46 protein-coding genes and 1 tRNA gene (1 of these 47 running past the window's edge) are annotated in these 57671 nt (G+C 41.8%); 21 read left to right on the top strand and 26 right to left on the bottom strand.

The window, feature by feature from the left end:
• Both H2245_RS02715 and H2245_RS02710 read left to right on the top strand, forming a co-directional pair.
• A protein-coding gene (locus tag H2245_RS02715) for a metallophosphoesterase (protein ID WP_259365056.1) crosses the window boundary here: on the top strand, window positions 1–324 show its 3' portion. Its footprint begins 750 nt before the window's first position; the window shows 324 of its 1074 coding nt (coding positions 751–1074); the start codon falls outside the window, past its left edge; the stop codon is at window positions 322–324.
• Between the two features lie 116 nt (window positions 325–440).
• The gene (locus tag H2245_RS02710) at window positions 441–1580 is read left to right on the top strand and encodes a metallophosphoesterase (protein ID WP_182405726.1); all 1140 of its coding nucleotides are present in this window, start codon (window positions 441–443) and stop codon (window positions 1578–1580) included.
• A gap of 95 nt (window positions 1581–1675) precedes the next feature.
• Here H2245_RS02710 and H2245_RS02705 read toward each other — a convergent pair whose 3' ends face one another.
• Entirely contained in the window at window positions 1676–3064 is a 1389-nt protein-coding gene (locus tag H2245_RS02705; protein WP_182405725.1) for an alpha/beta hydrolase, read from the bottom strand.
• A 183-nt stretch (window positions 3065–3247) separates the two neighbouring features.
• Complete coding sequence (locus tag H2245_RS02700) at window positions 3248–4705, bottom strand: alpha/beta hydrolase (RefSeq protein ID WP_182405724.1); 1458 nt, start codon at window positions 4703–4705, stop codon at window positions 3248–3250.
• A 407-nt stretch (window positions 4706–5112) separates the two neighbouring features.
• On the opposite strand from H2245_RS02700, the gene grpE reads away from it, so the two are divergent.
• Together grpE and dnaK are read left to right on the top strand one after the other, a co-directional pair.
• Complete coding sequence (grpE, locus tag H2245_RS02695; protein ID WP_182405723.1) at window positions 5113–5718, top strand: nucleotide exchange factor GrpE; 606 nt, start codon at window positions 5113–5115, stop codon at window positions 5716–5718.
• 246 nt (window positions 5719–5964) lie between these two features.
• Complete coding sequence (gene dnaK, locus H2245_RS02690) at window positions 5965–7911, top strand: molecular chaperone DnaK (protein ID WP_182405722.1); 1947 nt, start codon at window positions 5965–5967, stop codon at window positions 7909–7911.
• A 165-nt stretch (window positions 7912–8076) separates the two neighbouring features.
• Here the strand turns inward: dnaK and H2245_RS02685 are convergent, their stop codons facing one another.
• Together H2245_RS02685 and H2245_RS02680 are read right to left on the bottom strand one after the other, a co-directional pair.
• Window positions 8077–8883, bottom strand: coding sequence for a methyltransferase domain-containing protein (locus H2245_RS02685; protein WP_182405721.1), 807 nt, complete (start codon window positions 8881–8883; stop codon window positions 8077–8079).
• The gene (locus H2245_RS02680; RefSeq protein WP_182405720.1) at window positions 8880–10127 is read right to left on the bottom strand and encodes an 8-amino-7-oxononanoate synthase; all 1248 of its coding nucleotides are present in this window, start codon (window positions 10125–10127) and stop codon (window positions 8880–8882) included. Before H2245_RS02680 ends, H2245_RS02685 begins: the two co-directional genes overlap by 4 nt.
• A 302-nt stretch (window positions 10128–10429) precedes the next feature.
• Between H2245_RS02680 and H2245_RS02675 the strand changes: the two genes are divergently transcribed.
• The 5 genes from H2245_RS02675 (at window position 10430) to H2245_RS02655 (ending at window position 16046) form a co-directional block, all read left to right on the top strand.
• Window positions 10430–10990, top strand: coding sequence for a porin family protein (locus H2245_RS02675; RefSeq protein WP_182405719.1), 561 nt, complete (start codon window positions 10430–10432; stop codon window positions 10988–10990).
• A gap of 273 nt (window positions 10991–11263) precedes the next feature.
• Complete coding sequence (locus H2245_RS02670) at window positions 11264–11755, top strand: NfeD family protein (protein ID WP_182405718.1); 492 nt, start codon at window positions 11264–11266, stop codon at window positions 11753–11755.
• A 116-nt stretch (window positions 11756–11871) separates the two neighbouring features.
• Entirely contained in the window at window positions 11872–12753 is an 882-nt protein-coding gene (locus H2245_RS02665) for an SPFH domain-containing protein (RefSeq protein ID WP_182405717.1), read from the top strand.
• A 218-nt stretch (window positions 12754–12971) separates the two neighbouring features.
• Window positions 12972–14375 carry an esterase-like activity of phytase family protein gene (locus H2245_RS02660; RefSeq protein WP_182405716.1) on the top strand — a complete coding sequence of 468 codons (1404 nt, stop codon included), beginning with the start codon at window positions 12972–12974 and terminating at the stop codon, window positions 14373–14375.
• 180 nt (window positions 14376–14555) lie between these two features.
• Window positions 14556–16046, top strand: coding sequence for an esterase-like activity of phytase family protein (locus tag H2245_RS02655; protein ID WP_182405715.1), 1491 nt, complete (start codon window positions 14556–14558; stop codon window positions 16044–16046).
• A gap of 117 nt (window positions 16047–16163) precedes the next feature.
• Here H2245_RS02655 and hemN read toward each other — a convergent pair whose 3' ends face one another.
• Window positions 16164–17708: an oxygen-independent coproporphyrinogen III oxidase gene (gene hemN / locus H2245_RS02650; RefSeq protein WP_182405714.1), complete on the bottom strand. Its 1545-nt coding sequence runs from the start codon at window positions 17706–17708 to the stop codon at window positions 16164–16166.
• 241 nt (window positions 17709–17949) lie between these two features.
• On the opposite strand from hemN, the gene H2245_RS02645 reads away from it, so the two are divergent.
• The gene (locus tag H2245_RS02645; RefSeq protein WP_182405713.1) at window positions 17950–19491 is read left to right on the top strand and encodes a YifB family Mg chelatase-like AAA ATPase; all 1542 of its coding nucleotides are present in this window, start codon (window positions 17950–17952) and stop codon (window positions 19489–19491) included.
• A 21-nt stretch (window positions 19492–19512) separates the two neighbouring features.
• On the opposite strand, the gene H2245_RS02640 is transcribed toward H2245_RS02645, so the two are convergent.
• The 4 genes from H2245_RS02640 to H2245_RS02625 all read right to left on the bottom strand — a co-directional run bounded on the left by H2245_RS02640 (window position 19513) and on the right by H2245_RS02625 (window position 21657).
• On the bottom strand, window positions 19513–20220 hold the full coding sequence (locus H2245_RS02640) for a phosphoglycolate phosphatase (RefSeq protein ID WP_220464365.1): 708 nt from the start codon (window positions 20218–20220) through the stop codon (window positions 19513–19515).
• Between the two features lie 85 nt (window positions 20221–20305).
• Window positions 20306–20803, bottom strand: a complete 498-nt coding sequence (locus tag H2245_RS02635; protein WP_182406217.1) for a DUF4385 domain-containing protein — start codon at window positions 20801–20803, stop codon at window positions 20306–20308.
• Window positions 20804–21017: 214 nt separating this feature from the next.
• Window positions 21018–21093: transfer RNA gene (locus H2245_RS02630), tRNA-Phe, on the bottom strand.
• 141 nt (window positions 21094–21234) lie between these two features.
• The gene (locus tag H2245_RS02625; protein WP_182405712.1) at window positions 21235–21657 is read right to left on the bottom strand and encodes an acetyl-CoA sensor PanZ family protein; all 423 of its coding nucleotides are present in this window, start codon (window positions 21655–21657) and stop codon (window positions 21235–21237) included.
• 383 nt (window positions 21658–22040) lie between these two features.
• Between H2245_RS02625 and hisB the strand changes: the two genes are divergently transcribed.
• From hisB to H2245_RS02610, 3 genes are all read left to right on the top strand, one after another.
• Window positions 22041–22718 (top strand): imidazoleglycerol-phosphate dehydratase HisB, encoded by a 678-nt coding sequence (hisB, locus tag H2245_RS02620; RefSeq protein ID WP_259365055.1) that lies wholly within the window; start codon window positions 22041–22043, stop codon window positions 22716–22718.
• Window positions 22719–23363 carry an imidazole glycerol phosphate synthase subunit HisH gene (gene hisH / locus H2245_RS02615; protein WP_182405711.1) on the top strand — a complete coding sequence of 215 codons (645 nt, stop codon included), beginning with the start codon at window positions 22719–22721 and terminating at the stop codon, window positions 23361–23363. It begins immediately after the preceding gene.
• A gap of 141 nt (window positions 23364–23504) precedes the next feature.
• Window positions 23505–23873: a hypothetical protein gene (locus H2245_RS02610; RefSeq protein ID WP_182405710.1), complete on the top strand. Its 369-nt coding sequence runs from the start codon at window positions 23505–23507 to the stop codon at window positions 23871–23873.
• Window positions 23874–23942: 69 nt separating this feature from the next.
• On the opposite strand, the gene H2245_RS02605 is transcribed toward H2245_RS02610, so the two are convergent.
• Entirely contained in the window at window positions 23943–25277 is a 1335-nt protein-coding gene (locus H2245_RS02605; RefSeq protein ID WP_182405709.1) for a valine--pyruvate transaminase, read from the bottom strand.
• Between the two features lie 363 nt (window positions 25278–25640).
• On the opposite strand from H2245_RS02605, the gene H2245_RS02600 reads away from it, so the two are divergent.
• Entirely contained in the window at window positions 25641–26072 is a 432-nt protein-coding gene (locus H2245_RS02600) for a hypothetical protein (protein ID WP_182405708.1), read from the top strand.
• A gap of 68 nt (window positions 26073–26140) precedes the next feature.
• A complete protein-coding gene (locus H2245_RS02595; protein ID WP_259365077.1) occupies window positions 26141–28141 on the top strand; it encodes a tetratricopeptide repeat protein in 2001 nt (666 codons plus the stop codon).
• A 314-nt stretch (window positions 28142–28455) separates the two neighbouring features.
• Here H2245_RS02595 and H2245_RS02590 read toward each other — a convergent pair whose 3' ends face one another.
• The 12 genes from H2245_RS02590 to H2245_RS02535 form a co-directional block, all read right to left on the bottom strand.
• Window positions 28456–31104, bottom strand: coding sequence for an ABC transporter permease (locus H2245_RS02590; protein WP_259365054.1), 2649 nt, complete (start codon window positions 31102–31104; stop codon window positions 28456–28458).
• Complete coding sequence (locus tag H2245_RS02585) at window positions 31101–31805, bottom strand: ABC transporter ATP-binding protein (protein ID WP_182405706.1); 705 nt, start codon at window positions 31803–31805, stop codon at window positions 31101–31103. The genes H2245_RS02590 and H2245_RS02585 overlap by 4 nt, the downstream gene beginning before the upstream one ends.
• Complete coding sequence (locus tag H2245_RS02580) at window positions 31802–32650, bottom strand: arylesterase (protein WP_182405705.1); 849 nt, start codon at window positions 32648–32650, stop codon at window positions 31802–31804. The genes H2245_RS02585 and H2245_RS02580 overlap by 4 nt, the downstream gene beginning before the upstream one ends.
• Before the next feature lie 159 nt (window positions 32651–32809).
• Entirely contained in the window at window positions 32810–34102 is a 1293-nt protein-coding gene (locus tag H2245_RS02575) for an MFS transporter (protein WP_182405704.1), read from the bottom strand.
• Window positions 34103–34498: 396 nt separating this feature from the next.
• Window positions 34499–34747: a (Na+)-NQR maturation NqrM gene (gene nqrM, locus H2245_RS02570; protein ID WP_182405703.1), complete on the bottom strand. Its 249-nt coding sequence runs from the start codon at window positions 34745–34747 to the stop codon at window positions 34499–34501.
• Window positions 34748–34939: 192 nt separating this feature from the next.
• Window positions 34940–36121 (bottom strand): FAD:protein FMN transferase, encoded by a 1182-nt coding sequence (locus tag H2245_RS02565; protein ID WP_182405702.1) that lies wholly within the window; start codon window positions 36119–36121, stop codon window positions 34940–34942.
• Between the two features lie 105 nt (window positions 36122–36226).
• Window positions 36227–37462 carry an NADH:ubiquinone reductase (Na(+)-transporting) subunit F gene (gene nqrF, locus H2245_RS02560; RefSeq protein WP_182405701.1) on the bottom strand — a complete coding sequence of 412 codons (1236 nt, stop codon included), beginning with the start codon at window positions 37460–37462 and terminating at the stop codon, window positions 36227–36229.
• A gap of 130 nt (window positions 37463–37592) precedes the next feature.
• A complete protein-coding gene (gene nqrE / locus H2245_RS02555) occupies window positions 37593–38201 on the bottom strand; it encodes an NADH:ubiquinone reductase (Na(+)-transporting) subunit E (protein WP_182405700.1) in 609 nt (202 codons plus the stop codon).
• Window positions 38201–38872: an NADH:ubiquinone reductase (Na(+)-transporting) subunit D gene (locus H2245_RS02550; RefSeq protein WP_182405699.1), complete on the bottom strand. Its 672-nt coding sequence runs from the start codon at window positions 38870–38872 to the stop codon at window positions 38201–38203. The genes nqrE and H2245_RS02550 overlap by 1 nt, the downstream gene beginning before the upstream one ends.
• A 1-nt stretch (window position 38873) precedes the next feature.
• Window positions 38874–39746 (bottom strand): Na(+)-translocating NADH-quinone reductase subunit C, encoded by an 873-nt coding sequence (locus tag H2245_RS02545; protein WP_182405698.1) that lies wholly within the window; start codon window positions 39744–39746, stop codon window positions 38874–38876.
• Window positions 39727–40962 carry an NADH:ubiquinone reductase (Na(+)-transporting) subunit B gene (locus H2245_RS02540; protein WP_182405697.1) on the bottom strand — a complete coding sequence of 412 codons (1236 nt, stop codon included), beginning with the start codon at window positions 40960–40962 and terminating at the stop codon, window positions 39727–39729. Before H2245_RS02540 ends, H2245_RS02545 begins: the two co-directional genes overlap by 20 nt.
• Before the next feature lie 5 nt (window positions 40963–40967).
• The gene (locus H2245_RS02535; RefSeq protein WP_182405696.1) at window positions 40968–42320 is read right to left on the bottom strand and encodes a Na(+)-translocating NADH-quinone reductase subunit A; all 1353 of its coding nucleotides are present in this window, start codon (window positions 42318–42320) and stop codon (window positions 40968–40970) included.
• A gap of 921 nt (window positions 42321–43241) precedes the next feature.
• Between H2245_RS02535 and hisA the strand changes: the two genes are divergently transcribed.
• The 3 genes from hisA (at window position 43242) to H2245_RS02520 (ending at window position 46039) form a co-directional block, all read left to right on the top strand.
• Window positions 43242–43982, top strand: coding sequence for a 1-(5-phosphoribosyl)-5-[(5-phosphoribosylamino)methylideneamino]imidazole-4-carboxamide isomerase (hisA, locus tag H2245_RS02530; protein WP_182405695.1), 741 nt, complete (start codon window positions 43242–43244; stop codon window positions 43980–43982).
• Window positions 43983–44012: 30 nt separating this feature from the next.
• Window positions 44013–45638, top strand: coding sequence for a mechanosensitive ion channel domain-containing protein (locus H2245_RS02525; protein WP_182405694.1), 1626 nt, complete (start codon window positions 44013–44015; stop codon window positions 45636–45638).
• A 230-nt stretch (window positions 45639–45868) separates the two neighbouring features.
• Window positions 45869–46039, top strand: coding sequence for a hypothetical protein (locus tag H2245_RS02520; RefSeq protein ID WP_182405693.1), 171 nt, complete (start codon window positions 45869–45871; stop codon window positions 46037–46039).
• A gap of 132 nt (window positions 46040–46171) precedes the next feature.
• Here H2245_RS02520 and rnr read toward each other — a convergent pair whose 3' ends face one another.
• The 4 genes from rnr to thrS all read right to left on the bottom strand — a co-directional run bounded on the left by rnr (window position 46172) and on the right by thrS (window position 52692).
• Window positions 46172–48442 carry a ribonuclease R gene (gene rnr / locus H2245_RS02515; protein WP_182405692.1) on the bottom strand — a complete coding sequence of 757 codons (2271 nt, stop codon included), beginning with the start codon at window positions 48440–48442 and terminating at the stop codon, window positions 46172–46174.
• A gap of 124 nt (window positions 48443–48566) precedes the next feature.
• A complete protein-coding gene (locus tag H2245_RS02510; RefSeq protein WP_182405691.1) occupies window positions 48567–49811 on the bottom strand; it encodes a toxic anion resistance protein in 1245 nt (414 codons plus the stop codon).
• A gap of 419 nt (window positions 49812–50230) precedes the next feature.
• Entirely contained in the window at window positions 50231–50734 is a 504-nt protein-coding gene (gene infC / locus H2245_RS02505) for a translation initiation factor IF-3 (protein ID WP_182405690.1), read from the bottom strand.
• Between the two features lie 23 nt (window positions 50735–50757).
• On the bottom strand, window positions 50758–52692 hold the full coding sequence (thrS, locus tag H2245_RS02500) for a threonine--tRNA ligase (protein ID WP_182405689.1): 1935 nt from the start codon (window positions 52690–52692) through the stop codon (window positions 50758–50760).
• A gap of 434 nt (window positions 52693–53126) precedes the next feature.
• On the opposite strand from thrS, the gene H2245_RS02495 reads away from it, so the two are divergent.
• The 3 genes from H2245_RS02495 to H2245_RS02485 all read left to right on the top strand — a co-directional run bounded on the left by H2245_RS02495 (window position 53127) and on the right by H2245_RS02485 (window position 57553).
• The gene (locus H2245_RS02495) at window positions 53127–53828 is read left to right on the top strand and encodes a hypothetical protein (RefSeq protein ID WP_182405688.1); all 702 of its coding nucleotides are present in this window, start codon (window positions 53127–53129) and stop codon (window positions 53826–53828) included.
• A gap of 297 nt (window positions 53829–54125) precedes the next feature.
• Window positions 54126–54605 carry a hypothetical protein gene (locus tag H2245_RS02490; protein ID WP_182405687.1) on the top strand — a complete coding sequence of 160 codons (480 nt, stop codon included), beginning with the start codon at window positions 54126–54128 and terminating at the stop codon, window positions 54603–54605.
• 179 nt (window positions 54606–54784) lie between these two features.
• Complete coding sequence (locus tag H2245_RS02485; RefSeq protein ID WP_259365052.1) at window positions 54785–57553, top strand: YjbH domain-containing protein; 2769 nt, start codon at window positions 54785–54787, stop codon at window positions 57551–57553.
• Window positions 57554–57671 lie beyond the last annotated feature (118 nt).

Genomic DNA, 57671 nt, shown 5'->3' with positions numbered 1-57671 from the left:
CGCCCGTTGGCAGAAGAGCTATTGCCACCTATTGATACTAATAAGCCAGTGGTAATGTTAGAGCACAGTCCTTCAGAAATTAGGCTCATCAGTCATCTACCCGTAGATTTACATTTGACCGGACATACGCATGGTGGTCAGATATTTCCATTAACCATGTTGATGAAGTATTCACGACCCTTATTATATGGCGCTAAAAAAATAAAGGATACACAATTTTTGGTGACATCAGGTTATGGTTTCGGTGCTGTACCGTTTAGACTCGGAACGCGCTCTGAAATTTGGGTTATCACACTAGAATCCACAAAAAAATCAGCAGATTGATAATTTACTAGGTTGATAATATCGAATTACGTTAACGACTAGGTCACTTTTAAAGCTATGTTATTTCTAAAGCTTTAACTTGCATTGGGGTCTATAACGTAACCTTAGGATAAAGTATGCGCTATGCGTTTTTTCTCATCATTATTGTGTTGCTAGAGCTGTTTAGTTTAGGCGCAGTATTGAGCTTGCAATGGTGGCTACAGCCCTTGATGGCTTCAACACCGATGCTCAAAATAGTGATATTTGGCATAATATTTATCATTAGTAATGGCTTATTAGTACTCAGTGTGAGCAAGGTATTTGCTAATGGCTATCGCTGGGTAAGTGGCTGGATGCTGGTCATGCATTTCATTATGCTCACCGGCTTGCTAACCAGTGTATTGTACGGTGGTTATTTATTTATCAGTATATTTCTTGATATCAATATAAATAACGTTGAAATGAATGTGCTGGGATTACGAGCGATTGCTTTATTCATCTTTATAGCAATGTTTATTTGCGCCTTATATAGCGCTTATATACCCGTAGTGCGAAAGCTGGCTATTAATATTGATAAGCCTATGCAAGGACAGCTACGTATCGCGTTAGCGAGTGATATGCATTTCGGACGGTTATTTGGTAGCGGTGCTATAGATAGGCTATGTCGTCTAGTGGTTCAAGCCCAAGCGGACATATTGTTAATGCCTGGTGACATTATGGATGACAATACCAAAGCATTTACCACTTATAATATGAGAAAAAATTTAACTGAACTATGCTGTAGCTTGCCTTATGGGGTCTATGCCACGCTAGGTAATCACGATTTATATGGGCATGAAAAATCGATTAGTAACGCTTTACGTAGCGCTGGCGTGCGGTTATTAAACGATGAGGTATTTCGTTTAGAACATAACGGTCAACCAATATGGTTGGTAGGACGCTTTGATAATCATAAACCCCAGCGCGTCGCGACGACCGAATTACTAGCGCAAGTGAATACGGATGAGCCAGTTGTATTATTAGATCATCGACCTAGTGATATTGTTAACCATAGTCAACTGCCCATCGATTTACAAGTCTCAGGTCATACCCATAACGGACAGATATTTCCCGCTAATTTCATTGTTAAGGTTATCAACCGTTTGGGCTATGGTTATGAAGCCATCGGGATGGGACATTTTGTGGTATCGTCTGGTTACGGCTTTTGGGGTATACCGTTTCGCTTGGGGTCACGCTCTGAGATTTGGCTTATTACCTTAACGGGTAAGTCACCTTGAAAGGTAACTCGGCTACGTTATCCCGAGCGAGTAAAGTAAAACAAAAACGTCACCTAAATCTTTTCAATCATTTCTTCAATACTTCCTTTGAATTTTTATTTAAACGTCATTGTATTCATCTCTGTGCCAATTATCTGCCGTGTAAAAATAGCAAACCTATCAATAATATCATCCATCTCGCGCCCAAGACCTTGATGCACGCTCATCAAATGAGTAAAACCATGTGGTGCGCCAAGGACGGTATGCGTCTGCACGTTGATACCATAACCTTGTAGCTGCTTGGCATAAACCAGCGCTTCATCACGTAAGATGTCCAATTCAGCAGCGACGATATAGCTTGGACACATATGTGTATTATCACCACACATGGGTGAGATAAGCGCGTGCGGTTGTGTTAAAGAGCAATGCTGTAGATAAGCGGCATGAAACACTTCAATATCGTTATAATTTAGTATTAAGCCTTGACCATATAACTTCCAGCTTGGATAGTCCGTTCCGATATCGGTGATCGGATATAATAATAGTTGTGCCAGCGGATGCGGTAAATTTTGCAGATTTTGGAAAATATCAACTGTAAAGTCATCAAGCGTATCAATATACTCCTGTTTATCAGAGGACTGATTAACAGTGGCGTTGCTCACCTGTTGTGCTACCAATGCCGCAAGGCAACCGCCCGAGCTATCGCCTGTTAAAACGATACGCGATGATGATGCATCAAGAGTATGGGCATGTTTAACCAACCAAGTATAAGCCTCAAGACAATCTCTAATAGCAGTAGGAGCAGGGTGTTCTGGTGCTAGACGGTAGTCAACACTGACAACCGCCCAACCAGTTTGCGCACAAACGGCGTGACAAAATTCATGATCTGTATTGACATCACCAAAACAGAATCCGCCCCCATGAAAAAATAACATCACCACACTATCAGCGTTCTGCGTATCACGACTCGGCTTATCACCACTATGTTCATAACTATTTTCTGATTGATAACAGCGAATGGTCATATCACCGCCGTCAGCATTAGCGATAATCTTATCTTGCCATAGCACTGTATTACCGTTTTCTTTATGGTTAATATCATTAATGTTTTCATTTTTGCTAATTTTATTTTTACAATTTTTTCTATTAAGAGTATCTTCAGTATTTGTTTGTTGCCATACACTTGGAGATTGAAGCGCGACCATCTCGGTTGCAAATTTTTGCCGTAACTGTATCAACTGGGTGATTTGTATGGGGGGCTTGAGCTTATCGTTTAATCCAATAATCAGTCTCATATGCGCATCAGCGTGAGGATACTGCTCAGCCGTAGGCGCCTTTAAATATTGATTAAGTTGCTCAAGAACTGACGTGGGTAGATCACCTAACCCCTTTAAAACATAATGCAATACATGACGCTGATTGCTACGTTCTACCGCAGTAGTTTCTATTGCTTTTATTACTTTTGTGAACATTGGATTTAGCGATGATATCGGCAAAATTTGCATAAACTCCCTCATATAATCAAAATGAGCATCGGTTGGTATTCTTCAGTATCACTATATAAAAGCTACTGCAGATAACGTATTTTATAGACCACTTTACCTTATTTATAATTCCAGCTTCTATTGACTATAGTACGGCTAGCGCTATAAGAACTTAAGCGTGTCTTGGTAACAAATTTATCGCTTTTAAGCCGCTAATTTTGACTCTATGTTAAGCACCTCACTGACAAACTGAGCAAAACTCCTGATAATATAATGCGTTTCTTGTTCCAGTCCCTGATGAACGCTCATAAAATGAATAAATCCGTGCGGAGCTCCCAGTACCAAATGAGTAGAAACATCGATACCGTAGCGCTGTAATTGCTCAGCATAAGCAAATGATTCATCACGTAATATATCCAATTCGGCAGCAACGATATAGGTGGGGCATACCTCACTATTGTCACCAAGCATTGGTGAGATGAGTACATGCTGCCGTGACAGTCTGCTATGCTGAACGTAAGCTGCATCAAACACTACAATATCATCATGATCTAATAGCAAGCCTTTACCGTAAAGCGTCCAGCTGGCGTATTCAATTTCGATATCAGTCACGGGATATAATGGCATTTGTGCCAGCGGGCGTGGTAGGTTCTGTAGCTGGTCAAAGGTTTCTTGTCCCTCTATACCAATATCTAACCACGACGTTTTTGTAGGTGTCGCTACCTGTTGAGCCACCAGTGTTGCCAGACAACCACCGGCACTATCACCGGCTAAGACAATACGCATGGGGTCTGCTCCAAGTGTATGACAATGCTTAGCTAACCAAGCATAGGCTGCAATACAATCTCGCAGTGCTATGGGTGCAGGATGTTCAGGTGCTAAACGATAGTCTACACTGACTAACGCCCAGCCAGTTTGGGCGCAGACTGCATGACAAAACTCATGATGCGTATTGACATCGCCAATACAAAACCCGCCGCCATGAAAAAATAACATGACGGTTTTATCCGGGTTTTGTTGATGGTTCTGATGGTCTGTTGTGGCTTGATAACACCGAATTCTCATAGCACCGCCATCAGCATTGCCTATGATTTTATCGTCCCAGCAAACCGTCGGCGTGTCATTCCTTAGGTTTATTTTTGCCACTATTTTATTAACTATCTCAATGTCTACTTTAGAACTTAGATTAGGCGGAAGTTTATGAATACTGGACTCATTAAGAATGGCTTGTTGCCATACTTTTGGTGATTGCATGGCGACCGCATCAACAGCAAAACGTTGTCGCAATTTGACTAACATCTCAAGCTGCAATGGGCGTTTTAACTTACTATTTACAGCGATAATTAAGCGTAAATGAGCATTTGCATGTTCATATTGTTTGGTTGTTGGCCCGTCTAAATAATCGACTAGATACTCTAGAAGCGAGTCAGGTAAGTAACCCAAAGTTTTTAACGCATAATGTAGCTTATGTTGCTGGTAAGCCGCCACGTGCTGACAACGTGATATATTCTTGGACTTAAAAAATCCTATATTTGGTGCTTGCACATAAGGTTTAGGCAGATAAGCTTGCTGATTAATTGGCTGACCAAAAGCGGAGGGGCTAATACGCCTTAGCATTCTATTTAAAAAAGTGCGTAGCGCTGGTGTGGGTAAAATAGGCATGCAGGTCCTTACTCATTCAAACTAATATTAATTTTCAGAAAAATTTTAAATAGTACAGATAATAGTCGGTAGTAATAACACAGAGTATTTATTCAGTTTCTAAAAAGGTTTGTGGTCCTTTAAAGTAATAAATATAAAAAAGGCAGCACATAGGCTTGAAATTTAGCCTCATTACCTTTATCAAGCAACTATTGACTATGATTTATCAATAACAAGACATACTATAAAAATGGGGTTTAAAAATCGATACGTAAGAACCCAATTTTAAGTAAGCAAGCTTAAAAAACCATTCAAGCGAGTAAACGGCAAGACACTTATTTAGATGACTAAAACACAGCAGTCTCTCGGCAACTGCCGATTTTATTATAAATGTAAGTTCCATTATTAGAAAATCAAAAGGAGTTATTATGAGCGAACAAGCCCCAAATCACGAGTTTGACACCCAAGATCCGAAAGCGACACAAAGCAATATCGACCGTGACAGCAGCGTATTAGCAGAAACGCTGGATGAATTTAATCCAGAAGTTAATTCAGGTAATGAGGAAACCATCGATAGCGAAATCGATATTCGCGCCTTTGAAACTCGCATCGCTGAATTAGAAAGCGAAGTAAAGCAGGCAAAAGAACATACCGCGCGCGCCAATGCTGAAACCTATAATGCACAAAAACGTATCGAACATGAAGCGGATAAAAGCAAAAAATTCGCCTTGCAGAAATTCGCCAAAGAGCTGTTAGAAGTCGTCGATAATTTAGAGCGTGCGATTGAAAATGCTGATGTCAATGACCCCGTTGCTGAAGGCGTGCAATTGACCCATAAAGCACTGCTTGCAGCCTTGAATAAAAATGGCGTACAAGTGGTTGACCCAGAAGGCGAAGTGTTTGATGCCGACTTCCATGAAGCGGTTGGTATTGACCCAGAAGCTGACGCCAATACCGTGGGAACGGTACTGCAAAAAGGCTATAGCTTAAACGGTCGTTTATTGCGCCCGGCTATGGTGCGAGTTGGCCAGTAATTGTTGTTCAGTAATTACTGGTCATTAATCCTTATATTAAATAGGGATATTCACAAAAAGTCACACAAAACGAAATATTTACCTTAAGTCTGACTTGAAAAAATTGTGATGTAGTCCGATATAAAGCTACAACTGACCAGCAATGGTCTGCTATTCCAAGCTTGAGTAGTTTTGTAGAATGAAATAATTTAACGAATCTGAACTTAGGCAATATAAACCACTTAAAATAAATTTGGAGAATAAATTATGGGTAAAGTCATTGGTATCGATTTAGGTACAACCAACTCATGTGTCGCAGTAATGGAAGGCGACAAAGTTAAAATTATTGAAAATGCTGAAGGTACGCGTACCACGCCATCGATTGTTGCATATAAAGATGATGAAGTATTGGTAGGTCAATCTGCCAAACGCCAAGCGGTCACCAACCCAAACAACACCTTATTTGCTATCAAGCGTCTTATCGGTCGTCGTTTTGATGACAAAGTCGTGCAAAAAGATATTGGTATGGTGCCGTACAAAATCGCTAAAGCTGACAATGGCGATGCATGGGTAGAAATCAACGGTAAAAAATTAGCGCCACCACAGGTTTCTGCTGAAATCTTGAAGAAAATGAAAAAAACGGCTGAAGATTATCTTGGTGAAGCGGTTACTGAAGCGGTAGTTACTGTACCTGCTTACTTCAACGACTCACAGCGTCAAGCCACTAAAGATGCGGGTAAAATTGCTGGTCTAGATGTAAAGCGTATCATCAACGAACCTACTGCAGCGGCACTTGCTTACGGCATGGACAAAAAGCAAGGCGATAGCGTTGTTGCGGTTTATGACTTGGGCGGTGGTACATTTGACGTATCAATCATTGAGATTGCTGACGTTGATGGCGAGCAACAGTTTGAAGTGTTGGCGACCAACGGTGATACATTCCTTGGCGGCGAAGACTTTGACTCAGCATTGATTGACTTCTTGGTGACTGAATTCAAAAAAGACCAAGACGTTAACCTTAAAGGTGACTCTCTAGCAATGCAGCGTCTAAAAGAAGCGGCAGAAAAAGCGAAAATTGAGTTATCAAGTGCCCAAAGCACAGAAGTGAACTTGCCATACATTACTGCTGATAGCAGTGGTCCTAAGCATTTAGTCGTTACCATCAGTCGCTCAAAACTAGAGAGCCTCACTGAAGAGTTGGTTCAACGCACTATGGGCCCTTGTAAGATTGCCCTTGAAGATGCTGGTCTAAAAGCAAGTGACATCAATGATGTTATCTTGGTTGGTGGTCAGACACGTATGCCACTAGTACAGCAAAAAGTACAAGAATTTTTCGGTCAAGAGCCACGTAAAGACGTGAACCCTGACGAAGCAGTCGCAGCGGGTGCAGCGATTCAAGGTGCGGTATTGTCTGGTGAGAAAACTGACGTGTTGCTACTTGACGTGACACCATTGACGCTTGGTATCGAAACCATGGGCGGCATCTTGACGCCAATCATTGAAAAAAATACCATGATTCCAACTAAGAAATCACAGGTATTTTCAACAGCTGAAGACAACCAGCCAGCCGTTAGTATTCAGGTGTATCAAGGCGAGCGTAAAATTGCGAACCAAAACAAACAGCTTGGTCGTTTTGACTTAACGGACATTCCACCAGCACCACGTGGTCTACCACAAATCGAAGTGAGCTTCGATATCAACGCTGACGGCATCATGAATATCTCAGCGACTGATAAAGGTACTGGTAAAGCGCAAAGTATCCAAATTAAAGCGGATTCTGGCTTGTCGGACGAAGAAGTTGAACAAATGATTCGTGATGCTGAAGCTAATGCTGCTGAAGACGAGAAATTCGCTAATCTAGCGCAAGTGCGTAACGAAGCAGATGGTCGTATCCATGCAGTACAAAAAGCGTTAAAAGATGCAGCTGATAAAGTATCTGACGATGAGAAATCATCAGTAGAAACTGCTATCTCTGAGCTTGAAGCCGCTGCTAAAGAAGACGATCATGATGAAATTAAAGCCAAGCTTGAAGCGTTAGACAATGCCTTCTTGCCAGTTAGCCAAAAAATCTACGCTGATGGTCCTGGTCCAGATAGCATGGATCCAAGCCAGTTCCAAGACGCGGCAAATGCTGCAGGTGCAAATCAGAGCAATGCCGCTGATGATGACGTGGTTGATGCTGAGTTTACTGAAGTTGATGAAGACAAGAAATAGTATTTATTTAAAAGCAGTTAGTCTTAAACGCTAATATTTTTTAAAAAAGCTAGCTTAAAATAAAAAACGCACCTTTCGAGGTGCGTTTTTTTATGTCTTTGATTATGAGAAATAGTATTTATGTGCGCTAGTACCTATGAGTACTAATAACTATGAATCACAGGTTTATGGCTTAAAAGCATTGATCATCAGCACTTCGTAGGTCAAATTAACACAGAGATTACCATTGTCATCTCGCGCTGAAAACTGCTGCCAATAGTCAGTCCCAAATTGTTGCAAACGACTTTTTGTCCACATGAACGGGCTGTCATTTAATAACGTTGCAGTTTGATTGGTTGAGACACCGGTTAACTTCATATGTTTAAGGACATCATGAGGATTAGAAAACGTTAAATCGAAACGATGGGTTGAAAGCCCAATCTGTTCAAATCCTGATGTGGTCAACGCTAGTCGCCAATCCTCTAAAGTTGGATAATGTAAGCCTTGTCCGGTTAATGATTTAATTTGCGAGAAATTATTTGGCGTAAAAGTGTTAAATAATAGCTGTCCATTAGACTTTAAACGCTGATAGGATTGGTCGATAAACCGTAATGGATTATCAAACCATTGCACCGCATTGGCACTAATAACCAAGCTATAATTATTACCTAAATTTATTGTTTCCGCATCGCCAATCACTATTTTAGCGGACGGTGATATTGACTGCAAAATTGGCAACTGCTTGCCTGCTAATTCATTAATAATCCACTGCTGGCTGTCAATATTTTCGGCTAATAACCGTGTCATCTGACCCGTTCCCGCACCAATTTCTAACACACTGTCATGATGAGAATACGCAATTTTTGCCAGTAACAAATTACAGACTAGCTGTTGGATATTGGCATGGTGGTCATATCGGGTTGCTTGTGCAAAGTGTTGGGCAATACGTTGCTTTCTACTACTTAAATCAGAAGGATATTCCATGTTTTTCATAAATGGGTCATTAATCGTTGGCAATCGTCATATGTTAGCGCGGCATTCATGACCAATCGGATACGCGCTGTATTAACAGGTACGGTAGGCGGTCTAATGGGTAGCGCGTAAAATCCAGCCTCTTGTAGCTGCAAGGCTTTGGCAACCGCGAGCCGATTATCCCCTAAAATGTATGGGATAATCGGGGATTGATAGTGCTCAGGCTGGATATTCTCTGAGGGGCTATGTGGTGGCTGAAGTGTTTTGCTGACAAATTTATTAAGCTGCAGGGATAACGTTGCTAAATGTTGGCGTTTATCATTAAGATACGGCATTTTTGCTAAAACAAAGCGTGTCCATGCATGATTCATCGGCGGTAATGCGGTACTAAAAATAAGTGGGCGCATCTGATTAATCAGCCATTGCCTAACCGATTCATCACAGAGAATATAAGCCCCGACCGAAGCAAATGCCTTGCCAAATGTACCAACCAGATAATCAATATCTACTAACGTTTGTGTCTCTTCCGCCAATCCCAAGCCTTGGTTGCCAAGAATACCCACTGCGTGCGCTTCATCGACATATAGCTCAATGCGACTGTCCTGAGCTTTAAGTTGCACCAATTGCAATAAATCAGCGCGGTCGCCATCCATACTAAAAATACTTTCGGTGACGATAATAATACGCTCTGTTTCTGCTGACGCTTGCTCAATCATTTGGGCTAACTGCTGATAATCATTGTGTCGATAGCGGCGATAGGTACATAGCTTCGTTTGGCTCAGCCGTATACCATCGATGATACTGGCATGAACCAGCTTATCCGCAAGAATAAGGGTTTTGACAGGCAATGCGGTTAGCGCAGGTAATATACCAATATTGGCATGATAACCACTATTCATTACCAAAGCAGACTTTAGTGCATTGTCACATGTCACTGTTGCAGCGGCGGATTGATACCAATCTTGCAACTCATTTTCTAGAGCTTGCAGATGCTCATCATTACCGGTTAATAAGCGTGAAGAAGTAGCGCTCATTTTGGGAAGTTGTGTAATCGGTAATTGTTGTAATTGCTCTAAGAACTTAGCTTGTAGCTCGTTGTCGCAACCCAAACCTAGGTAGTCGTTACTGGCAATATTAAGTAAGGTGTTGCCTTGATAAAGAACATGACGCTCTTGGTGAGTGAGGGTTGGCAAATCACGATATTGTTGTCGCTCTTTAAGTGATTGCAAAGACCTCTCTAGACGCTCAGTGATGGAGTTTGCCATTTAAAGCTTCCTTATTGGCACTTATTAATGTAGTTTTTCATAAATTAAGTATGGATTATTGCATAAATCTTGTTTTTGTAACAAATAATTTCATTACCTAGTCTTTGTATCTTGATGACTGATAAATACTTGCAAAACTTAACTAAGCTACTATTAAACACTGACAGTGTGAATGAAATACTTTGTTACTATGTACTCATCGTTAGCAAACAAGGCGATATGACTGTAAAAATGTCTATGATATATAACATCAAACACAATTAAATAACTTGTTTGTCACAATTAATTTTAAGGAGAGAGACATGAAAACATTACAAAAAACTCTACTTGCTCTAGTAGCTGGTTCTTTGTTGAGCGTGGGTGCACAAGCCGCTATGTCTTACGGCAACGGTTACACAGGACAACCATATGCTGGTGTAAAAGTTGGTAAATTTGACTTAGATACTGATGGTGCTAGTGATCCGACTGCTTATGGTGTATATGGTGGCTATAACTTCGATCCTAACTTTGGCGTCGAAGCTGAATATGTAGGTTCAGATAGTGCTGACTATAGAGGCGGTGAAATCGATGCCAAAACTTATGGCGTATATGGTACTTATCGTCACTTTGTTCCAAATACCGCACTTTATGGTAAAGCTAAGCTAGGTGTAGCGCGTACTGAACTAGATGGTAATTACAGAGCGGGTAATGGTACTGTTGGTAATCCGTTCCGTAACGCTTCTTACTCAGATAAAGATACTAGTCTTGCAGGTGGTGTAGGTGTTGGTTACGCAGTGAACTCAGACTTTGGTATCGAAGCTGAATATGACATTGTTGGCAGTGATGCTAATCTGATGACAATTGGTGCCCAACTTAAATTCTAAACACCACTCAGATAATTTAATCATAAATTGAGTCATTAAAAAGCATAGCAGTTTATGACAATAAAAAACGATCACCTCAGGTGGTCGTTTTTTTGTTGGGATTTCTATGTGTTTGATAGTTTTAGTATTTATTAACTCTTCAATGGGAGCTAGACAGCTTCTAATTAACCTATAAAAATCACTTAACCTTTGCAAACCGATTGTTTTTTATACAGATAATGCTGCTAGAAGTATGCTACATTAAATGATAAACGACCAGTGGAGAATATGACAATGGTTGAGACCCTCTATATGATTGAGCCTTGGCATTGGTTGGTGTTGGGCCTTTTATTGATACTTGTTGAGATGTTTATTCCAACTTTTGCTAGCCTTTGGTTTGGCTCAGCTGCTGTTATTATTGCTGCGGTGTCATGGCTGCTACCCATTTCATTGTTATGGCAAGTTCTGCTTTGGTTGACGCTATCTGTTATTTTTATGTTTGCTTGGGTCAAGTATATCAAACCGCTATCGGTAGATCGCACCAAAGCAGGTCTTGGTGGTTCGGTGATTATAGGAGAGACCGGGATGATTGTCGTGAAACCACAAGCGAATATATTAGGGGTTGTTCGTTTTAGTGTACCTATTGTTGGTGCTGATGAATGGTTTTGTCGTAGCTATGATGAAGGGATTGAGATTGGCGACCGGGTGGTGGTGACTGATATCATTGGTAATGAGTTGGTCGTTGAGCGTCCTAGACGGATGGTAGATTCAGGTATCAATCGTTAGTTATTCAGGTTCCCTATGAGAAATAACTTATTCAATATTAATTATTAAAAATAATATGTTAAAAAGCAGTAGCCCTCGTTTAATATGATTTATCGTAGGGACTCAAGGAGAGTCGCATGAATAGCATTATTAATAGCCTAGATAGCTTTAGCATCGTTATGGTTGTACTGGTCGCTTTGATTGCCTTTACGGTTTTTAAAGGGGTACGCATTGTACCGCAAGGCTACAAATGGATTGTGCAGCGTTTGGGTAAATACAGTCAAACCTTAGAGCCAGGTTTAAACTTAATTATTCCGTTTATCGATAAAGTGGCTTATAAGGTCACTACCAAAGATATCGTATTGGATATTCCTTCTCAAGAAGTCATCACTCGTGACAACGTGGTTATCGTTGCCAATGCCGTTGCTTACATCAATATTGTGCGCCCTGATAAAGCGGTCTATGGTATCGAGGATTATGCCTATGGTATTCGTAATTTAGTACAGACTTCTTTACGTTCAATCATTGGTGAGATGGATTTAGACAGTGCTTTGTCGAGTCGTGATGAAATTAAAGCTAAGCTTAAGCAGGCGATATCAGAGGACATCTCTGATTGGGGTATCACCCTAAAAACGGTGGAAATTCAAGATATTAATCCGTCGCAAACGATGCAAGCGTCAATGGAAGAGCAAGCAGCGGCAGAGCGTCTGCGCCGTGCTACAGTGACACGTGCTGATGGTCAAAAGCAAGCGGCTATCCTACAAGCTGATGGTCGTCTAGAAGCTTCACGCCGTGATGCCGAAGCACAGGTCGTACTGGCCAAAGGGTCGGAAGAGTCTATTCGACTGATTACCGCCGCAATGGGTGATGAGGAAATGCCGATAGTCTATTTACTTGGTGAGCAGTATATTAAGGCGATTCGTCAGCTAGCCGAATCTAATAATGCAAAAATGGTGGTATTACCAGCTGATATTTTAAGTACGATTAAAGGTATGGTGGGCGATAAGCTCAAGGTTTAGTAACTGATTTCCGTACACTAATAATAATTTAGTCTTATCTTAGAGTCACCAGTTTCTAAAATAGTCAGTGAGCACTTTATGCACTGACTATTTTTTTGGCTAAATTTTGGCTATAAATTAACAACAAATCGCTTCTGACTTAGTTTTTTATTAAGGTATGGTTTTTATAGTTATTATCATCCAAAACACTAGCAAATTTTCATTCAGGAAATTAAAAAATGTCAAAAATAACTAAAATAGAAGAAATTATCAGTATTAATAACTTCATCCAAGGCAGCCCATTACCATTTAGTATCTTGGATAATCAGTATGTCAATGCAGCATACCCTGATAGACAACTAGAAATTAGAAATGGCGGTTTTGGTTCAGACGCTGCTGCCCATCCGACCAACCCCAAGCAGTTTTATGTGCTGACCGACCGTGGACCTAATGCTGATTTTGTCGGTAGTGCGGGAGCGGGAAAGCGCTTTCTATTACCTGAATATACGCCGCGTATTGGGCTGTTTGAGCTGCAAGATAATGGACAAATTACCAAGATTAAGGAAATTTTACTTAAAGATGCAAACGGTAGGCCTATATCTGGGCTGCCCAATCCAAAAGCATTTGGCGGTACTCATGAAGTCCCTTATGATGCTCAAGGTAATGTAATGACTGTGAATCCTAACCTACCGTTTGATGAAATAACTAATCCGATTAAAAATGATATTAATGGCTTAGATCCTGAAGGTTTAGCGTCGTTAAACGACGGTAGCTTTTGGGTGAGCGATGAGTATGGTCCGCACCTTGTGCATTATGATGCTGATGGGGTGGAGATTGAACGCGTTAATCCCTTTACAAATGATGCGCGTAACAATGTCATGAATAATGGCAAACTGATATTACTACCGACAGAATTTATAAATCGCCGCGCCAATCGCGGTATGGAAAGTTTGACCATCACCCCTGACCAAAGCACGTTGGTTGGCGTAATGGAGTCGTCGATGGATAATCCGGATAAGTCAGGACGCGGCTCAAGCTTAACCCGTATTATTGCGATAAATTTACTCACAGGGCAGATTGCGCAATATCTATATCGACTTAATAGCGCGCAGCATGTTGTATCTGGTATCACAGCTATTAATGGTCATGAGTTTTATGTGATTGAACATGACCGTAAATTTCCCATGCAAGATAAATCAGCGCAAAAACATATTTATCAAATAGACATGAGTGCTGCTACTGACATTATTGCTACTCGTAAGATCAGCCAAAATAACCATCAATTAGAACAAGATGCGACGGTCGGCTTGACCGTCAATAGCGAGACTTTAGAGCAGTTTATTGGCAAAAGTGACGATCATTGGCAGCTACTGGCAACTATGAATATTAACCCTGTACACAAAACCTTGGTGGTTGATGTCATCGCTGAATTGGACTACTCACATGATAAGCTAGAAGGTTTGTGGCTCAGACAAGATGGCTCGCTGGGCTTATTAAATGATGATGATTTTGGCATAACTGATGTCACCATGGCGGATGGAAGTAATGCTCTTGAGCAAAAATATTTGGATAGTGCAAAAACTATAGAAGATGCCAATCGACTGTATATTGTTACGCCTGAAACAGTGAAGCCTATAAAGTAGGATTCAATCTCAGCATTTTTTATAGCTGTCTTATCTTTTTCTTATTACTGTCATAAACCTTCGCTACACTACCCAAACCGTCCGTACTATTGTGCAGGATTGGGTAGTGTGTTGATTGCGATATAGCATCGCAGTACCAGTGCTTTTTTTGAGCCGTTTGGTTCATGATTGAGGGTAATAATGACCATAATAAGACCAAAAATACAAACTTATAAGCAATTTACGTACGCATCATTAGCGTTTTTTATCTGTGGTTTGGCAAGCAGCCAAAGCTTACAAGCTAAAAATAATGAGTCAGTGCAGCCGCTAAACTTTATCCAAGGTATCGCGCTGCCCTATAGCATTTTGGACGCTCGTTTACCGCTTGCTGCTAATAATGAAAAAATCAGTATTCATAATGGTGGTTTTGGCTCAGATGCTGCGGCTCATCCTATTCATGCTAACCAATTCTATGCGCTGACTGATCGTGGACCGAATGCCGACTTTAAGGGCAGTGAAGGGAAAGGTAAACAGTTTTTAACGCCAGATTATACACCACGTATCGGCTTGTTTGAGCTAACAGCAGCGGGTGAAATAAAACTGCTCAAGCAAATACTGTTTAAAGACCGGAGCGGTAAACTTATCAATGGCTTGCCCAATCCGAAAGCAATGGGCGGCACCAATGAGTTGGCGTATGATAGTGCAGGCAAGCTCATCACCGTTGATAGCAGTCGTCCTTACGATGTCAGCAGTAACCCTAGCAAAACCGATCCCAATGGCTTGGATGCCGAAGGACTGGCAGCGTTAAAAGACGGCACGTTTTGGGTCAGTGATGAGTATGGTCCGCATATTGTGCATTACAATAGCGAGGGCGTAGAACTGCAGCGCATCAATGCCTTTGCCAAAGACACACGCAATAATGTCGTTGTTAATGGTAAGCAGGTGCTGCTACCGGTGGAATTTGCCAGACGCCGTGCCAATCGTGGTATGGAGGGTCTGACCATCACCCCTGACCAAAGTACATTGGTGGGTATCATGCAGTCGTCGATGGACAATCCAGATAAATCAGGGCGTGACAGCACCCTTACCCGTATTGTCAGTATCAATCTGCGTAGCGGAGACATAAAGCAGTATCTTTATCAGCAGCAGCGCGCGGGTAATGCCAACTCCGCTATTGTTGCTATTAATAACCATGAGTTTTATGTGATTGAGCGCGATGGCGACTTGCCGTTACAGGAATCAAAATCACAAAAGCATATCTATAAAATAAACCTTGCCAATGCCACCGATATTGAGCGCATTACCGCTAACAATAATACCGTTAACAATAATACTGCTGAAAACAGTATTGCTAAAAACAGTATCCAGCGTGACCCAAATACCGGGATACTTATCAATAACCAAACGCTTGAGCAGTACGTTGCTGAAGAATCCGATGCGTGGCGCAAACTTGCTCAGCTTGGCATCAAACCCGTTGCCAAGCAGCTGGTATTTGATGCGGTAAAAGAATTAAAATATCCACATGATAAATTAGAAGGCTTGTGGCTGCGTCAAGATGGCACGCTTGGGCTATTGAACGACGATGATTTTTCGGTAGAAACGCAAGAGAATAAATTAAGCCAAAAATACTTGGATAAAGAAGGACGTATTCAGGATATTGGGCGCTTATATATTGTGAAACCCAAACAATAAATCAGCAGCTATTTATATTTTTCAAATTAAAAAAGACCTCACAGTAGAGGTCTTTTTTAGCAATTTTTTAAAAATACTTTGAAGGTATTGGAAAAATGTTTTAACGATATAAAGCGATTAAATCACTTGTGAAAATCGATTTTGGTGTTTTTTCTCCAAGTATTCATCGAAGACCATCGCCACATTGCGTCCCAATAAACGCCCTTTTGGCAATACCCGAATACCAGCGACATCCATATCTACCAGCTTGTCTTGTTGCATGTCGCCTAAAGCTTGGATCTCATCAATAAAATAAGTAACGGCATCGATACCAAATTTTTGGTTAAGGTCTTTAAAGTCAACATAATCATGACACAGCAGGTTCATGATGACATATTCGCGGAGGCGATCTTTAATAGAGGTTTTGATAACTTTGACCGCTGGCATCAGCTTAGGGTTATTGGTAATAGCGTTAATTGTTTCTTGATACACTTGTAAATCGGTATCATTCTGCAGGATATAACGGCTATTAGCATTAGTGATATGACTGATTGCTGAGACGCCAAACCCTAATAAATCACAGTCACCCATAATGGTATAACCTTGAAAGTTACGGTGCAGCTTGCCTTCGCGCTGCGCCACAGCGAGCTCATCATCAGGCTTGGCAAAGTGGTCGATACCAATATATTGATAACCTGCTGCGGTCAAGGTATTGATGGTAGTGCCTAGCATCGTAAGTTTGGCGGCTGGCGTGGGTAAATCTTCATCTTTAATTTGGCGTTGGGCTTTAAAACGCTCTGGCAGATGCGCATAGTTAAAGACAGAGAGGCGATCAGGTGACATCTCGATAATGCGGCGCACGGTATTGTCTAAAGTCGCTGGCGTCTGATGCGGTAAGCCATAAATCAAGTCAATATTGATAGAGTGAAAACCCAATGCCCGTGCTTCATCTAAAATAGTGGCAATCATTTCTGCTGAATGCACCCGATTAACCGCAATTTGTACGGCTTCATCCAAGTCTTGGACACCCAAGCTGATACGATTAAAGCCCAATTGGCGTAAGGTTTGTAGCGTGTTGTCGCCAAGCTCGCGCGGATCGATTTCAATAGAATAATCGCCTTCATCTTCAGGTAAAAATTCGAACTGGGTTTGTAGAAAATCCCACAGTTGCACCAGCTCTTCATCACGTAAAAATGTTGGCGTACCACCGCCCAAATGTAGCTGTTTAACAAGTGGGTTTTTACCATCTTCTAGAGTAGGCAGCAGACTACGCTTATGCTTAATCTCAGCCATTAAATATTCTAGATAATCGCCTGAGTCACTATTTTTTTTAGTAATAATTTTATTACAAGCGCAGTAATAGCATAAATGCCGACAAAACGGGATATGAAAATATAACGATAATGGCACGCGTGCTTCACGGTTTTGCAAGATTTTTGCTTCAAGTCCGTCCGCTATGGGCATGAACTCTAATGCCGTGGGATAAGAGGTATAGCGTGGTCCTGAACGGCTGTATTTATGAATCAGCTCTTCATCAAATGCTGCTAACTGCTTGTTACCGAGCGAGCCACGTGGCGCTGCATAAGGGCTAAAATGTTCTACTAGTGGGCGTACCGTTGTGGGCTGTTCATTGGGCGAGAGTGGGGCGGCAGTGCCGTCAGGTTGATGTGAATGATGGGTCATACAACTTCCTTTTAGTGAACGGCATTATACTAATCGTGCTAATTGCCCGATTAGTATAGGCGATTATGAGCGATATATTGGCTTTGATTATAACAAATCCATGCTTTGAGTGTGGAGGTTAACGAATTTTTCATTTATTATCGCGTTCATGTTTGAATCCTTACTGTTGGATAAAATACGACATTTGCGCACTGATACAGAGTCGTTTATTATCGATACTATTTTATAATAAGAAGCTGATATGTCATTTGCTCAAGTTTATACTCGCTCTGTTGTTGGTTTACACGCACCACAAGTTATTATTGAGGTGCATTTGTCGCAAGGGTTACCAGCGCTGACGATTGTCGGCTTGCCAGCTGCAGCGGTGCGCGAAAGTAAGGATCGGGTGCGCTCAGCGATTTTAAATTCAGGCTTTCAATTCCCCAATCGACGCCTAACGATTAACTTAGCCCCTGCTGATTTACCCAAAGATGGGGCGCGCCTTGATTTGCCAATCGCCATTGGTATTTTGGCGGCAAGCGGTCAGCTTGAACCTGATGTATTATCAGCATTTGAATTTATTGGAGAATTGGCACTCAATGGCGCGCTGCGTCAAGTCACGGGTAGCCTTGCAGTAGCTCGCGCAATCAAAGCAGAATCGCTAAAAAAGGAAGCAAGCGTAGCCAGTGCACCGTTACGACAACTGATTGTACCGATGGATAATGGCAGCGAAGCAAGTCGGGTTGAAGGCGTAACGGTATTGGCAGCGCAAAGTCTCAAAGACGTCTGCGCCCATCTACAAGCGCTTTCGCACCCTAACGGGTCGCTAGAAAATCAATTGCCGGTGGTGCCATTAAACTGTTTGCAACCGAGTGCCAGTTATCGAGTAGACTTAGCCGATGTAAAAGGTCAGCATCATGCCAGACGGGCATTAGAGATTGCTGCTGCTGGTGGGCATTCATTATTATTTACTGGACCGCCGGGCTCTGGCAAAACCTTAATGGCATCACGCTTGCCAACTATCTTGCCAGATTTGAGCGCGGAAGATGCATTAGAAGTTGCCAGTACCTATTCGGTTGCCGACAGCGATTATGACTATGGCACGCGACCGTTTCGGCAAGTGCATCACACCATATCGGCAGTCGCGCTAGTCGGTGGGGGCTCGCGTCCAAAACCTGGCGAAATCACCTTGGCCAATAAAGGGGTGTTGTTTTTAGATGAGCTGCCAGAATTTCAGCGTAGCGTATTAGAGGTCTTGCGCCAACCGTTAGAAGCCAAGCAAATCACCATCAGTCGCGCCAACTCACAACTGACCTTTCCGGCTAACTTTCAGCTGGTTGCAGCGATGAATCCGTGCCCCTGCGGCTATGATGGCGATGGTTCAGGGCGTTGTCGATGTCGTCCGGAGCAAATCAAGCGTTATCAGGATAAGCTATCAGGACCGTTGCTTGATCGCATTGACTTACACATTACTGTACCTGCATTACCGATTGCTGATTTGCAGAATAGCACGGCCGGTGAAAGCTCAGAACAAGTACGCCTACGGGTCGATGCTGCCCATAAACGCCAATTAGAACGCCAACAGAAAGTAAATAATGAGCTGAGTCCAAGCGAGCTTGATACGTATATTCAGTTGGGCGAGGGCGAAAAGCAGTTATTACAATTGGCGCAGCAACGCCTCAATCTCTCCGCACGTGGCTATCACCGTGTACTATGTGTCGCACGTACCATTGCTGATTTGGCAGACAACGAGCACCTCAATAGCGCCCATGTGTCTGAGGCGTTAAGCTACCGCAGTAAATAATAGTGATATGGGAAATGGTAATTAGTTTACCGTTTCACGCTTATCTTGAAGCAACCATGTTAATAACTCAGCAAAGCTATCAAAGACCTGATTTGGCTGACTATCGCGAATATCTTTGCCATAGTTATAGCCATATGACAGCCCTATCGTATCAATTCCAGCGTTTTTACCGGCTAAGATATCATTAATAGAGTCGCCAATCATAAGTGCTTCTGATGGTACAAAGTTAAGGGTTGCGCAGACATGCAGCAATGGTGCGGCATCGGGTTTTTTCTGCGATAAACTGTCACCGCCCAGTACCATCTCAAATAAAGCTGTCCAGCCCATCCCTGATAAAATATGCGGCACAAAGCGTATGGGTTTATTGGTCACCAAGGCTAAGGTAAATCCCGCTTCTTTTAACTGCTTTAAGCCTGAGTCAACGTCCGGGTAGGCAACCGTTTTACTGGTGTCATGCGCGCCATAAGCGTCAAAGAAGAGTTGCTCAGCTGCTTCCACATCGGCTAATACTAAATTGTCGTTAATCTCAACACTGCCCGATAAAGCCCGCTCGACTAATTTTCTTGCACCATTACCCACCCATTTTTCAATTGTTTGCAGCGGATACGTAGGCATATCCAGTTGGCTTAGCATAATATTAGTAGCGTCTGCCAAGTCAGGAACACTGTCAATCAGCGTGCCATCAAAGTCAAAAATTAAAAGTTGCTTATCGATTACTTGATTAGTCATTATTCATTCTCTTTTTTGGATGAATTATTATTGTTTACTAAAGTTTTTGCGATTGTTTGCTGGATTTTCTATAGGCGGTTTAGTGCTATTTATCTTGATAACGCTTGCGGTGTGTCTCTTTCAGTTTAATATAATCTGCATTTTCTCGGCACATATCCCATTTTTGTTTAAAGATGCGCGCGGATTCTGCTTTGATAGGGTCTTCCTCTTGACGAGGTAGTTCTTCGCGTCCATGCGCACCACTTTGCCCCTTTTTATCGTCCGGAACCGCCCCTTTATACTTTTTGCCACCTTTATGGTTGGCATAACGGCGGGCACGAGTAAAGCCCATTTGTATAAATTTGCGTGCCATATCTGCACCAACAAAATCATCATCCGCCAGATAATCTAAAAACATCTGATAAATAGTCTCGCTACTCTCAAGCGCAATATCTGGAGTAGCAAAGCGCCAATGCGGAAGTATTTCAGACTTATAAGGCTCAACCAAAAGCACCCCTTGCTCACCGCGTCCTACCCGATAGAGTTCAGGATGGGCACACAGGTCAAGATTTTTATAATCCAAATCGTAATTGAACTCTTTCATTATCTTACCCATCGGCTGTCCATAGTTAGCCTTAGTATAAAGAGCCGACACTATTTAAAGGTAGCACAGATATGTTATCAATCAGTGAAAGTAGACATTAGAAAGTGAGGACTAATAGAAGTTAGCCATTATTGCAGGCATAAAAAAAGCCCCAAACATAAATGCTTGAGGCTTTTTTTAACTGCTTATTTAAAAGCAAAATAAGAGTAACGAATGGTGGCTCGAGGCAGGTTCGAACTGCCGACACACGGATTTTCAATCCGTTGCTCTACCGACTGAGCTATCGAGCCATGTCGTTGAGGCGCTATTAAACTAAATATCCGCGTTGCTGTCAAGATGTTTTGGCATTATTTATTAAAATAAATCAAAAAAAGCCTATGAAGCCACATTTTTACCCTGATATGTTTGAATTAAACGGTGTTGCTCATAGATTACGCTTTAACTTGTAGCAGCCCATAATCCGTCATGATACGATGAATGTCACTATCAACCGGTGCAAATTGACGCACGCCTTTTCTAACTTCGATATCATAAACTTGCTTAATAAATTTGGCTTCAATACCGCGATTGCGATTCTCTGAATGTACGGTGAGATACTGCAAGCGTTTGGTATCGGTTTGCTCATCATCAAAACAGGCGACCGCAGCGATAGGCTTATCGTTAAACATACCCACATATAGCCACTGTCCACGTTTAAACCCTTGCGCAATGATTTGTAATACTTCTGTCCCATCCGGCTGACTGTCATCAGCATCATACAAGGCTTGCAGACGCTCAGCTAATTCATGCTCGCGGGTAGGCTTTTGAATGAGTGGTGCATCTAAATTATTGATAGCAATGGCTTCTAGTGGCATAGTCAGTTCCTATAAAGTGGTCGATAACAGCGTATCATCAGCATAAGGTAAGGATTGATAAAACTGGATACGCTATTTTAGCAGAATAGTGCCCATTTACGCATGGTTTGCATCTTGGTCATGGCAGTCCTTCCGCGGGTTTGCTATGATAAGGATTACTCACATTTAGTCTGCCTTTATCCTACCGTTTTACGCTAGGAGAAGGTGGGCTGTAGCTCGTTGATAATCGATATTTAATTACTATTAATTCTTATTAACTCTATTTCTTACTCACTAATTTATATTACTACTTATTAATGTTTTATGGTTCTCGCATGGAGAACACGATGGGCTGATTGACAGCCCTATTTAATGGATTGCTTTTATACTTATATAGGATAGCCATGACAGCCAATACTACTGGACAATCTCAAGACCAAATTGATAAACAAACAACACTGACTTCATCAAATAATAATTTACACGGTCGCCCAGAACGCATAGCAACGGTGACGCGTAATACGGCTGAGACTCAAGTGACTTGTACGGTAAATCTAGATGGTACAGGACAAGGTACTGTCGATACCGGCGTACCGTTTTTAGATCATATGATTGATCAAATTAAGCGTCACGGTCTGTTTGACTTAGAAATTAAATGTACAGGCGATACCTTTATTGATGATCACCATAGTGTGGAAGATACGGGTATTACCTTGGGTCAAGCGTTTGCTAAGGCGCTCGGTGATAAAAAAGGCATTCGTCGTTATGGACATTTTTATGCACCACTCGATGAGGCGTTGACGCGCGCGGTGGTTGATTTGTCTGGTCGTCCAGGCTTACATATGGAGATTCCATTTACCCGTTCGCATGTGGGCACGTTTGATGTGGATTTGTTTAGTGAGTTTTTCTACGGTTTTGTGAATCATTCGTGGATGACGGTGCATTTGGACAATTTAAAGGGCAAAAATAGCCATCACCAAATCGAATCGACCTTTAAAGCCTTTGCCCGCGCCCTACGTATGGCTTGCGAATATGATGAGCGTGCGCTAAATACCTTGCCATCGACCAAAGAGGCGTTTTAGATGAGTCGTGCGACTAAAATTGCATTATTAGATTATGGTATGGGTAACTTGCATTCAGCCAGTAAGGCACTGTCAGCAGTTGGTGCAGAAGTGTCTATTACTAACGACCCCAAAGTCGTGGCGGCAGCGGATAAGATTTTTTTCCCCGGTGTTGGGGCGATGCGTGATTGTATCGCTGGCATGCAGGAATCTGGCATTGATGAGGTTATCCGTCATGCCATCTTTAATAAGCCAGTGATGGCTATCTGTGTTGGTATGCAGGCATTGTTTGAGCAGTCTGCTGAAAATGGTGGCACACCTTGTCTCGGCGTTTTAGAAGGCTCAGTACCCGCCTTTAATCCGGCGTGGACAGATGAGCAAGGCGCTACGATTAAAGTGCCGCATATGGGCTGGAATACCATTAGTGAGATGGATTTTAGCCATCCACTATGGCAAGGTATTGAGGACAATGCGCACTTTTATTTTGTACACAGCTACTACTGTGAGCCAGTTGATAAGACGCAAGTCGCTGCAGTTTGTGATTATGGTCAGCCATTTTGCGCCAGTATCTTGCAAGATAATCTCTTTGCCACTCAGTTTCACCCTGAAAAAAGCCATACCGCAGGTTTGCAGTTGTTAAAGAATTTTGTAGATTGGAAAGTTTAGATAAGCAAGTTTAGATAAGAAGGTTAGCAATGTGGTTTAACACAGTGAATTAAAAAATAGGGTGGGTTTGCGCAAGCAGGGCTCACCCTTTCTATTCTTAATGCTAGCACTATCACGCACTTTTATATTTGGAAGAAACCAGTGGATTTTCAAAATTTTAAAGTTGGTATTATGGGTATTACTGGACTTGAAAAAGATGCCCTACATATTTATTTTGGCATCAGTATTTATTTGTTCAGTTTGCTTCTATTTCGCCCTATTTTTAGAAATTATAGCATCCGCGCTGTTATGGCATTAATCATAGTGACTGGCTTTGCCTTATTGGGCGAATATCTGGACAATCGCCATACGATTAGCGAGCTGGGAGTTTTCGGTCTAAATAGCTTGGAACGCGGCAACAGTATTCATGATTTGCTCAATACCTGCTTTTGGCCGTATACGCTTTATGCATTAACCAAATGGACAAATATTTTTCAGCCTGTGAATAAGCCGACAGGACTACTAAAGTAAGCGATGAAAATAAGCTATTAACCCACTTCACTCGTTATTGGCAATGAAGTGGATTAAGCAATCAATCAGTTATTTCCCATCATAAAGTGCGCGTACCACATCGCCAATCACCTGAATGCCATCAATCAGCGTTTGCTCATCAGCGGCAATACTCATACGAATACATTCATGCGCGTGCGGATACTGGGTCACATCGACACCGGGAAAGAAGTGTTGGCTCGGTACAATCAGCGTGCCTTTTTTCTTTAAAATCTCATACAGCTCGTCGGTGGTAATCGGTAAATCTTTAAACCATAGCCAAAGAAAAATAGCGCCTTCAGGCTTATGAATCATCATGGGATAATCGCCCATCGCCTCTTTTAGCAGGCGTACCGCAGTGGTGGCTTGCTGCTGATAAAATGGTTTAATCTCATTGTCAGACAACTGCTTGATGCGGTCGTCATTGACCAATGGTGTGGCAATCGCGGCACCAAAGCGCGTAGGTGATAAGTTCACCACCGCATTTAGTGCGCTCACTGCAGCAATCACTTCAGGCGCTGCAACGATGATACCCGTACGCACGCCCGGCAAGCCAATTTTAGACAAGCTAAAGCACAGAATCGTATTGTCATCCCACGTTAAATGCGCGTCAGAATAAATGATATTGGGGAACGGCATGCCATAAGCATTATCAATAATCAGCGGCACATCATAGCGCTTGGTGATATCAGACAAACGACTCATTTCTTCATCGGTCAGCACGTTGCCAGTAGGATTGGTCGGGCGTGAGCAGCAAATCGCGCCAATACGACCTTCAATAAGCGCAGGCAGACTTTCTAACGCTTCAAAATCAACACGATATTTAAAAAAGCCTTCTTCACCATTGTGGGTAACCGTATCAATATGCGGTAAGACGGCAGCAAAATGTTGACCTTCGACATGCACATCACTATAGCCAATATATTCAGGTGCTAAGGGCAACAAGATAGACTTGTCTACCGTTTGGCTATCGTTATTGGCACTCGCATCGTTAAATGCGCCACCAAATAGATTAAATAAATAGAAAAAGGCGTTTTGTGAGCCATTAGTCAACGCGATATTATCAGCGCTTAAATTCCAATCATAATGGCGGTTAAAAAAACCAACTAATGAGTCAATAAAAGCGGCATCGCCTTGCGGATTGGAATAGTTACCGATGCTAGTTAGGGCAGTACTACTCAGCTCATTAGTGCTATTAGCATCATCGTTACCTAATGCTCGATACGTCTCTAAAAAAACCTCATTAACGGCATCAATACGAGCAGGATTGCCACCGCCCAGCATATTAATCGGCTGGTCACTTTTTAATGCATCACCAAGATCATCCATCAGCTGCGAGATGCCGGTTGGCTGAGTAAATTTTTGCCCAAATTTTGAGAAATTCATAGCGTTACCGTAAGTTTATTTATTTGATAAAGTGGCGCTATTATAGCAAATGCGGGCGATGAGGTGAGCGAAAGCGTTAAGGAGTGTTCTCAATCTGAACAAAACCTTTTAAATGAATAAAAAATGGCTATATTCTCGCCACTTTTCGAAAATTTATAGACAACATGTTCATATTACCTGCAAAATATTCATCGATTGGCAAAAATCTATCTCATTTTTATTACCATTTTTAAAATGAGGACACGCCCTAGTCACACTTGGAAAGTCATTTTAAAATATATAAATTTGTGCGATTATAAAAAATAGTATTCGCACAATATTGCTTTTTTTAAATGAAAATATTTGCTAACTTAAGGAATTAAAATGATACCTGAAACAATAACGTTAAATCTGATATCTAACTTTTTATATGCCTTTTTGATAACTGAAATAAAGCCTTCTTTTTATGGATTGATGAAATACTTTACTAAGAAAAATATTGTCTTAACTGAGCTACAAGCTAAAGCACTTATGCATATCGTGGAAAATGAAAGTTGGAAATCAAAGGCTGATGGATTAGATAAAGAAGACTTTATAGAAGAGCTAAAAGGAAACCAAAGTTTCCAGAATTTCTTCCAAACTCTTAATCAAGTAACTGACAACCATATACAAATGGATGGCGATAATAACTCTGTCAATACGGGTAGTGGTGATACTTTAAATAATAATAGCAGAAAGATAGATACTCACAGCTATGTTGAAGATAATCGTACTATTCATAACCATGGTGGTAATGATGAGACAAAAAAGTTATAAAGCTACCACCAATAGTAGAACCTAGTTTTTTAGGTCGTGAAGCAGAGTTGGTAGCTATTACAGAATCTATGCAGAATGGGCAGCGTCATATACTGCTATACGGTATGGGTGGTATAGGAAAAACTGAATTAGTAAGTTATTGCGTACATACGTGGAATAAAGACTCATACTTTGAATTTAATAGTATTGTTCATATTGATTGTAGCATTGATGTGGAAACAGGGTTTCTCACTAATCATAGTGTACTTGAGCAACTTGAGCTTAGTAGATTACCAGAAGATAGCATTTCTAATAAACTAGACGAGATTATTCAAGCACTTAATAAGATCACTGGACTATTATTAATATTAGACAACTTACCTTGGCAGGAAGACTCCTTAAATAAATCTGCTAATCAATTACGTGGTTTTAAGACTTTACCATGCTATATAATCGCCACCTCACGTAGTCAGGATTATGAAAGGTTCGAAAAATTTCATATTGACTTACTTCCAATTGAATATTGTGTCGATTTATTTTTAAAGCATAGTGAAACAGCCAAAGAACAAGAGACAGAGTCTGTCAATAATATAAAAGAGATCATTAAGCTAGCTGGAAGACACACTTTGACTATACAGCTTTTAGGAAAAACTGCTTATTGGAAGAATTGTAATCCATATGAATTGTTAGAGTTATTAAAAAAACATCAATTTCATATTGACACTAAGGTTCCTTATGAATATCACTCGAAATTTAGTAGAGATAGCGTAGATAATGCTTTAGGTAAACTTTTTTCGCTATTTGGACTCACAGTCGAACAAAAAGAAATCTTATACTATTTATCTCTTATGGAAAGTCAAGAAGTTACCTTCGACATAATTGCTGAATGGCTAGGACAGGATTTTGTTCCTGATAAAAGTATACTAGTAAGTTTGCTAAATAGTGGCTGGTTACAAAAATCAGTTTTAATTAGTGAGACACCTAATAAGCCAAATATTCAGTTTTATAAGCTACATGAAGTTGTCAGTCATGCTATACATAGTGAGTTTATCAATACATATTTGAGTGATAAGCGAACTGATTTTCTATACTCTATTATAGTTAGGTTGAAATTTTACTATGGTAAGTTTGATGTTTATAAAAATGGTTTAAAGTTAACTAAACAGCAGAGAAAAGAGCAGTTAATCAATGCATGTCTACCTGCATTGGCATCTTATTTCGCTTCCAGCGTTTGCTTAACTGAAGAACCCAAAACTCTTGAGATATTCACTAGAAAAATGAATGAATTTATAATATTTTGTCAAAAACAGGGGTTTTATACCATAGCTGAAAACACTTTAAAAAAGAGTATGAGCCATATTGAAAAATATTTGAGCAATTCGAATATGAACTATATAAATACCCTAGCTAATTTAGCGAATATTAAGCTTATTACGCATGATTTTATTTCAGCAGTTTCAATTCTTGAACCTATTATAGGAATAAGTGAAAAAAAAATTGACAAAGGTTATGCTTTTGAAGATGCTTATGCATCAGTGCTTAATAGTTTAGCATATGGTAATAAACAATTAGAAAATATGGAAGAAGCAGAAAAATTGTATTTGAAGGTTCTGAGTATTAGAAAGAAGTACGAAGAGATTGATAAGAAAAGCTATCTAGTTATACTAAATAATCTAGGTGGATTTTATACTGAAAAGAAGGCTCATACAACAGCAGTGTTATATTTAGAAAAAGCAAAAAGTGTTTTTATGCAATTAAGTAATGAAGATAAAGACCCCCTTTATTACGCTAATATTATTACTCATTTAGGACTTATCTATTTAGATAACGAGAAATATAGAGAGGCGATAAAACTATTTAGCCAAGCTCTTGATATTAGAGAATATCACTTAATTGAAGGGCATTTAGAATGTGCTGGCAGTTTATCTAATTTAACAAAAGGCTACATTATGATGGGAGAATTTAAAAAAGCTCTAATTCATTGTAAACAGGTCATAAATATTCTTAAAGATAATTTGTCTCCTGATGCATCCGAAATTAAAGAAATGATAGATACTCATGAACTTTTAATAGAAAGATTGAAAGAATAGATGTAGTAATAGGTATTGCTATTATTATAATTCATTCTCATTTGAGTCATGAATTTAAGAATCAAAGATACCTTTATCAAGTACTGATAGTTTTAACACTATTGTAAATCTAGTTTAGATAATTACTTTAATTAATACTATAGATGTGATTTAGGTGAGCGGTTTAGCCCTAATTGAAGTGAATATATTTGGCATAGCACGGCATTATAGGCTTTTGGTTAGAGGCGTTATCGCTGAGTCAGGAACGACTTTCAACTTAGCGACTGCCCCTGTGCTAGCCAAGATAGCTGCAAAAGCAGGATCAGCTACAACCTCTAAAGCATCGCCCGCACCCGTTCCATAATCCCACGCCCAATCACCAAGCGCACATAAATAATGGCAATCGCTAACAGTAAGCCAACTAACGCAGCGCCACTAAATAACAAATTAAACCACGGCATACTAAATTGTAAATCAAACCAGTAGGTAATGGCGACCCATGCGCCGACACTCGCCACTACCACGGCAAACCCTGCTGCACTGATACCTAATAGACCAAGCTCTAGCATATTGAGTACATATAAATCGCGCTTTTGCATTCCTAATAGTCGGAACGAGGCACTTTCTTGCATACGGTCTTGCGACGTGGATAATAGCGAGCTGATTAATACCATGATGCCGGTCAATAATGCCAACAAGGTAAATATATAAACTAAGCGGCTCATTTGGCTGACCAAATCTTGGACTTGCTTGGCAATCACGTTGCCATCAATGGTCGTGACTGCAGGAAAGCGTCTTACTAAAGTACCTTGAAGCTGTGGAATACTTTCGGCTGGCACGTGGGCAGTGGCAAATTGGATTTGCGGCGCAGCGGATAACACCGACGGCTCAAAGAGGAAGTAAAAGTAGGGACTCGGACCTTTCTCAAAACGCGAGCGGATACTGGTAATTTGCCCGACAATCTCAATACCTTGAATATTAAAACGCACCTGATCGCCTATGCCCACATTGAGCATGCCTGCGGCAGTATCTAATATCGACATTGGCGCAATTTTTAGATCAGATGCTAAGTTTTGTTGATTTTGGAAAGATTGATTGGTAATAGGTGCATACAGCTTGTTTTTTTGCACGGCATCGGTAATAAATTCTGTCTCCATCACCTTATCCGCATAACTTAAATTAAAAACGCGAGTTGGATCATCAAAGCCTTCAGCCGGTTGGATATCCTTTGCAGCGACATCATTTGCGGTCACAACACGCGCGCGAATCACTGGATAGTAGCTGACAGGTGCACCAATGATGGTATCAATCGCCTTATGCTGATCACTTTGGATATCGAGCAGGAATATATTGGGCGCATCTTCAGGATACGCATTAATAAATTGCTCATTAATACTGTGATTGATAATGCTGATAAGGGTCAGTACCGCGACTGATAGCGACAAGGTGACAAAAAACAGCGCGGATTGATTGCCTTTACGTGCCAAATTATGAATGGCGATACGTTGCATCCAGCCTATTTTTGTATAAGTGGCAACACGAGCCAGCAACCAAAGCCAGCCACGTGCCAGCGCCCAAAATAGGGCTATAAATATCACTAAGCCTATTAATAATTGTGCTGCCAGTTTCCATGAGCCTACTTCATAAGTAAAAAAGCCATATAACCCAGTAATCACCATCAAATACCATAATAGCGGCACGCGCTGATACCAAGATTGCCCTTGTGATTGTTGACTGTTGCCCTGATTCAGTAAGGTTGCGGGCTTGGTCGTACTGAGTGGGCTGAGTCCACGTTGGGTGATTAATAACGTTAATACTAATGCCAGCACCGTGGTTTTGATAATGCTTAACGGCTCGATAGCAAGCCCAATATCCGCAGGCAAGATAGCGGTCAAATAAGGCTGGCTAAGCTTTAAAAAACCAATACTGAGCACGGTTGCCGCAACACAGGCAAGGATAGCAGTGCTGATAAATAAGCGATAATAACTGCCTTTAATCGCCCCAAGCGGTTCGCCTAATGCCATACGAATGGCATTGCTGGCTTGTTGTTTGGTGACAAAAGCGGTAATCACGCCGTACATGGCGACCGCTGATAATAGCAATACAGCAATGACCAACAGCTTTAAGAACATCAACACATTATCAGAGATACGTGACACAGCGGTATCTGCGGTTTCAGCATCGGAGAGTTCAATATCAGGATAATTGATTAAAATTTCGGTCAACTGCTCGCGCTGGCTTGCCATCACCTCCGGCGTACCCGCCAGCTCAATACGATAGTTAACCCGACTACGCTGACCCACAAGATTGGTTGTCGCAAGCGCATCTTGGGTCATAAGTACGCGCCCGCCAAAACCAAAAGCAGTCAACGGACGATCCGGCTCTTTAGTCAGCACATCGGCAATGGTAAATTGTCCCTCACCAATACTGATACGTTCGCCCACTTTAGCCTCTAAGCCGTTGAGCACTTCAGGCGCAACTACTACACTATCTTTGGTTAATTGTTGCCATAAAGGTTTACCAGATGCGAGTTCCGCTTCGCCATATAACGGATAAGCAGGAGACACGCCTTTGACTTGTGCCAGTAGCGTTTGCTTTGCCGTCACCACCATCGCGCTAAACTGATAATCGTATACCGTTTGCGTGTCTTTTAGCGTTTGTACTTGCTGTAAAACATCCGCTGGCCAGTCCTGCTTACTGTTCAATATTAAGTCGCCACCAACCAGCGCCCGCTGATTGTCCTCGATATAGCTATCGACCGATTGTTGAATCGAATCAAGGGTCAGATATGTTGCCAATGACAACGTTAAGGTCAATAAGAATAATATGGGATATACCCATCGTCGCCACCATGCGCGGCTCAGCGACTGCGTGCCTAATGTGCGCCCAAATAATTGGCGGAGCATACCACTAGCATAATCTGTTTCTCGAGCCATGTTCTTAGCCGTGTCAGCTTTTACTTTGTCGTGCTGCGGATGCGTCATGATGCCACAACCCGACCGTCGTGCATGGTAATCACTCGGTCTGCCATGGCAGCAAGGGCAGGGTCATGCGTTACGACCACTAAAGCAGAACCCACTTGTTGTCTTAAATCCAATAACAGTTGCATCACTTGTGCGGCATTTTGCTCATCCAAATTGCCCGTAGGCTCATCGGCAAACACAATCTTGGGCTGCGATACCAATGCCCGCGCCACGGCAGTACGCTGCTGCTCACCGCCTGATAATTGATTGGGTAAACTGTTGCGTCGATGCCCAAGCCCAACGGCATCAATTAAGGTGTCCACCCGTGCTTTATTTGGACGCCGTGCAATATCAAGTGGGAATGCAATATTTTCAGCAACGGTTAAGGTAGGTAGTAAATGAAAAGATTGAAACACAAAGCCCATATCGCGCTGCCGAATGACCGCCAGTGCATCTTCATCAAGATTGCTCAATACTTGACCAGACAATTCAACTGACCCACTATCAGGATAATCTAGCGCCGCTAATAAACCTAGTAAGGTGGATTTACCGGAGCCTGACTTACCCATAATGACCACGAACTCGCCTGCATTGACGTGAATATTAACGTCTTTAATAATAGATAGCGTCTGCTCACCGACATGCACCGTTTTATTCAACTCTGTGCCAGTGAGAAGTGCATCTTGTTTAATGATTGACTGTGACTCTGGTAATAATGTCATTGTGTGGTCTCAGCTGATTTTATTTTTGTTGGCGCTGGCACGTTGGTAACTTTGATATCGTGGGCACGTATTTGCTCAAGCTTAGGTTTTAGTATTGGCAGAATATTATCATTCACAATAATGGTATAACCCTCTTTGGTGGGATGAATCGCATCTGCTTGGTTTAGCTTCGGGTCTCCGCCCACGCCTGCTAAAAAGAATGGAATAAGCGGCACATTCATATCTTTGGCAATACGAGGATACATCGCGGCAAACGATTGCACATACTCAGAACCAAGATTGTCATAAATCTGCATACCGCCTAAAATGACATCACTGTCATTATCTTGTAGTTGCTTAACAGCTTTGCGAATATTATCTTCAACGGTCGCAACATCAATACCGCGAATAGCGTCATTAGCACCAATGGTTAAAATCGTAACATCAGGTTTGGTCTGCGCGACCCAGTCCAAGCGATTGACCAGACCAGTACTGGTCTCACCACTGAGTCCTGAGTTAATAACCTGAACGTTTTTATAGCCAAGCTCCTGTAGTCGCGCTTCTAATTGTGCAGGATAATTGGCATCATTTGCCACGCCCAAGCCTTCGGTTAAAGAATCGCCTAATGCTAATATCGTTAGTGATTGCTCATTGGCTTGCTGCCCGTTTTGTATAGATGTATTGTTTGTGGTCTCATTTTGTATTTGCGAAGGGATAACAGGTTCATCAGGGGTGGTCACAGGCTCTGGTTTCTGCTGACAGCCGCTAAGGGTTATCAGTGCTGCCAATATAGCAACGCTCAAAGATACTGAGCGATACGGATATGCTGACGGCTGTTTATTTAACGCTAAAAATATCTTTTTCATAGTCTGTCTCATCACCCTGTTACTCCAATGTCTGCCTTTTAGTGTAGCAAATAAAAAGGCAGGTTAAGTATTCAACAGTGTTTAATTGTGAATACTGAACCTGCCTATTTTTTGAATAACTATCTTATTAAAGATTTTAATTTATGACTACTATCATTCTTAAGCTTTTTTGCCATCAACCATAATGGGACGACTGACAAGCCATGCAATACCGACGTTAATAATCATAAAAATGAGCATTAACAATAAAGGTAAATCCCAGTTATCGGTCGCCTCATGTAGCCAACCGGTACCAAGCGGACCAAAAAAGGCGATGATATAGCCCACAAACTGCGCCATACCGGACAGCTCGCTCGCTTGATTGGTGGTATAAGTGCGCATCGAAAACAGCATCATACTTAACGTAAAAATAGCCGAACATCCTGCACCCATCAACCCAGCCCATAGCCATGCTAAGTCAGTAGATGCATAGCTTAGACCAACAATGCCGATGACGTTTAACGTCGCGGCAAACACGGCAAGCGCTTGGATAGGGCGGCCACGATTAATCAGCCACGTTAGACTTAAAATCGCGACTGGTGCCATGAACTGAAACACCGAACCCATCTGTCCTGCACTGACGGCACTCATGCCTTTGCTGACTAAGATAGACGGTAAAAAACTAGCCACCGTATAATAAAGCAGTGATTGTAGACCCAAAAATATTCCTATTTGCCACCCTAAACCGGTGCGCCACATGGAGATATCGGACGTGCCCGTCGGTAGAACGCCTTGGGTATCCGCGGATGACCCCAAGCGCATGCGCAAAAACACCCAAATAGCAACGGCTAAAAAGCCTAAAATCGACCAGCCACCAAGCGACCATTGCCAGCCAACTTTTTCAGAGAGCGGTAGCACCACGCCTGCGACTATTCCTGCCGTCACGGTCATAGTCAAACTAAACAGACCTGTAACCAGTGGAATATTCTTAGGCGTACGCATCTTAATGACCGGTGCCGCCAGTGTATTGGCAAAACCAATGGCGAGGGTCAAGATAATGGTACCAGTTAAAAACCCCGTCCACGTTGGTATGACTGCACGGATAATCATACCCATCGTCAGCAGGACAATCATCACAATCAAGGTATTTTCAATACCAAAACGCTTGCCAATGCTTGGTGAGATAAGCGCGCCCACTGCAAAGGTCAGCATCGGTATGGCACCCAACCAGCCGATTTGCGTTTGCGTAATATTGAGCGCATCTTGTACCACCGGCGCAATAGAACCCAGCGCCACAATTGGCGCACGCATATTTGTGGCCAGCAAAATCATGGCACAAAGAACCAACCAAAAAGTAAATTTGCAAGAAGGAGTATTAATAAGCTTACGTTTATCCGAGCGTGGCTCAGATTGCAAATTAGAGGGGGTAGACATAGCAGCACGACTATTAGAATAAGAAAAAGGACACGTCATTAAAAAGTACCGGTTGCCCGCCACTTATAAAATAACACCGAAAAAAATACACCAAAAAGGTAACTGACAGTAAAGTCAGCAAGAGAAAATATGTTGCAGAATGCAAGTATGATAGAGTGATTACAGAGCATTTATTGTGAGCTAACTGCTGGCAGGTTGCCATATATCAGCAAAAAATGCAGGATAATCTTATTAATTAGAATAAAAATAGAGAGTTACAGTGTCCTAATAAAGGACATGCAAAACGCTATAAAAAATAGCGTCAAGTATCTTGATTTATACTTAACACTATTATAAAAGCAGATACTAGCACATTACTACCAGCGTATGGTAACTAGCGCGAAGGTCTCATTTGCTAAGGCTATTATTTGATATACAAACTGCGTTAGCGTTTAGCTATAATGCGGATTTGCCAAGCTCGGCGGCTTTAAAGGCATTTTCTTGCTGCTCAGCAATCACCGAGTCACATTTATTAGGATCATCACCACAAAATGAGCATTTCTCGTCGCCCATCAAATTGGCAACACCGCCACACGAGCCTTTGAGGGGTTGTTTTTTGACCATATAACCAAGACCCATAAAGATAAAAAACAGCAAAAACACGCTAAAGGTAATGGCAAATATCGGAAGCAATTGACTGAACATAAGGGAACCTCGCGTTTAAAAATGGGGTCAACGGTGACGACAGTCGTAACAACAATCATAAAAATACTCATAACGACAATCGCGACAACCTTTGACTGACTTTTATTATAGCAAAAATCGACCACGCCCGTTTATCTATAGCGGAGGTGATCATGGTAATGCGTTGATATTCTAATGATTTTTCTTAACGAATTAACGCTTTTTATCAGCGCGCAATTGTTGCATGGCGGGGGTTTCTACTACTTGCCAATCCTCCAGCTTATCGGCAGCAGCGCCTGACTTGCTATCATCAGCCAATATGACAAATAGTGCCGCGATATTGTGCGTTTTGGCAGTAGCTAACGCTTTAGCATACGGCATGGCGGTCAATGCCGTTGCCCACGCATCCGCTAATGCGACGGAGTCAGCAGCGACAGTAACCGAAGGCGCACCACCGACGATAGGTTCGCCTGTGGTCGGGTCAATAGTATGGCTATAGCGCTTGCCAGCAAAGATAACCGAATTGCGATAATTACCTGACGTGGCTAAATGCATTTGGTCACCATTATTTATCTTGCTACTGTTCATTGGTTGGCGAATGGCGGCGATGGTTTGTCGCTCACTGACCGTACTGCCTTCAATAGGTGCATCAATAGCAATTTGCCACGGTTGTTGCTGACCACTCACGCCTGAGGTAGACACTTCACCGCCAATTTCTACCATATAATTGCGAATCTGGTATTTGTTTTTGAGCACATCCGCAATCACATCGACGCCATAACCTTTTGCCACTGCTGAAAAATCTAAAGCAATACCGTCTTTAGTTTTTTGAATAGTCGTGTTGTTATGGATGATGCTATCAAAGTCTACTAAGGCACGCGCTTGAGCAATCTCAACGGCACTTGGCGGGCTTTGCAAACGCTCAACAGTCATGGTACTGCCAAATCCCCATGTTTCGATGAGTGGCAAGACGGTTGGATCAAACGCGCCGCCTGATTGCTCATAGACTTGTCTTGAAACTTCTAATACATGGCTAAAGTCGGCATCAATAGTAAATGGTGTGTCTTTTGCCAGGCGATTAAAGGTAGAGATGGTTGAGGTCTCTTGATAAGTCGACATACTGTCATTAATTTCTTTTAAGCGTGCATCGACTGCCGCTTGAATAGCCGCTTCATCCGCGCCTTTAGGCAACTGATAGCTGATATGGTAACTGGTACCCATGGTCTCGCCCGTCAGGTAATTATAATCTGGCGGCTGTTGGCAAGCGGTTAATATAGATACGCTAACGGTGGCAAGCGTCAGTATTTTTAGCGAACTATTAAGGTTTTTAAACGGACGAGCGTTAGTGGTTATAGTGGCTGTGACGCCATAAGTTTGATTTTTTATTGCTGTCATCGTGAGTATCCCCGAGTAAAAAATAGATGAAAAAAAGAGCGTCACAGTTGACGCTCTTTTTATACAGTCGGTAATGACCGTCAAAGGACAAATACGCAGAGGTTCTTAACCACCAAAGTCATCAAGCATGATATTTTCATCTTCCACACCTAAACTATGCAGCATGCCGATTACCGCCGCGTTCATCATCGGTGGCCCACACATGTAGTATTCACAGTCTTCTGGATTTGGATGACCTTTTAGATATTCTTCTAACAACACGTTATGGATAAATCCCGTGTAACCTGTCCAATTATCCTCAGGCGTTGGGTCAGATAATGCCACGTGCCACTGGAAATTAGCAAAGTCGGCTTCTAGCTGATCATAATCTTCAACATAGAACATCTCGCGAATAGAGCGCGCACCATACCAAAAACTGATTTTACGATCAGAATTCAGACGTTTAAGCTGATCAAAAATATGTGAGCGCATCGGTGCCATACCAGCACCGCCACCAACGAATATCATTTCAGCTTCGGTTTTCTTCGCGAAGAATTCACCATAAGGACCAGCAACGGTAACTTTATCACCAGGAACTAGGCTAAATACCCAAGAGGACATTTTGCCCGGTGGGATGCCATCAGGTCCACGTGGCGGTGGGCTGGCAATACGAATATTAAACTTAATTAAGCCTTTCTCGTCTGGATAATTTGCCATTGAATAAGCGCGAATTACCGGCTCATCTACTTTTGACACATATTTAAAAATGCCAAACTTATCCCAATCTTCACGGTATTCTTCATCAATCACAAAGTCTTTATAATGCACTTCATGCGGTGGCGCTTCTAACTGTACATAACCACCGGCACGGAAATTAACCTCTTCACCTTCTGGAATTTTGAGTACCAATTCTTTAATAAAGGTAGCAACGTTATCATTAGAGATAACTTCACATTCCCATTTTTGTACATCAAAAAACTCAGGATCAATCTCAATTTTCATGTCTTGCTTAACCGCTACCTGACAGGCAAGGCGCATATGATTGCGAATCTCACCTTGAGTAAAGTAGCCGGTTTCGGTGGCTAAAATAGAGCCGCCACCTTCTATCACTCGGCATCGGCACTGCGCGCACGTACCACCGCCACCACATGCTGAAGATAAAAATATACCTTCACTGGCAAGGGTTTGCAGTAGCTTGCCGCCTGCAGGCGTCACCACATCGTTATCGGGATTATCATTGATATGAATGGTCACATCGCCTGAACTGACCAGTCTTGAGCGTGCCATCAAAATAACGGCAACAAAGCTCATGATGATCAAGGTAAACATAGCAACGCCACCAATCGTCGTAGCATAATCCATGGTAGGTATCCTTAATCTATGGGGTAGGGGCTAGGTCACTATAATCGTGCTGCCTAACCCTACCGAATAAATGAATTAAATAGGTCAAATAGCTGAATGAGTAAGCAACAGCCTTTAAATAGCCAATCGCTTAAATGGACATGCCGCCAAATGACATAAAGCCCAATGACATCAGACCAACCGTAATAAAGGTAATACCCAAACCACGTAGCGGTGCAGGCACGTCTGAATACTTTAGCTTTTCACGGATACCCGCCAACGCAGTAATAGCAATCGCCCAACCAAAACCAGCGCCCAAGCCATAAACGACCGACTCACCGAAGTTATAATCACGCTCAACCATGAAAAGTACACCGCCCATAATGGCGCAGTTAACCGTAATCAAGGGTAGAAAAATCCCAAGCGCGTTATATAAACTGGGCACAAATTTATCTAAGAACATCTCTAAAATTTGTACCACAGCAGCAATCAGACCGATATAACTGAGGAAACCCAAGAAGCTTAAATCCACATCGGGAAAACCCGCCCAAGCCAGTGCGCCATCTTTTAAGATAAACTGGAACAATAGATTGTTTAGTGGAACAGTAAGCGCCATGACAAATACCACAGCAACCCCAAGACCGATAGCTGTTGATACCTTTTTTGATACCGCAAGAAAAGTACACATACCTAGAAAGTAGGCAAGCGCCATATTCTCAATAAAGACTGAGGTTATAAATAAACTAACATAATGTCCCATTAGTGACCGCCTCCGTGTGCCATACCTTTAGATTGCGGCTTCATTACAAATTCAGCATCTTCCACCTGTTCAGGTTTCCAGATACGAATGATGACGATAAACATCGCAATAATAAAGAACGCTGATGGTGGTAATAATAGTAAACCGTTTGGAATATACCAGCCGCCATCTGTTGCTGGTTGTAGCAGTTGAATACCGAACCAGCTGCCTGAACCAAATATTTCACGAATGGTTGCCACAAATAATAAGACAGCAGAGTAGCCCAAACCATTACCAATACCATCTAAAAAGCTCGGTACGGGCGGATTGCTCATCGCAAACGCTTCAGCACGACCCATAACGATACAGTTGGTGATAATCAAACCAACGAAGACTGACAAACCTTTACTGACATCATAAGCGACCGCTTTTAATATCTGGTCGACGACGATTACCAATGAGGCAATAATGGTCATCTGTACAATAATACGAATACTGGATGGAATTTGCTTACGAATAGTAGAGATAAAAAAGCTTGAGAATGCGGTGACTAAGGTCAACGCCACACTCATGACCAAGGCATTGGCAACGCTAGTCGTGACCGCCAGCGCAGAACAGATGCCTAAGATTTGCAAGCCAATCGGGTTGTTGTCAAAAATAGGCGTGACTAAGATACTTTTGGTGTCAGCCATGTTATGCCTCCTTGCCGTGTGCAGTGGTTACGGGGGTTGTTGCGGCTTTATCTAACGTTTGACCATTCTCTTTGCGCAGATGATCGAGATACGACTTATAGCCTTGCTCACCCAACCAGAACTGAATCATGTTACTCACACCGCGACTGGTCAGAGTGGCGCCACTAATGCCATCAACCCAGTTGTCTTTCGGATTGCCCGCTTTGGTCACACCGGTGGCAACTGCGCCATTTTCATCGTAAGAATGGATACCTGACCACATCGCGCGCCATTTTGGCTCTTCGATACGGGCGCCTAGACCTGGAGTTTCTTTATGGTCATAAAAGCTAATACCTTTGATGGTATTCATATCGCTGCCGATGGTTAAGAAGCCATAGATGGTGCCCCAAAGACCATAGCCTTGAATCGGTAATACCACCATTTCAGGTTGTCCGCTGGCATCATTTTTAACATACACTTTGGCATATTTCGGCTTACGACCAATGCTGGCAGGATCGTTTGCGCCCAAGTCTTCACTTAGTGCTTTATTCTTACCGGCTTGGCTGGCGTCATAGTTCATGCGGTCGGGAATACCGACTTTGGTCAATGCATCATCATCTAAATACGTGCCTGCGTTCAAGTCGACGATTTCAACATCGAAGTCTTTAAAACGCTCCGCGACGTCATCATTGGTATCGGTTGCCGGGTCGAACATGCCAGCGGCAACCAAGATATTTTTATTACGGTCCAAGCTTGCATTTTTAACTTGCGTTGGTTTTAGACCGACTGCCGCAACCGAAACCAATACTGAACACACCAAACATAGCATTAACGCGACGATGATGGTTTTCATGTTGTTGCTTTTAGGCTTGAGATTACTTTTGGGCTTGGACATGGCGAACCCTCCGTGCCGTTTGGCGTTTAATATTGGCTTGAGTGACAAAGTAGTCAAACAATGGGGCAAATAAGTTGGCAAACAGAATGGCAAGCATGATGCCTTCTGGGAATGCCGGATTGACTACCCTAATCAATACGGTCATAAAGCCAATTAAAATACCGTATGCCCAGCGACCTTTATTAGTATGTGCCGCTGATACTGGATCCGTTGCCATAAACACCGCACCAAAGGCAAAACCACCGATGACCAAATGCCAATAAAAAGGCATACTCATCATCAAGTTATCTTTAGAGCCAACCATATTGAAAACAAGAGAGGTTGCTACCAAACCAACCACGCAGCCAAGCATAATGCGCCATGAAGCAATACGCGTCCACAATAGAACCGCTGCACCCATTAAAATAGCAAGGGTGGATACTTCACCGATACTGCCTTGGATATTGCCAAAGAACGCATCGCTCCACGTAATCGCTTGACCATACACGTCAACAAATTTATCTGGAGTCACGCCAAGCGCGGCAAGACCAAGCGGCGTTGCACCTGAAAAGCCATCAACCGCTGTCCATACTGAATCACCTGACATATAAGCAGGATAAGCAAAGTATAAGAACGCCCGACCCGATAGGGCGGGGTTTAAGAAGTTTTTACCAGTACCGCCGAATACTTCTTTAGCAACGACAACGCCAAAAATAATACCGAGGGCAACTTGCCACAATGGGATATCAGGTGGCAGAATCAGCGCATAAAGTACTGAGGTGACAAAGAAGCCTTCATTGACTTCATGACCACGCACCACCGCAAATATAATCTCACAGAAAATACCCACCGCAAAGGTGACTAAGTAGATGGGTAAAAATTGCATCGCGCCATAAACAAAGCACGCCCAAATACTCTCTGGGTTATAACCTGCCATGCCTGTGATAATGGTACGCCAACCTTCAGGTTGTAGACCCAGTTGCGCTACTGCCGTTAACGCTTGATGACCGACGTTGTACATACCCCAAAACATCGCTGGAAAGGTACACATCCACACGGTAATCATAATGCGTTTTAAGTCAATGCCATCACGCACATGCGATGACGCATAAGTGGTTGAGCTTGGTTGACGCAAAAAAGTGTCAAACATCTCAAAAATGGCATAATACTTTGCATGTTTGCCACCCTTGGTGAAAGACGGCTCCATACGATCGAACATATTGTGTAAAAATTTCATCGTCGTTAGCCCTCCAGCTCAATGCGGGTTAAGTTATCACGCAAAATATCGCCGAATTCATATTTGCCAGGAGATACGAAGGTGCACAAGGCTAAATCTTCTTCGTCCAATTCAAGTGCGCCTAAATCAACTGCGGTGATAATGTCTTCGATAATCAGCGCCCGCAACAGTTGCGTTGGCAAATAATCTTGCGGCATAATCTCTTCATACACCCCGATTGGCACCATCGCTCTTGGTGAGCCATTGGTTGAAGTAGTAAAGTTATATTTCTTTTTACCAAAGAACTGCGAGATATAAATTGGCAATTTAGAGAAGCGATTAGAGCCGGGTGTCAAGAAGTGGAACGCAGGGCGCTCATGACCTTCAGGTAACACACTGATTTGGTCATGAAAACGACCAAGGTAGGCGACATTAGGCAGTAGCTGACGACCCGATAATACAGAACCTGAAATTATACGATTGTCACCATCAACCAGCTGACCTTTAGTCAACGCACTGATATCAGCACCGCGTTCAGTTGCTATTAGATGCGAGTTTTTTACTGCAGGACCAGCAAGACTGATTAAGCGGCGCGTATATAAGTGACCTGTGGTAAATAATTTACCAATCGCAATCACATCTTGATAACCAATCGTCCATACGGTCACGCCGCGTGCGATAGGATGCAAGAAGTGAATGTGCGTGCCGGCAAGACCTGCTGGATGCTTGCCTGCAAAGCTATGATACTCAGTAATATTATTAGCCGCAGTTTTTGCAACTGGCGGCAGCTGAGCATTGCCATGATGACAGACAAAGGTCTTTGGGCTTAACGTCGATAATACCGCTAAGCCGTCATTGAATGCTTGCAGTTGCTCATTAATCAGCAGCATCGGATCAAACGCTAACGGATTGGTATCCATCGCGGTGACAAAGATGGCATGCGGACGCGCGCCGATATCAGGGGAGCGGCTAAAGGGACGGGTACGAAATGCTGTCCATTCACCAGAAGCCAACAGTTGGGTTTCAACGATCTCAGAGTCTAAGTCAGCAAGTTGCTGGGAGTCATAGCGTTGAAAGTCTATCTCTTCACCATTTGGGTCAACCGCAATCACAAGACTTTCAAACACACGACGTTCGCCACGTTTAATAGCGATGACTTTGCCAGCAGCAGGGGCAGTGTAGATCACGCCCACTCGTTTTTTATCTTCAAAAACGGGCTGACCTTTTGCTACAATGTCGCCTTCTTTGACATTCATAGTGGGCTTCATACCCACATAATCATAGCCAATCAGTGCAACATGTGCCGGTCTGTGCTCAGATATCTCGCGGGAGGGTTCACCAGTAATGGGCAAATCCAAACCTTTTTTGATGGTAATCATAAGCGAAAACTTAGTCCATAGTCTAGAACGATACCAGACGTCCTGTTCGATACATCGGCAATAATGTGCACCAGTCATTCTCAAAGTGCCAATCTGTATTTGCCCATAACCATAAGGCAAACCCCGATTAAGTACTTTGTACCAACAATGCTGAGACATTACTGCTTAAGAGTATTAACGCTGACCTTAGACTCCTTAACAACACGTTAAAATCTTATGCGAATTACCAAAGGTGCGCCCGGCTACCAAGATGCATGAGAATATTGACAGTAGCTACAATAAGCGAATAAATGCCTGCATAACGCCATCATCACACAAGTGGATGACAGCAAAATTTAGGAAAAAATACAGCTTAATGCAACTGAATGCTTTATTATCATGCGTTTTATCAAAACTTAAAAAATTGTACCCATTATATTTTATCATTAGCACAATGTAGATTTATTATCATTGTTAAACAATGAGATAACACAGGATGCTAATAATTTTTGCATAGAAATAGATACAAATTTACCTAAGATTATACGCTAAATCACCCTAAAATTGCCAGTTAGTAATGGGTTTTATATCATTATAGGGCTTTTGTTACTCTGCAAAAGAGAGCCCCAGTGAGTTATTATCAAGGTATACTCTTATCTCAATAATTATGAAATTTATCTTTATTAATGACTATTTTATTTTTACTAACAAATAAATTAAGTGATAGACCTGTGCTTAGGATGAGTTAAATGTGCTTACTACAACAATATTAGCAGATAGGTTTTACTTATCATTTTTTAGTAGCTACTATTCATGAGCAGCTACTAAAAAATAGCTATTAACGTATATTTTTAACAGTCATTGCTAACCTTTATTTTTGCTTCATTTTAATATGTTATCCCTCAATTATTCTAATTTTATATCTACTATAAGGAGTGCTGTATGTGTGCTGCGCCTGTAATTATTCCTGCTATTGACCTTAAAGATGGTAAATGTGTGCGCCTCAAACAAGGACGGATGGACGATGATACGGTATTCTCTGACGATCCTGTGGCGATGGCAGCACGATGGGTAAAAGAGGGCGCACGCCGACTGCATCTGGTCGATTTGAACGGTGCGTTTGATGGGGTACCGGTGCATAAAAGCGTAGTTAATGACATTGCTAAAGCCTTTCCTAAGTTACCTATCCAATTGGGTGGCGGCGTGCGCAACATGCATACCATTGAGCAGTACATTACTGCTGGTTTGACGTATATTATTATTGGGACCAAAGCGGTTGAAGACCCAGAGTTTGTGACCCAAGCCTGCCGTGAATTTCCTAATCATATTATAGTGGGTATTGATGCCAAAGACGGTATGGTTGCTACCCACGGCTGGGCAAATGTGACAGATACCAAAGCGACAGAACTTGCTAAACGTTTGGCTAATGTGGGCGTCTCTTCAATCGTGTATACGGATATTAATCGCGATGGCATGATGCAAGGTGTGAATGTTGAGCAAACAGTAAATCTTGCGCGCGAAGGTGGTATTCCGGTTATTGCGTCGGGTGGCGTGACGGATATGCAGGATATTAAATTATTAAAGCCTTATGGCGATTGTCTTGAAGGTATTATTACCGGTCGCGCTATTTATGAAGGCACATTGGATTTAGGTGAGGCACAAAATTATTTAGACAGTAAATAATGACTAAATAGTATGTAATAAAGGATGCTTATGGCAGCTGATTTTGACCGCTCATCAAAAAGCAGATTCCTGCTCGTTTGGGGTCAGTTGCTATTCCTGACTATTATTATCTGCACATTTCCTACTTACGCAGTTGATAGTGCATCAGACACGCCAGCTGGAACTGCACCAGCGCCAAGCGACGAGACGGCTAGCTCTACTACCTCTATCCAAAGTCGCATTTTACCAACCCTATCACTTCCAGACCCATCAACTTCTCCAGCCATTACTAGTGAAAGCACCAATAATGCGCAAATCGAAACCCGCCCAACCCTATTAAAAGACAATGATATTCGTCAACGTATCAGCGGTATTTTCTCTGAAGTAGAAGGGCTGCATGCCGTCAATGTCAGTGTGACGCAAGGTGTGGTCACATTAACGGGTGAGACGCCCAACGAGAAAAAAGCGCAACAAGCGATTAATTTAACCAACCGATTAACCGATGTGGTCACGGTAGAAGATAGAATTAATCGCACTTTAGATGTGCAAGATAACGTCACCACCGTGTATCAAGGACTCAAAAACCAAGCCAGAACGCTGATTAAAGCCTTACCTTTACTGCTGGTAGGCATCGTCATCTTTACCATAGTGGCTTGGCTTGGTAGCTGGTTATCTAAACGCCAAAAAATGTGGCAACGTATCACGCCCAATCCTTTTGTCGCTGAATTATTAGCGCAGACAAGTAAAGTTATTTTTATTATCGTCGGCTTAATATTGGCATTGAGTTTAATCGGTGCGGAGACTATTTTAGGGACATTGCTTGGTGGTGCAGGGGTCATTGGTATTGCGGTCGGTTTTGCGGTCAAAGACACCATTGAAAATTATATTGCCTCTTTAATGCTGAGTATTCGTCAGCCGTTTCGGGCGCGTGACCATATCGTGATTAATGGTAAAGAAGGGATTGTGGTACGCCTAACCTCGCGAGCTACTATCCTCATGACGTTAGATGGCAATCAGCTGCGTATTCCTAACGCGGAAGTCTTCAAAAGTACCATATTGAATTACACTAAAAATCCCGAACGTCGATTCACCTTTGAGCTGGGTGTGGACAATAATGATGACCCATTAGCGGCGATTAAGGTGGCGATTGATGTAATACGAACTCTAGATTTTGTACTTGATAAACCTAAAGCTATTGCCACCATTAAAGAAGTTGGCGACTCGAATATTATTCTTGAATTTAAAATTTGGGTTAATCAATTAGAAACTGATTTTTATAAAGCCCGCAGTATTGCCATTCGTGAAGCCAAGCATGCACTAGAAAATTCAGGCTTTAGTTTACCTGAGCCTATCTATCGGTTACGTTTTAACCATAAGTTAGAAAAGGTGCTGGCAAACTTACAGAATACTACTGATGCTCATCAAAGACTTTCTGACATTATGGTAGCGCCTAATACTTCAATACCTAAAAGCCAATCTCATACAAATAAAATAACATTAGATGATAGAGATAAAGAGCAGGCAAAAGCGCGTGCTAAACAGATTTTGCATGGTGAGAACACCGACGACATCTTAAATGCGCGTCCTGATGGAAAACTGATGGAAAAAGTTGAACAAGAAATTGCTGAGCATACTAACGAGACTGATTTATTAAGTAATGACAGTCCGCAAGAATAACAATATACAAGAATAATATCTTACAAGAGTAGATAGATGATAAAAAGAGTGGGTTATTGAAATAGGCATGAAAAGTGCAGCATAGTGTGTATCTAAGACCTTTTTAAATATATGAGATATAATTTATGCACTTGAGACCTTTGATTATTCTTATAATATTAGCTATAGCTTTGCTATTAGGCTTTAATATCATTAATAGCAACCGTCATGAAAATAATAGGGCAGCTGCGATGAATATTAATAGTCCAGCCGATGCTAATATTCATCGCAGCCCAACTGATATCAATAGTAAGCCATTAGCAGAACAGCCGAAAGCTATAATAGGTAAAGCAACCACACAAATAGAAAAAGCACAGCAAGTGGAGAAAGACAGATTGGCGCAAATGGATGGTGCAAAATAGCTATTTACAATAATAAGCGCGCATAAAAACAGACCATTTGCTATTTACACAGTTTTAAGTAAATCCGATTATTCATATAAAAAAAGGCTAACGATAACGTTAGCCTTTTTTTATTGCGTCAGTTTACTGCCTTTACTCTTTTTTGCTTTTACCTTTAGCACTGCTACGGCGCGGTTTTTTCTTAGCTGGCGTTGCTTCAGTTTGTTTGACGTGAGTTTGGTTCATCTGACTCGCTTGCAACTTTTCTTGCAAATCAAAATCAATTTGCAGCAAGTCCATATTTACGCCAGCAACTTTAACACGAACCGAATCACCAAGTCCGAATAGTGTACCTTTGTCTTTACCAATAAGCTGTTGCTGCTTTTCGTCATAAACAAAGAAGTCATTACCAACATTAGAGATGTGCACCAAGCCATCAATATATAAATCGGTTAAAGTTACAAATAAACCGAAGCTGGTTACTGTAGTCACTACACCATTGAATTCTTCACCGACATGATCTTTCATATAATGACATTTGAGCCACGATTCTACAAATCGCGATGCTTTTTCCGCACGGCGCTCAGTATTAGACGTTTGTGTACCTGCTCCTTCAAGAGAAAACTCCATCACAGGTTGCGGGCTATTGGTGACTTTAGCTTTAATAGCACGATGCAGCATCAAGTCAGGATAGCGGCGAATCGGTGAGGTAAAGTGGCTGTATTCATCATAAGCCAAACCAAAGTGTCCGATGTTATCAGGGGAATAGTTCGCCTGCATCATAGAACGCAACAACATACTATGCACGCTAATAGCGTCAGGGCGATCTTTAGTTGCTTCAATCAAACGCTGATAATCGGCTTGCGTTGGACTCTCTTCTGGGAAGCTGATGCCAAAGTTTTTTGCATATTCATGAATACGCAGTGACTTTTCGCTATCTGGTTTATCGTGGTTACGATACAACACCGGTAGCTCATGTTCCAATGCAAAATTTGCCGCACAGGTATTGGCAAGCAACATACACTCTTCAATCAGCTTGTGCGCATCGCCACGTGTACGCGGTAAAATCGCTGCAATACCGCCTTTTTCATTGAATTCAATATAAGTCTCAACCGTCTCGAATTCCATGGCATGGCGTTCTTCGCGTTTTTTAAGTAACAAGCCATACAATTGATGCAGCGTATCTACCGACTTTCTAACCGCTGGATTGCCAGTTAACGATTTTGGAATGCTATTATCTTTTGGATTAGCAAAATAATCGTTCACTTGATTATAAGTTAAGCGCGCTTGAGAGTTCATGACTGCAGGATAAAATTCATAACCCGTCACCTTGCCTGCACGCGATACTTTAATGTCCGCAACCATACACAGACGATCAACGTTCGGATTCAAAGAGCAAAGACCGTTCGATAACACTTCAGGCAACATCGGAATGACGCGATGAGGGAAGTAAACTGACGTTCCACGCTCATAAGCATCAATATCAAGCGGAGAGTTTTGCGTCACATAAAAACTCACATCAGCGATAGCAACTAAGACGCGATAGTTGCCACCAGGACGCTTTTCTGCAAATACGGCATCATCAAAGTCACGCGCATCTTCTCCATCAATAGTCACTAATGGAATATCACGTAAATCAGTGCGACCTTTAAAGTCTTTTCTACTTGGCTCGCGATAATCAGTGGCTTGCGTCAATGCCGCTTCACTGAACTCTGATGGAATATCGTAGTTAAGGAGGGTTGTTTCAATAATGAGCTCACGATCATTATCATCATTGAGCACTTCAGTAATATTGCCCGTCGCAAATTCATGCTGATTTGGCCATTCAACCACATCAACTTTAACCGGACTGCCGATTTTAGCACCTACGGCTTGCACATTGTCATCGGTAACCGTAATCGGTTGATGGTTGTTAGGACTACCTAGCTCTACGCAATAACCGTCTTCATCTTGTGCTAATGTGCCAATAAAATGATCTTGATGGCGCTCAGCGACTTCAATAATACGCCCTTCTGTGCGACCACGATTGTCAGTTGACGTGCCGATAGCATCGACGATATCGCCATTAAACACCCAGCGCATTTGCTTTTCATGCAAAAATAAATCTGGCATATCGCTAAGTAAGACAAAGCCAAAGCCTTTAGGGTGCGCAGAAACCGTACCGCGAACCACATCATGCTGTGTTACCGTACGGAAGCGATAAGGGCGACCATCACGATTGACTTGTCCATCACGAACCATTGCTTTTAGGCGGTGACCTAGTGCATCAAATTGATCAGGATCAGTAATGTTAAAAACTTTTGCCAGCTGTGGGTGTGTCAGTTCACCTTGTTCAGTAATCGTGCTGAGTATCAGCTCACGACTAGGAACAGGGTTAATATATTTTTTGGCTTCAGCCGAGGCGTTTGGATCATTCCAACTCATAAAATACCGTATCTAATTTCAAATTATTAATAAAGGCTATCTTAACACGAACCACGCCACAATATCTTGCGGCAATTGCGCTATGTGTTAGAGACTGCCTTGCCCATTTAGCAAAACGCATGCGTTAAATATCGATATCAAGACTGCCTGATTTATCCGTAATGCGTTTCGTATTCAACTCTTTTGACACTTCAAGCACCGTAGTCTGATTGGATTTATCAAGATATTTTTGTGCTTTATCGACTTCCACGGTCAAGGTATTAACCGTCTGCTTCATGTTTTCAAGCGCTTCAATTTTATAATTGCTAATCATATCCATCGTTTCATAGACGTTATTAAAAGCATTTTGCAATTTATCCAGCTCAATAGTGCTACTGGTCGCTTGCTCATGAATCTCAAGAGATTGACGTTTTAGCATCACTGATGTTGATTCTATCAAACTGCTGGTGGTTTTATTTAACGCGGTGATTTGATCGAGTACCAGTTTCTGATTGGTCATCGCTTGTGCCACGATAACTGCTGTGCGCAGGGCAGAGATAGTGGTCGTCGTTGCTCGATCCACTCCTTTGATTAATTCCAAGTTATTCTTACGAATGGTATCGAGTGCTAAGTAACCTTGGACATTCACCGCAAGCTGTGTTAAAAAATCCGTGTTTTTTTGGCGGACATAAAATAGCATTTCTTCTTTAATAATGCGTGCTTTTTCAGGGTCAGTGGCTTCAACGGCATAGACTTTCTGTTCAAGCTGCTCATCGATTTTTTTACCAACATAGATATATTGGCGAATCGACTGCATAAGCTCCCACATATTGACTTTTTCTTGCTCAATCATGGCATTGTCTTTAAGCAGCTCGTCTTTACCGTTATACAAGCTGGTCACTACCGCGTTAATGTGCGATTGCGCCGATTCATATTGGCGGAAATAATCTTGTACTTTATTGCCGAAAGGAATCAGCCCAAACAATTTGCGTGAGCTGGTTAATTCCTTCTTACTAGGATCTAAATCTTCAACAATACCACGCAGCTCAGTTAAGGATTTGGCAATGGGCGAATTATCAAACAAGCTATCGTTCAGGCTCTTTGCCGGTAGCTCCAGCATACGATTGGATATCTGTGCCGATTCGCGAATTTCTTTATTGCCTAAATTATGGATAGATTGCACATTTTGCTGGAATTCAGGACTGTGTACTGAATTATTAATAACATGGTCAACAAAAGCATCCACTTTGGCATCCAGCTCTGGAATGTGGCTGGCATCTAACGTGACCATTTGATCCGCTTCACTTTTTTGTACTTCTTTTACTGGTTCAGGCGGGGTTAAAGTGATAGTCGGCACGGTCGCTTTTTCTGGCGGTGTCAGTTCCTGCATAATTTTTCCTTTTTTTCTTATAGTTAGTAGTAATATATTCAGTATAGTGAGGTATTAAAGTGAATTTTTTTATTATGAATTACATATAATGATTAGACCTTTTATTTCCCATGTTCATTATTTCTATTATCAAGCTTTTATTAGCAGAGGCTAGGGCACCATATTTTCTAAGAATAGCGCTGCCTGACCCTTATACTACTTGTTTGGTATGAAACAATGATTAAGATTACTATGTTATTTGATATTAATGGTTACTGGTTTTGTAACCTAACTAACCTAACTAACCTAACTAATCCTAATTAATATAGAGCCACAAAAAAACGTAACGCCAAAAAACAAAAAACCACCAATATCCCGAAGCATATTGATGGTTAAAAGTAATAGATAGGCAATATTAATAAATAAAACCTAACTTCAACTTATCTTTTCTTGGTAGGACCTAATAGCATACCCATTTGACGACCTTCCATTTTTGGATACTGTTCGACATTGGATATGTCAGCAGTATCTTCAATGATACGATCAAGCTGCTTACGACCAATTTCTTGGTGCGCCATTTCACGACCACGGAAGCGGATGCTGATTTTAACTTTATCTTGGTCTTCTAAGAAGCTCATGATTTTCTTCAGTTTAACCTGATAATCAGCTTCTTCAGTGCTAGGACGCAATTTCATCTCTTTGAGTTGAGTTTGCTTTTGATTCTTTTTAGCTTCTTTCGCCTTTTGCTTCTGATCATAGAGGAAATGCTTATAATCCATGACCTTACATACTGGCGGTTTGGCTTCTGGAACCAATTCAACCAAATCTAGATTATCATCACGTGCCGCTTGCATTGCGGTAGCGATATCGACTACGCCCATTTGTTCGCCGTCTTCTTTAACCAAACGGACTTCTTTCGCACTGATATCTTCGTTGATGTTCAAACGGTTCGACTGTTTAATAGGTATTACTCCTGATCTGTTTTGTGATTCTGTCGACCTTTCTCGGCGACGGCTGTCTCAACTAAGGCAATAAATTCAGGCACGCTCATCACACCTAGGTTCTCACCTTCACGGGTTCGGACGTTAACACTGCCTGATTCGACCTCTTTATCCCCTAATACTAGCATATAGGGAATGCGTTCTAATGTTTTCTCTCGTATCTTAAATCCAATCTTTTCGTTACGCAAGTCACTAATGGCACGCAGACCTGCATTTTTTAACTCAGCCACGACATTTACGCACGTTTCAGCTTGCTTATCAGTGATATTCATAACCACCACTTGCTGCGGTGCAAGCCACACTGGCATCCAACCGGCATAATGCTCAATCAGCATACCAATGAAACGCTCAAATGAGCCTAAAATAGCACGGTGCAACATGATAGGTACTTGGCGTTCGCCTTGTTCATTAACAAATTCCGCATCAAGGCGCTCAGGCATATTAGGATCGACCTGAATCGTACCACACTGCCAAACGCGACCTAGACAATCTTTAAGACTAAACTCAATCTTAGGACCATAAAACGCGCCTTCGCCCGGTAGGTATTCCCAATCAAGTCCTGAATTATCTAGCGCATCCGCCAATGCTTTTTCTGCAAAATCCCAAGACTCTTCACTACCAACGCGCTTTTCAGGGCGGGTAGATAACTTCATAATGATATCTTTAAAGCCAAAATCATCATAAACAGCAAGCGTGAGCTTAATAAAATCAGCGACTTCTTGTTGAATTTGCGACTGGGTACAGAAGATATGAGCATCATCTTGAGTAAAACCGCGTACGCGCATCAAACCATGCAATGAGCCTGATGGTTCATTACGATGGCACGAGCCGAACTCTGCCATACGTAACGGCAAGTCACGATAAGATTTTAAACCTTGGTTAAAGACTTGTACGTGACACGGGCAGTTCATTGGCTTTACGGCATAATCACGACTTTCACTAGAAGTGGTAAACATATTGGTCGCGTAGTTGCCCCAATGCCCAGAACGCTCCCATAAACTACGATCAACGATTTGCGGCGTTTTAATTTCTTCATAACCATTATCATGTTGTACTTTGCGCATATATTGCTCAAGTACTTGATAAATCGTCCAACCGTTCGGATGCCAAAACACCATGCCCGGCGCTTGCTCTTGCATATGGAACAGATTTAACGCCTTACCAATTTTACGGTGGTCACGTTTTTCTGCTTCTTCAATACGCTGAATATACGCTTTTAATTGTTTTTTATCCGCCCAAGCCGTACCGTAAATGCGCTGCAACTGCTCATTTTTAGCATCGCCGCGCCAATAAGCGCCAGACATTTTGGTTAACTTGAATACTTTTAAGAAGCGAGTATTGGGTACGTGTGGACCACGGCACATATCGACATATTCTTGATGATGATACAGACCAAACGCCTCTTCACCGGGCATGTCATTAATAAGCTTTAGCTTGTAATCTTCGCCGCGTTCTTCAAAAATTTGAATCGCTTCGGCACGTGGTGTTATTTTTTTAACAACGTCATAATCTTGCTTGATCAGCACCATCATACGTTTTTCAATGGCTTCCATATGCTCAGGTGTAAACGGCGTTTCACTATAGATATCATAATAAAAACCGTCCTCAATCACTGGACCGATGACCATTTTCACATCAGGATAAAGCTGCTTAACCGCATGACCGAGTAAATGCGCACAAGAGTGACGAATAATATCAACACCATCATCATCTTTTGCCGTAACGATTTCAACACTTGCATCCGCCATAATCGGATCGCATGCATCTACCAGCTGACCATTAACACGTCCAGCAACCGTTGCCTTTGCAAGTCCAGCCCCAATACTTTGCGCCACTTCCATCACAGACGTATGACCGTCGAAGTTTTTTACGCTACCATCGGGTAAAGTAATCGCTACCATAATCTTAAATCCAAATATTATTAAAATGTTGCCACTGATATGCAGGCTACTATTAAAGCAGAAAGACCGACATAAATGCCAGCTCAAATGTAGAGGTTATACTATTGTTATAGAAATGCCGTCTATTATAAACGATTTTTGAAAGCTAATCCTGCTTTCCGTGACTATCTTATTTGATACAAGGCGAGTCACTACGCCTCAACCTATTTTCACTACTATTGTAATAGATTAAAGCAAGTAACTTAGCAGTTTATAAGCTAGGTATATTTGTTTCAACAGACCTTGCTGTAAATTTAGATGTTTAGTCTTAAAAACCGTTCATCAGAATTTATTTGTATTTTAGCGAACTAATGTTTGCATTTGTTCCTTCACACTGTATACCTTAAAGATAAATGTCTATTTTTAATAAACTTATACTTGTGAGGAGGCATGCTGTGAATAAATTAATCAGTTCACTGTCATTATTAACGTTAGGTGCAGTAATATCTATCCCAGCACAAGCAGCAATCCACTATGACTCACAAGGTAACGTTGGTTATGACACGTTAGCTGAGTGCCAAACAGCTATTCAATCAGGCACTGCAAAATTTTATAAGCCTGTTACTACTCAAAAGCCGATGTTACGTGGTAGCGAGGTTTCTGTAGGTACCGATCGTTTAGGAAATCTAGCACCACAATATAGCAAAGGAACCTGTGATATTGGTACTGGTCGTCGTGATGGTCGTGATGGTGTAGCGAGAGCTATTCAAGGCAAATATGTTCCTTATTCACCAGATATGCTTATCAACCAGTATTTAGATGGATCAGGCAATATTACTCGTGTCTCTATGAAACAGTGTGATAACTGGTTTAGTGGTCTTATGCCTCAAGGGATGCTGGTAGCAGCAGTACCTCAGCCAGTGGCATTAGCAGCAACGCCTATTACTCAACCAGTGGTAATAGCTCCAGTACCAACACTTGTTGCTCAGCCAGTAGTAATAGCGCCAACCCCTTTAGCTGCAGTAAGCGCAGCCACAGGTTCTATTCCAGTTTGGGTTCCAATAGTGGCCGGTGTGGCAACTGTGATTCTTCTAGCCTCTGGTGGTGATTCTGATTCATCAAGTACAGGTACAACAGGCACAACGGGCACTAATTAAGTCATTATTTAATTAGCTCAATCAGTATGTTTATATTTCAGAAAAACGTCTTAATTTTTTTCAATTAAGGCATTCTTTATCTACATTATAAAGTTGAAAAACATGCAAATAAAGAAGCAGGGTTTTAAGTTAGCCAGTCTCTTGGTTGTGAGTAGTGTCTTAGGACTCAGTGCTTGTCAATCTACAACAGAATGTGCTGAAAATAGCACAAAATGTTTTGGTGCGACTAAAACCTTGTTTAAGACTAAGGAAACTATCCCAAATTTAAACCCGCAGTTTAACTACATTAGACTCATTATGAATGGGCATACCCTATGGTTAGCTCAAGGTTCAACAGAACCATGGCCAGTTGCCAATACTAAAGTGTTTTACAGTGCAGATCGTTCTGTTTTCAAATGGTCTAATGGTCGATTAACTTCAGTGACGACCCCTTTTTTAGATTGGCGTGAATACTTACCACAAGCTATTAATTGGTCTGCAGCAAAGCCGTTTAAGTTTAGCCGTGATGTTGATAGCAGCAATGGCGCTGTTGCAATGACAGAGCAAAGAGAGATAAGTCGTGTTTCCACTCCAAAGCATCATAGTTATGTGGGTGATGGCACTACTTTAGTTTGGGTGCATGAATATACCGTTTTACAATCTCAAGTCTCACAATCTTATCCTTCTTATGATAATTGGTACGCATTTGAATCTCATAATATGAATGAGCCTGTTTATGGACAACAATGTATTTCCAAACAATACTGTCTGTCTTGGCAAGTATGGAAGACACTATAATGTCAAAAAAATTATATCAGCCAAATTCAAATGTTAAATATATCGTTGTGGCTTTAGCCTCAGCTCTGAATATTTCGGCCTATGCAGATACGACGAAATCTGTATATTTATCAGCAGTATCTAACAGTCAACCAAGTTTGAGCCAATCTAAGACTCTTTCACCTCCTGAAGGAGCGAGAATGGGAGAGTGGTTAGCGCAAGAATTAAAGCAAGCGCCAAGCCATTATTATGAGCCCGCTTTGGTATGGGAAGCTGATGTCGAAATTTCAGCCCAACAGACCGCTTATGATGTTTTAAATCAGAAGCTAAAGCGTTTTATTGCAGATAATAAAAATGCGGATGTGCTGCCATTAAATCAGTGGATAGAGAGTTTATCGATAACAGGAAGAGTGGTTTTACCCAAGCAAGATGCTAACTACCTGCAAGTTAATCCAAACGTAGATCCTATTTTCAAAAAAAATGACGCTGTTGTTTTACACCAAAAGCCGACAACTGTGACTGTCTTATTTGATGATGCAAAGGCTTGCAGAGTTGAGTATCAAACAGGTGTTAGAATAAAAGACTATGTTAAAGAGTGTGAAAGTAAATTCAATAAAAGTTCTGTGGCAGATGAGTTATACCTGATATCACCAGATGGCAGTGTAGAACGGCTAACTTTAGCAAAATGGAATGCACAGCAACAAAAAAGTCCTTCGGCAGGCTCATGGTTATGGGTACCAAGCGCTACAAATAAATGGCCAGGTGATTTAGCTAAAGCGGTGGCTGAGTTTATAGGTACTCAGGGTGTCGACTTACCACTTCCTCTGCAGCAAAATGAAAAACCGTTAACTTTGTCACAAGCTCATGCGGAAAAATCTAGAGATTTACCAGTAAGCCCAAGTGATTGGGGGGTGACAGGCTTATTGCAAACGCCTACTGCTCGGATGCAAAAAGCAGGTAACTTAGCCGCTCATGTTGCGCATATTGATCCTTATACTCAGTATAATATTGTATTACAACCCTTTGATAGAATAGAAGCTGCTGTTAGATATACTAATATTGATGGCGTATCCTATGGACCAGTGAGTCCTGATCAGGATCTAAAAGATAAGTCTTTAGATATAAAATTAAAACTACTAAACGAAAGTAAATGGGTGCCTCAGCTCGCAGTGGGTTGGCGAGATCCAGCAGGTACCAGTTTATTCGGTGGCGAGTATTTGGTTGCTAATAAACGCTACGGTGATTTTGATTTTAGCTTAGGTATGGGGTGGGGCTATCTAGGTGCTCGTGGTAATTTAAAGAACCCACTAAGTCTTATTGACGATCGTTTTGAGAATCGCGTTGCTGATAAAAGTGGATTAGGCGGAGAGATAAGCCCTAAGTCTTGGTTCACTGGAAAAACATCCTTGTTTGGTGGTGTTCAGTGGCACAGTCCTTATGACCCTCTAACTGTCAAAGTAGAGTACGATGGCAATGATTATAAGTCAGAGCAAGGATTTAACGAAAACAATAACTCCAAAGATTTTCCTATAAACATCGGTGTGACTTGGCAAGACATAGATAAAGGAGTAGCGTTGAGCGCAGGTTTAGAGCGTGGCGATACTATGATGCTAGGACTCACGCTACAAGGTGATTTATCTAAATTAGGTAAGGTTAAACCAAAAGCTCAACAAGTTCAAAACTTACAAACAATGCCAAAAACGAGCTATTCTAGCTTGAAGTATAAAGTTAACTTTGGTGGAGATAAAGACGCCAATTTATCTAAAAATGCATCCTTATTAAACGCATTCTCACAAGCTACAGGCTGGAGAGCCACCGATTTATCATTGGATAATGGACATGCCTACTTAAATGTCGAAGATTATAATGGCGTGTTTATCAAAGAACGCCTAAAACAGGGTATGGAAATATTGCGTCAAGGACTACCTACTGACACCCGTTCTATCAAAATTCAAATATCTCGTTATGGTGAAGCGGTAGGCGTTTTTCATATAGATCCCAAAATATGGAACGAGCAGTACTCACAGTTACAGCCTCCTTCACAGCGTATTGAACAGCCTATAACGATTACTTCTGCTTCACAAAGTTATCAACCGTTGGCTCAGGAAATGATTGCTCATGTAGAGAGACCGAAAGGAAGCATCACTTTCTCTCCAAGCATAAGTCAAAGTATTGGCGGTCCAGATGGCTATTTATATGGCGTCTTTGCCAATGCCAATGCAGATTATAAATTGTGGAAAGGCTCTTGGATAAGTGGCAATGCACAAGTGCGTTTAGCGAGTAACTACGATGAATTTAGCTATACCGCAAATAGTAACTTGCCTCGTGTGCGTACTAATATTGGCGAATATATGACCACCTCGCGGGTAACACTACCTAATTTGCAACTGAATCAGTTTAAATCCTTTGGTAATAATTGGTATGGTTTGGCTTATGCAGGTTATCTTGAGTCGATGTTTGCAGGTGTAGGTGCGGAGGTGTTATACCGTCAACCTAATAAGACTTGGGCTATCGGTGCCGATGTGAATAGAGTTCGTCAACGTGATTTTGATCAGCATTTTGGTCTACGAGACTATGAGGTAAGTACAGGTCATGTCAGCCTATATTGGGATACGCCACTATATGATATTGATATGAAATTATCAGCAGGACAATACTTAGCAGGTGATAAAGGCGTCACGCTAGATTTATCTCGTACCTTTAACAATGGTGTGAAGATGGGTGGCTGGTTAACAGAGACAGATGTAACCGCTGAAGAGTTTGGTGAAGGGAGTAAAGATAAAGGTATCTATGTCTCTATACCTTTTGATACCTTGTTTAACCAATGGTCTTCAGGAACAGCTAAGTTAGTCTATCAACCATTAATACGAGATGGTGGCGCCAAGTTAAATCGTAGTTATGATTTATATAACCTTACATCGCCTCTTGATAATGCAACTCTAAAGACTAAAAACCCATTGGAGTATTGAACCTTTGGAACATTAAAGACAGGCAGCTATAAATAATACAGGGGCGCAAGCCACAGTTAGTAAAGTGTAAATTTAGAATCACAGCTTACAGTAACTTCGAAAATAATTTTGAATAGCC

The sequence above is a fragment of the Psychrobacter sp. GP33 genome, assembly GCF_014119005.1.
Classification (GTDB): Bacteria; Pseudomonadota; Gammaproteobacteria; order Pseudomonadales; family Moraxellaceae; genus Psychrobacter.
This window is presented reverse-complemented; position numbering and strand designations above follow the sequence as displayed.

Bases quoted from the DNA above. Each gene is read 5' to 3' on its own strand.
- H2245_RS02655 (WP_182405715.1), top strand. From the start codon at position 14,556: ATGACCATAATAAGACCAAAAATACAAACTTATAAGCAATTTACGTAC.
- H2245_RS02550 (WP_182405699.1), bottom strand. From the start codon at position 38,872: ATGGCTGACACCAAAAGTATCTTAGTCACGCCTATTTTTGACAACAAC.
- H2245_RS02585 (WP_182405706.1), bottom strand. From the start codon at position 31,805: ATGACATTATTACCAGAGTCACAGTCAATCATTAAACAAGATGCACTT.
- H2245_RS02510 (WP_182405691.1), bottom strand. From the start codon at position 49,811: ATGCAGGAACTGACACCGCCAGAAAAAGCGACCGTGCCGACTATCACT.
- H2245_RS02675 (WP_182405719.1), top strand. From the start codon at position 10,430: ATGAAAACATTACAAAAAACTCTACTTGCTCTAGTAGCTGGTTCTTTG.
- hisA (WP_182405695.1), top strand. From the start codon at position 43,242: ATGTGTGCTGCGCCTGTAATTATTCCTGCTATTGACCTTAAAGATGGT.
- rnr (WP_182405692.1), bottom strand. From the start codon at position 48,442: ATGAGTTGGAATGATCCAAACGCCTCGGCTGAAGCCAAAAAATATATT.
- hemN (WP_182405714.1), bottom strand. From the start codon at position 17,708: ATGACCCATCATTCACATCAACCTGACGGCACTGCCGCCCCACTCTCG.
- thrS (WP_182405689.1), bottom strand. From the start codon at position 52,692: ATGGTAGCGATTACTTTACCCGATGGTAGCGTAAAAAACTTCGACGGT.
- H2245_RS02595 (WP_259365077.1), top strand. From the start codon at position 26,141: ATGCAGAATGGGCAGCGTCATATACTGCTATACGGTATGGGTGGTATA.
- H2245_RS02520 (WP_182405693.1), top strand. From the start codon at position 45,869: ATGAATATTAATAGTCCAGCCGATGCTAATATTCATCGCAGCCCAACT.
- H2245_RS02635 (WP_182406217.1), bottom strand. From the start codon at position 20,803: ATGAAAGAGTTCAATTACGATTTGGATTATAAAAATCTTGACCTGTGT.
- H2245_RS02660 (WP_182405716.1), top strand. From the start codon at position 12,972: ATGTCAAAAATAACTAAAATAGAAGAAATTATCAGTATTAATAACTTC.
- H2245_RS02580 (WP_182405705.1), bottom strand. From the start codon at position 32,650: ATGAAAAAGATATTTTTAGCGTTAAATAAACAGCCGTCAGCATATCCG.
- H2245_RS02590 (WP_259365054.1), bottom strand. From the start codon at position 31,104: ATGACGCATCCGCAGCACGACAAAGTAAAAGCTGACACGGCTAAGAAC.
- H2245_RS02565 (WP_182405702.1), bottom strand. From the start codon at position 36,121: ATGACAGCAATAAAAAATCAAACTTATGGCGTCACAGCCACTATAACC.
- H2245_RS02605 (WP_182405709.1), bottom strand. From the start codon at position 25,277: ATGAATTTCTCAAAATTTGGGCAAAAATTTACTCAGCCAACCGGCATC.
- H2245_RS02645 (WP_182405713.1), top strand. From the start codon at position 17,950: ATGTCATTTGCTCAAGTTTATACTCGCTCTGTTGTTGGTTTACACGCA.
- H2245_RS02640 (WP_220464365.1), bottom strand. From the start codon at position 20,220: ATGACTAATCAAGTAATCGATAAGCAACTTTTAATTTTTGACTTTGAT.
- H2245_RS02710 (WP_182405726.1), top strand. From the start codon at position 441: ATGCGCTATGCGTTTTTTCTCATCATTATTGTGTTGCTAGAGCTGTTT.
- H2245_RS02525 (WP_182405694.1), top strand. From the start codon at position 44,013: ATGGCAGCTGATTTTGACCGCTCATCAAAAAGCAGATTCCTGCTCGTT.
- dnaK (WP_182405722.1), top strand. From the start codon at position 5,965: ATGGGTAAAGTCATTGGTATCGATTTAGGTACAACCAACTCATGTGTC.
- H2245_RS02540 (WP_182405697.1), bottom strand. From the start codon at position 40,962: ATGAAATTTTTACACAATATGTTCGATCGTATGGAGCCGTCTTTCACC.
- H2245_RS02685 (WP_182405721.1), bottom strand. From the start codon at position 8,883: ATGAAAAACATGGAATATCCTTCTGATTTAAGTAGTAGAAAGCAACGT.
- nqrE (WP_182405700.1), bottom strand. From the start codon at position 38,201: ATGGGACATTATGTTAGTTTATTTATAACCTCAGTCTTTATTGAGAAT.
- H2245_RS02700 (WP_182405724.1), bottom strand. From the start codon at position 4,705: ATGCCTATTTTACCCACACCAGCGCTACGCACTTTTTTAAATAGAATG.
- H2245_RS02665 (WP_182405717.1), top strand. From the start codon at position 11,872: ATGAATAGCATTATTAATAGCCTAGATAGCTTTAGCATCGTTATGGTT.
- hisH (WP_182405711.1), top strand. From the start codon at position 22,719: ATGAGTCGTGCGACTAAAATTGCATTATTAGATTATGGTATGGGTAAC.
- H2245_RS02670 (WP_182405718.1), top strand. From the start codon at position 11,264: ATGGTTGAGACCCTCTATATGATTGAGCCTTGGCATTGGTTGGTGTTG.
- nqrF (WP_182405701.1), bottom strand. From the start codon at position 37,462: ATGGATTATGCTACGACGATTGGTGGCGTTGCTATGTTTACCTTGATC.
- H2245_RS02705 (WP_182405725.1), bottom strand. From the start codon at position 3,064: ATGCAAATTTTGCCGATATCATCGCTAAATCCAATGTTCACAAAAGTA.
- H2245_RS02545 (WP_182405698.1), bottom strand. From the start codon at position 39,746: ATGTCCAAGCCCAAAAGTAATCTCAAGCCTAAAAGCAACAACATGAAA.
- H2245_RS02535 (WP_182405696.1), bottom strand. From the start codon at position 42,320: ATGATTACCATCAAAAAAGGTTTGGATTTGCCCATTACTGGTGAACCC.
- H2245_RS02575 (WP_182405704.1), bottom strand. From the start codon at position 34,102: ATGACGTGTCCTTTTTCTTATTCTAATAGTCGTGCTGCTATGTCTACC.
- H2245_RS02485 (WP_259365052.1), top strand. From the start codon at position 54,785: ATGGGAGAGTGGTTAGCGCAAGAATTAAAGCAAGCGCCAAGCCATTAT.
- H2245_RS02680 (WP_182405720.1), bottom strand. From the start codon at position 10,127: ATGGCAAACTCCATCACTGAGCGTCTAGAGAGGTCTTTGCAATCACTT.
- nqrM (WP_182405703.1), bottom strand. From the start codon at position 34,747: ATGTTCAGTCAATTGCTTCCGATATTTGCCATTACCTTTAGCGTGTTT.
- hisB (WP_259365055.1), top strand. From the start codon at position 22,041: ATGACAGCCAATACTACTGGACAATCTCAAGACCAAATTGATAAACAA.
- H2245_RS02600 (WP_182405708.1), top strand. From the start codon at position 25,641: ATGATACCTGAAACAATAACGTTAAATCTGATATCTAACTTTTTATAT.
- H2245_RS02625 (WP_182405712.1), bottom strand. From the start codon at position 21,657: ATGCCACTAGAAGCCATTGCTATCAATAATTTAGATGCACCACTCATT.
- grpE (WP_182405723.1), top strand. From the start codon at position 5,113: ATGAGCGAACAAGCCCCAAATCACGAGTTTGACACCCAAGATCCGAAA.
- H2245_RS02490 (WP_182405687.1), top strand. From the start codon at position 54,126: ATGAATGGGCATACCCTATGGTTAGCTCAAGGTTCAACAGAACCATGG.